Origin of the sequence: Amycolatopsis sp. Poz14, assembly GCF_006704225.1 — a bacterium.
Lineage (GTDB): Bacteria > Actinomycetota > Actinomycetes > Mycobacteriales > Pseudonocardiaceae > Amycolatopsis > Amycolatopsis nivea.
Map to the genome: position 1 here is coordinate 5266072 of NZ_JACLHD010000001.1, position 56900 is coordinate 5322971.

Below are 56900 nucleotides of genomic sequence, written 5' to 3' on the forward strand. Positions count from 1 at the left end.
GTCGGGCATCGGTTCCTCCGGGGTTGCTATCCGGAATGCATTCCGGATAGCGTGAACCGGAACGCATTCCGGTTGACCTTACCCCTGGAGGATCCCGTCATGCCCGCACGGCATTGGTTCGTCACCGGCGCTTCCGGCGGTCTGGGCCGCCACCTGGTCGAGGAGGCGCTCCGGCGCGGGGACCACGTCACCGCGACGGTCCGGCGGCCGGACGTCCTGCCGGAGTCGCCGCGGCTCACCGTGGAAAAGCTCGACCTGACCCGTCCGGCCGACGTCGCCGCCGTGGTCGAGCGGACGTTGCAGCGGCGGCCGGTGGACGTGGTCGTGAACAACGCGGGCTATGCCGTCGTGGGCGCGGCCGAGGAGATGACGCCGGAGCAGATCCGGGACCAGATCGAGGTGCTGCTGCTCGCCCCGATCCTGATCACCCGCGCGTTCCTCGGCCCGATGCGCGAGCGGGGCGGCGGCCGGATCCTCCAGATCTCCAGCATGGGCGGGCAGATCGGCTCGCCGACGCACAGCGCGTACCACGCGGGGAAGTGGGGTCTGGAGGGGTACACCGAGAGCGTCAGCCGGGAGGTCGCCGAGTTCGGCGTCCACCTGACACTGGCACAGCTCGGCGGGACCCGGACCGGCTTCGCGTCCGCGCTGCGCTACACCGCCGAAACGGCTCCCTATCGCGACAGCGCGGTCGGCCGGACCCGCCGATACCTCGAATCCCTCGACGACAGAGACCTCCCCGGCGACCCGGCCAAGATCGCCGCGCTGCTCTACGAGACGACCCTCCGGCCGGACCCGCCGTTGCGGCTCTCTCTTGGTTCGGACACCTACGAAGCCGTCCACAATGCACTGACCGAACGACTGAACGTCCTTGAGTCGCAACGGGAAACGGCCGCGTCGGTCGCCTTCTGACTACATCCCCACCGACTGCGTCTCCGGCTCGATCAGGCCGACGACGCGCACCTGCTCGCGTGTGTACGGCTGTCCGATGTACTTCTTCGCCACCTCGTCGACGATCTCCCACGCGGGGTCGCCCTCGATCCATTCGGCCACCCGGCCGCGGATGATGATCGGCTCGAACGGATTGTCCGGCGGGGTAAGGGAAATCGCCACCCGGGGGTCGCGGCGGAGGTTGCGGGCCTTGCGGCTGTCCGGGCCGGTCAGGAAGACGATCCGGTCGCCGCGCGTGCCGATCCACACCGGGACGACGTGCGGCGACCCGTCCGGGAGCACGGTCGCGAGGTGGGCGATCGGGGTGCCGTCGAGGACACGGCGGACTTCGGGGTTCAGCATGGGGATTCCTTTCAGCGGAGGATTTCGTAGTGAAGGTGGGTGACGCCGGGTGCAGGGACGGCCTCGACCAGCCGCAGCCGCACGTGTTCGGGCAGTTCGCCGAAGAAGCTCCGCCCGCCGCCCAGCAGGATCGGCACCTGGTGGAGCACGACTTCGTCGACCAGCCCGGCCTTGATCGCCTCGGTGACCAGAACGCCGCCCATGAGCGCGACGTCCTTGTCGCCGGCCGCCGCCCGCGCGCCTTTGACGGCCTCTTCGACGCTGGTCGCCTGGGTCTGCGCCTCGCTCAGTTCCGGCACCGGCTGGTGGCTGACCACGAACAGGGGAGCGGTCGGATGCGGACCACTACCGCCGAAGTGGCTTGAGTGGTCGTACGTCGCGTGCCCGACGACGGTCGCCCCGACGCGCGCTGCGAGCGAGTCGAAAACCTGGGCGCTGGGCTCGGAAAGCTTGAACCCGTCGAAGACCTTGCTGGGCGTGTCGCCGGTGAAGTACCAGTCGAACAGCGCCCCGGCGTCGCCGAGCCCGCTCCCGACCTCGTCCGCCCCTTTCTCGCGGCGGCCGCTGATGTACCCGTCCACCGAAACGGACAGGGCACTGAACACTTTGTTCATGACGCTCCTTAGTAGTCGCTCAGAGAGCCTGGGGAAAGTCGAAAAGGCGCTGCGGGTCGACGTTTTTCTTGACCTCGGCGAGCCTGGCGCGGTTGCCCGCGTGATACGCGCGGCTCGGATCCTCGAGCGCGAGATCGGGAAAGTTCGGATAAACCCGGCCGGACGCCTCCGCGTGCGCGACGGTCCACGCCTCGTCCACCCACGGATCGCCCGGGTCGCCGGCCTGCTCCAGCAAGTACCGCTCGCCCCGGTGGGCGAACGCGGTGTCCTCCTCCGCGACCCGGTTGTACGCCCCGCCCATCGCGGTGAACGCCAGCCGCCGGTTCCCGCCGAGACCCCGGAGAAGCTCGCCCGCGGTCCGCTCGGACAGCGTGCGCGCGAAGAACTCCGACCGGAAGCGGCGGGTTTCCGGGGCGGGATCCACCACGCTGAATGTCGGCTTCACCATGCTGTAGGGAACATCCAGTCGGATGTCTATTGCATACAGAACACCGGCCCGCGCGGTGAACTCCCGGAGCAGCCCCTCCGTCTCCGCGGGCGGCAAGGTGGAGATGCCGAAGAGCGTCACGCGTCCCGCTTGGACGGCGAGGTTCACGGTCAGCCCGTCCGGGGCGTCAGGTGCCCAGTCCTGCCAGGCCTGGACGACGTTTCCGTCCGTCCAGTTCCCTTCGATCCGGCAGACCGACGGCTCCGGCACCGTCGCGAACCGCAACTCCGTGACGATCCCGAACTGCCCGCCGCCCGCGCCGCGCAACGCCCAAAACAGGTCGGTTTCCCGGTGCTCGGAGCACTCCACGACGCTCCGGTCGGCGAGCACCACCTGCGCGCCGACGAGCCGGTCGCAGGTCAGCCCGTACTGGCGGCCGAGCAGCCCGATGCCGCCGCCGAGCGTCAGCCCAGCGATGCCGACGGTGTCGCCGCACCCGGCGGGAATCGTCCGGCCGCGCTCATGCAGTGCCGCGTACACCGGGCCGAGCCGAGCGCCCGCCCCGATCGTCGCGATGCCACTCTCGTCGACCATGATCCGGTCCATTCCGGACAGATCCGCCACGATCCCGTCGGCCGGGCACCGGTCAACGAAGCAATGCCCGCCACCGCGCGGCACCACGCGCCGCCCGGTGGCAGCCGCGTAATCCAAGGCTTGGACGACGTCGGCGACCGAATGGCACCGGAGGACGTCTCGCGAGGTCTGGTCGATCACGGAGATGACGCTACGGGCCGGAGGGAGGGCCGTTCTTGAACAAAACGCGCATGCTGCCGGGACGCGGGATCTCACCGCCTGCCGGACTCGCCGGGGACGGTCCACTGCGGACGGCGGAGATTCTCTGCGCGAGCCGGATGAATCCTGCGCGCAGCGGATCGACCGGGCGGCAGTGGCGTACCTAACATTCGCCTGCGGTCGGCGATGCTTCCCGGCAAATCGTTCTCGAGCAGCGCGGGGCGGCGTCGCGGGCAATGTCGCTCGCCGCTGGAGAGGACCAGTGAATGGGTTCGAGTCAGATCAGTCCGACGGTTAAGAAATGGTTCATCTGGTCAGGGCCATTGTCCCTGGCTCCCTTTGTCGCCGCGCTCGTCCTACTGGCGCGGATGGTGCCGCCGCCGAGACCTTCGTGGCCGGCTGAACGGATAGCCGAGGTATACGCCGGAAATCAGACTGGGATCCTCGTCGCGGCCTTTGTCGCCATCGTGTCCATTGCGTTGTGGGCCAACTGGGCGGGAGTGGTCATCGCGGAGTGCCGGTCCGTGGAGACCTCGTCGCCTTTCCTGACGTACACGTTGACGATCTTCGCGTCGGCGATGTTCTTGATCACGTTGTCCTGCCCGGTTCTGCTGGGTTTCGGCGCGTATCGGGCCGGGGAAGTGCCGCCGGAGATCACCCGGCTGATCAACGACGCGTTCTGGTTCGCCGCGGAATACCCGTATTCTCCGTTCGCCGCGTTCATGGTCGTGCTCGCCATCGTCGTTTTCAGCGACAAGCGCGATACGCCGGTGTTCCCGCGCTGGGTGGGGTACTTCTGCCTGTGGTGCGCACTGTTGATGTTCCCCGGTGGCATGCTGGCCTTCTTCAAGACCGGCCCGTTCGCCTATGACGGGCTGCTGGCCTTCTATGTCCTCGCGGGGGCGTACACCACTTTCACGATCGCCTTGTCCGTGGTCATGCACAAGCAGATGAACCGAGACGCGGCGCGAGAGCGCGGATCGCGGCCTGAGGTCGCCGCGGCCGAGGAACCGGTGGTGGCGCGATGACGATCGACGGCCAGACGGCGGTCAGCACTGCGAAAGGCGCCGCAGCACGACGCGAGCATCCAGGAAGACCGGCGAAGCGGGTCCCGGGCGAAATCGGCATCTGGGTATTCATCTATGGCGACCTGGCTGTTTTCGGGCTGCTGTTCTGCATGTACGTCATTTACCGTCGTCGGCAGCCCGACGTGTTCGACAGGTCGCAACAGACGATGTTGCACGATATCGGCTTCGCGAACACGGTCATCCTGTTGGTCAGCTCGGCGTTCGTCGTCATCGGCATGCGCGCGATCAAGGCCGGGGCCAGGCGCGCGGCGTCGAGGGCGCTGATGGCGGCGATGGCGTGCGGGGCGGCTTTCGTGGTGCTCAAGGCAGTGGAATGGCACGCCGAAGCGGCACAGGGGAACACTCCCTACACCAACGACTTCTATCACCTCTATTACGTGCTCACCGGACTGCACCTCGTGCACGTCCTCGTCGGCCTCTGCGTGCTGGTCCACCTGTTCCGGACCGCACAGCTGCCGGTCGCGGGAAACATCAGGCTCGCCGCGGCCGAATCGGGTGCCTGCTTCTGGCACATGGTGGATCTGTTGTGGGTCGTCATTTTCCCGTTGATCTACCTGCTCCGGTGAGACAGCCCGGAGGGAAAACCTGTCTCGAACACTCAAGGAAATCCAGGAGATCCGATGAAATCGCACCAGAATCGCGTTGCGGTCGTGACCGGAGCCGCGCGGGGAATCGGGCAGGCGGTCTGCCGCCAGCTCGCCGACCGGGGCGCGTCAGTGATCGCTGTCGACATCGCCGAACCGGCCGAGACGCTGGACCAGCTGGCCGAATCCGGCCACAAAGCCCTCGGACTGGTCGCCGACGTGTCCGATCCGGACCGGACACGGGAGATCGGCGACGAAGTCCGGGAACGGTACGGACGCTGCGACATCCTCGTCAACAACGTCGGCATCTACCCGTTCGTCGACATCGGTGACCTGACCTACGAGACGTGGCGCAAGGTGCTGACGGTGAACCTGGATTCGCAGTTCCTGATGACCAAGGCCGTGCTGCCGTCGATGAAGGATGCGGGCTGGGGCCGGATCGTGAACCTCACCTCCAACTCGATCGGCCTGGTCGTGCCCGGGCTCTCCGCGTACATGGCCAGCAAAATGGGCGCGATCGGATTCACCCGGGCGCTGGCGAACGACGTCGCGGCCCACGGCATCACCGTTAACGCGGTCGGCCCGACCCTCACCCGGACCCCGGGAGTCGTGTCGGCCGTGTCGCCGGACCTGCAGGAGATCGTCTCGCAGGGGCAAGCCATCAAGAAGATCGGCGAAGCCGACGACGTCGTCGGCACGATCCTGTTCCTCACCAGCGAGGATTCGCACTTCGTCACCGGCCAGACGATCATGGCCGACGGCGGGCTGGTGCGGCTGTGACCGGGCAGGCACGCGCGAGCCGCGTCGCCGTCCTCGCCGAAGGCGGCGGCCCGGTCGACAGCGGGCGGATCGAGGTGCCGCCGCCCGGACCCGGGCAGATCCTGGCGCGCACGCTGCTCGGCGGCGTCTGCGGCACGGACGTCCACCTGCGTCGCGGCGATTTCGGCCTCCCGTTCCCGGTCGTGCTCGGCCACGAAGGAACCGGCGTGGTCGAGGAACTGGGTGCCGGCGTAACTCACGACGCGGCGGGTGTCGAGCTGGTTCCCGGCGACGCGGTTTACTGGTGCCCGATACCGCCCTGTCACCGCTGCTACTACTGCACGGTCGAAAAAGACTTCTCCTCCTGCCCGCACGGTGCCTGGTTCCACCCCGCCGATCAGCCGGGCTGGGGCAGTTACGCGGACCTGGTCACCCTTCCGTCGGGGATGGCGGTGTACCGCATACCCGACGGCGCCTCGCCGGAGGCGGTCATCGCGCTCGGGTGTGCGTTGCCGGCGGTTCTGCAGGGGTTCGACCGGGCCGGGCTCCCCGGCGTCGTCGACAGTGTCGTCATCCAAGGGGCCGGTCCGATCGGCCTGTCCGCCGTGCTGGTAGCGCGGCAGCGCGGCGCGCGCACGATCGTGGTGATCGACCAGCACGAAAACCGCCTCGAGACCGCACGCGAACTCGGTGCCACCGCGACGATTCCGCTGTCGGTCGACGCGGAGCGCCGCCGGGAACGGGTGGCCGAACTGTGCGGTCCGCGCGGCCCGCGGCTGGTTGTCGAAGCCGCGGGGGTGCTGTCCGCGTTCGGCGAGGGCGTCGACCTCGCCGGGCACAACGGGTGCTATCTGCTGATCGGGCTGTGGTCAGGACACGGTGCCGCCTCGATCGACCCCACCGTCGTCGTGCACAAGAACCTTCGGATCGTGGGCTCGTGCTATGCCCAGCCCGAGCATTACTACCGGGCGATGAATCTGGCCGCGCGGCTCGAACGAACAATTCCGCTGGCGAGGATCATCACGCACCGGTTCGATGTCGCGGAAGCCGATGCCGCGCTGGACGCCGTCGAGCGCGGCGACGCGGTGAAGGCCGTGATCAGCCCGGGCGAAGCGAAGGAGCGCGAATCGTGACCCAGGCTGAGATCGGCGAACGAAGTTCGGCCGGCCGCAACAGGGTGTTCCTTGTCTGGCTGGGCCTGATCATCGTCACCTGTCTGTCGTTCTGGCTGGGCAGCGGCCACGGTTTCTCGTCGGCCACGGCGGCGAATATCGCGGTGGTCGCGGTCGCCTTCCTGAAGGTCCGCTGCATCGGGCTCTACTTCATGGAGCTGAAAGACGCGCCGCGGCGGCTGCGCGTCATTTTCGAGAGTTACTGTCTCGGGCTGTGCGCCGTGCTGATCGTCTTGTTGGCCGGCTAGTCCGGAACGCGTGGGCGGGACGCGAGTGTCCCGCCCACGCCCGGATCACGTGCGCAGGGTTTGCGACGGCAGCTGGCCGTAGCGTTCCCGATAGGCCGCGGCGAAGCGGGGCACATGCCCGAATCCCCAGCGGAAGGCGATGTCGGCGACCGAAAGACCGTCGCCGGAAACCGCCTCCCGCAGATCCTGATGCGCCCGGGACAGCCGTACTCGGCGGAGGTATTCCATCGGCGTGAGCCCGAGATGCTCGGCGAAGGCGGCCTGCAAGGACCGGACGCTGGTCCCGGCGACCTTGGCGAGGGCAGAGACGGTGTGCGCGGCGGCGGGGTCGGCGTCGATCACGTCGATGACGCGCGACAGGAGATGGGGCCGGGCCGGGCGGGCGGCGCCGCGGAGGAGGCGGTCGGAGAAGTTGTTGGGCTGGGCGGCGAGGAGCTGGCCGACGACGAGTTCTTCGAGCGGGCGCAGGACCAGGTCGGGGGCGTCGGAGTCGACGGCGTCGCGCAGCAGCATGACGGCGCGGAGCCAGTTGCGGCCGGGTCCGTCGGCGAGGTCGAACCCGATCGAGAAGTGCACGGCCTCGTCGGGCGGGCAGCCGAGCACGCCCTCGACGGTCCGCTCGACCACCTGCCTGCTCACTTTGACCGCGAGCTGGGCGCAGTCGGCGCTCCAGCGCATGCTCGATTCCTCGGTCGGGGTGAGCACGGCCGCCCGCCCCGGGCCGGATTCGATCTCGTCGGGTCCGCACTGCGAGAGGGTGTGGCCGCGGAGCGGGACGTTGATCTCGTAGTAGGAGTGCAGCCGGCCGGGGCGGACCACGACCTCGGTGCCGTGCCGGATGTCGGCGATGGTGAGGTCTTCGGTGCGCCGGGCCCGGAGCGCGACGTCGAGGTCCGCCCCGGGGCCGGCCACCTCGAGGGTGTGCGTGCTGAACACCTCGGAGATCTCCCGCTGGGCCTCGTCCCGGTCGGCGGTGCGCACGACGTCGGTGGCCCACCTCGGCGAAGTCCGGGGGAGCGGCCGGTTCGGTGTCGCGGTCATGGTGATCACCTGGCGCAGTCGTCGTTGTCCACGTGGTGACGGGGCGTGGTTCAGAGTGCCCCGGAGAGGAAGGCGTCCGCAAGCGCGGCGAAGGCGGCGGCGTGTTCGATCTGGACCCAGTGTCCGCAGCGGGCGAACACGTGCAGCTGGCTGTTCGGGATCAGATCGAGCAGCCGATAGCTGGTCGAGGGCGGGATGACCTGGTCGTCGCGGCCGTGCACGAGGAGCGTTTCGTGCGGGAGGACGGCGATGGCGTCTTCGGGGACGGCCATGGCCGCGACCTTGTCTTGGCGCGGGGCCGGGAACATGGCCGCGTACGCCTCGTGCACGCCCGGCCGGGTCGCGGCGCGGTAGCGGAGTTCGGCGAGTTCGTCGGTGGCGTACCGGGGGTCGTGGGCGAACACGTCGAGCAGGCGGCGCATGTTCTCCACGGACGGTTCGAAGCCCCAGACCGCTTCCAGTCCCGGGGTGATCGGGAAGTGCACGCCGACGCTGCCCATCAGCACGAGCCGGTCGACCCGGTCCGGATGCCGGGTGGCCAGCCGCAGCGCCAGCGAGCCGCCGAAGCTGTTGCCGACCACGGACACCCGGTCGAGGCCGAGCGCGTCGAGGAAGCCGACGAGGTGCTCCAGCCAGCTTTCGGCGTCGTAGACGGCGTCCTCGGGCCGTTCGGTGTAGCCGAAGCCGAGGATGTCCGGAGCGACGACCCGGTGCCGCTTCGCGAGTTCGGGCAGGACGAGACGCCAGTTCGCCCACGCGGACACGCCGGGGCCAGAGCCGTGGATCAGCAGCACCGGATCGCCGGAGCCTTGGTCGTGATAGTTCGTGGCGACGCCGTGCACGTCGACCGTCAGTCCGATCTCGGGTGATTCTTCGGTCATCGCGAACTCCTTTTTCCATTACGTCAGTGGCTGGCTGTTGCGAATCTGACACGCGCGAGAACTGCTGGGCAACGGCTTGCGTGCGGTAGTGCACAAATGCTTGCGCGAACTGGATGAGCCTCGCGCGCAACGGATCGAAATGGGCCCGGGAGCCCGCCTACAGTCCGTCGGACAGCGCGAACGAATCGACTCGACGACGAGGCGGGGTGTGCGATGAGCGATCAACCGGAAGTCTCCGGCGCGGTGCGGATCCTTCCCGCCGGCGTGCGGCTGACTGTCCACAGCGGAGAGTCGATCGTGGACGCGGTCCGCAGGCACGGCTACCGGACGCGCTATTGCTGCCGCCGGGGCGGATGCCGCGCCTGCAAGGCCGATCTGGTCGAGGGCCAGGTCCGCTATCCCGTCCCGGTCGCCGAATCCGCGCTCAGCGCGGAGGAGCGCGCCGCGGGCAAATGCCTTCCCTGCCGGGCACGGCCCGAGGGCGAGGTCGTCGTCCGGCTGTCCGAAAAGGACGCTTTGACGCGGGTCTTCGGAGCTTTCCGGCCCGCCAGCTGAAAACCGGGAGCGAACATGGGTGTGATCAGACTCGGGTACGTCCACGTGCGAGTCACCGATTTGCCGGGCTCGGCCGAGCACTACCGCGAGACGCTCGGCATGGACCAGGTCGCCGAGCAGGACGGGCGGCTCTACCTCAAGTCCTGGGACGAGCACGACCACCATTCGGTCGTTCTCGAGGAGGGCGGCGTCGGCCTGGTCAAACTGGGCTACAAGGTCGAGAAGTCCGGCGACCTCGACGAATTCGAGCGCCGCGCGGCGTCCTTCGGCGTGCGGGTCGAGCGGATGAGCAAGGGCGACAACGAAGGCGTCGGCGACGGCCTGCGGCTGACGCTGCCATCGGAACACACCCTCGAGCTGTACAGCGACGTCGAATATCTCGGCAACGCGACCGGGAACTGGAATCCCGATCCCTGGCCGCGTTCGGGACTGCGCGGCATCGGCGTGCCGCGTCTGGACCACACGCTGATCACCACCGAGGACCCGGCGCTGCTGGAACGGTTCTTCTCCGAGGTGCTCGGCTTCCGGGCGGCGGAACGGCTGGTCGGCGGCGCGGACAACGACGAACTGGTCGGCTCGTGGATGTTCTGCGGCGAACAGCCGCACGACATCGCGTTCGTGAAGGGGGAGCAGGGAAAACTGCACCACTTCGCCTACCACGTCGACGACTGGAACACCCTGCTGCGCGCGGGCGACCTGTTCTCGATGCACGACGTGCCCATCGACTTCGGGCCGGCGCGGCACGGCATCACCCGGGGCGAGACGATCTATTTCTTCGACCCGGCGGGCAACCGCAACGAGGTCTTCGCCGGCGGCTACCGCACCGGCCCGGATTTCCGCACCATCACGTGGACGATGGACAAGGCCGCGCAGGGCATCAACTACACCCACCGCGAACTCGACCCCGACTTCCTCAACGTCGTGACCTGACCGGAGAAACGACATGACCACTATGCGCGCACCGGGCAACGCGAAACGGCTCCGCACGGTTCTGGGCGAGTTCTCGACCGGCGTCACCGTCGTCACCTATCGCGACGCCGACGGGCAGCCGCGCGGCGCGACGATGAACTCGTTCACGTCGGTGTCGATGGATCCGCCGCTGGTCCTCGTGTCCGTGGCGCGGCAGGCGCGGGCGTGCGAAGGCTTGACCGGCAACGAGTTCACGGTCAACATCCTCGCCGCCAACCAGCTCGACGTCGCCCTGCACTTCGCGGGAAAACCGCGGAACGGCGCGGTGTCCTGGCACGAACCGGAAACCGGGCCGCCGCGGCTGACCGGTGCGGCGGCGTGGCTGCAATGCCGGCCGTGGCGCACCTACGACGGCGGCGACCACGTGCTGGTGCTCGGCGAGGTCGCCTGCCACGACGCCCGCCGGCTCGAACCGTTGACGTTCCACCGCGGCGAATTCCGCCGCTCCGGCCTGAAACTGCCGCAGCTGCCGCGCACGGCGGCCTTCGCCGGGCGGCCCGCCTGCGCGTGGGTCGGCCGCGTGCACGAACTGCATGCCCTGTCCGACGCGGGGAACTGCGGCGAACCGCTCGACATCTGACCTTCGAACGAACTGGAGAACACCGTGAAAGTCACGTACTTCCAACAGGTTCCGTACCGGCGGCTCGCCGAGGACTTCGAGCAGCGGTTCGAATCCGTCATCACCACCCCGTACCACGAAGTCACCGAACCGCAGCACGTCGCCGCTGCGTTCCGCGAAGCGATGGACGAGCTGATGCACGCCGCCCGCGCGGGATTCGACGGCCTGGCCGTCACCGAGCACGGCCAAAGCTCCTACGACATGGCGCCGAACCCCGACATCATCGAGTCCGCCCTCGCCTACGCCACCGAGGCCGAGAACATCGAGACGGCCATCTACCCGGTCGGCCGGTCGCTCGGAAAGAGCCGGGAACCGCTGCGCGCGGCCGAAGAACTGGCCATGCTCGACTGCATGTCGAACGGCCGCCTGGTCAGCGGTTTCCCCGTCGGCCTCGCCTACGACGCCAACCTCAACAACGGCGTCCCGCCCGCCCAGACCCGGCAGCGGTTCGACGAAAACCTCGAACTGGTGCTGAAGGCGTGGACGCACCAGGGCGGCGCCTTCCCGTGGAACGGCAAGTTCGGGCAGTACCCCGGCGTCAACATCTGGCCGCGCCCGCTGCAGCAGGCCCCGCACCCGCCGGTGTGGATCACCGGCATCGGCAACCCGCGCACCATGCAGATGACGCTCGAACGGGAATTCGGGTTCAACTACTTCGGCTGGTTCGGCCTGAAAGTCACCGGCCGCCGGATCTTCGACCGGTTCTGGGAAATCGCCGACCGGCTCGGCAAGGACGCCAACCCGTACCGCCTCGGCTTCATGCAGACCGTCTGCGTCGCCGACACCGACGCGAAGGCCGAAGCGCTGTATGCCAAGCACGCGGAGTACTTCTTCCGCAAAGGCATCGGCTCCATCCCGATGGAACGGCTCGCGCTGCCCGGCGGCATCGACATCCGCGGCGTCGAAGCGATCATGCGCGACCCCGGCGACTTCGGCATCTACAGCAAGATGCGCACCGCCACCTTCGCCGAACTGGTCGACGCGGGCTCGGTGATCTGCGGTTCGCCGGACACCGTCGCCGAACAGCTGCTCGCCTACGCGCGGGAATACCGCATCGGCAACCTGCACGCGATGCTGCAGTTCGGCTCCATGCCGCACGAACTGGCGAAGGACAACATCGACCTGTTCGCCAGCGCGGTCATGCCGCGGTTGCAGGAACTGTGGACCGAAGAGGGCTACCGGCACCACTGGTGGCCCGAACGACTCGGCGGCACGCCGCTGGCCGATTCCGCCCGCCTGACAGGAGCCCTCGCATGACCAGCACCCTCGACCTCACCGAAAAGACCGTCGACGTCTGGGGCGGCGAGATCCAGCTCCGGGTCAAGGTAACGGGCCAGGGCCCCGGCCTGGTCTACCTGCACCCGGCCGCCGGGCTCGCGTGGGACCCGTTCCTGGAGCGCCTCGCCCAGGACTTCACCGTCTACGCCCCCGAATTCCCCGGCACTTCGCCCGCCGATCCGTACGCCGTCCACAAGATCGACGACCTGTGGCAGCTCGTGCTCATCTACGAGGAGGCGATCCGAAAACTGGAAATCGGCGCCCCGGTCCTCATCGGACAGTCCTTCGGCGGGATGCTCGCGGCGGAACTGGCCGCCGCCTACCCGGACCGGTTCTCCCGGCTGGTCCTGCTCGACCCGATCGGCCTCTGGCGGGACGAGCATCCGGTCGCGAACTGGATCGCCGCGCCGCCCGCCTCGCTGCCGGAGCTGCTGTTCGCCGACCCGGACGGGGAAGCGGCGCGAGCGATGCTGACCCCGCCGGACGATCCCGAGGAGGCCATCGCGGCGGGCGCGGGCCTGGTGTGGGCGCTGGGCTGCACCGGCAAGTTCGTCTGGCCGATCCCGGACAAAGGCCTCGAACGCCGCCTGCACCGGATCAGCGCGCCGACCCAGATCGTCTGGGGCGAGCAGGACAAGCTGATCCCGGCGGTCTACGCCGACGAGTTCGCCGCCCGGATCACCGGCAGCAAGGTCGCGATCGTGCCCGGCGCGGGACACATTCCGCAAGTCGAGGCCACGGACGGGACCTTCGCCTTGGTGGACGGATTCCTGCGCTGATTCGCCACGGGGTGGTGCGGGCCTCCGCGTCAGCACCACCCCGGATCCGTTTATGCCGCAGTGCGCGCTAATTCCGTCTCCTCGCCGTCCTTTCGCTCCGATACGCCCGATTCGCCGGACCGCGGGTCGCTAGCGGAAGCACGACGGAAACATTCCGGTAACACCGCCCGGTTAACTTCCAGCGGCCGGGCGATGAGACGAGGAGTGTCTGAGGCGTGGTCGATACCGGAAGCACGGCGTGGTTGCTGGGCAGTGCGGCACTGGTGATGCTGATGACGCCCGGCCTCGCGTTGTTCTACGGCGGGATGGTGCGCGCCCGGAGCGTGCTGAACGTGATGGCGATGACGTTCGTCTGTCTCGCCACCGTCGGCCTGATCTGGGTGTTCTACGGGTATTCGCTCGCGTTCGGACCCGATTGGTTCGGCGGGCTGCTCGGCACTCTGCGGCTGGCCGGGCTGCACGGGCTCGCCGAGCAGACGGTCGGGCCCGCAGGGAACCAGGTGCCGCTGTACGCGTTCGTGGCGTTCCAGATGATGTTCGCGGTCATCACGGTCGCGCTGCTGGCCGGTGCGATCGCCGAGCGGGCCCGGTTCTGGACGTGGACGGTGTTTTCCGTCGTCTGGACCACCCTCGTGTACATCCCGGTGGCGCACTGGGTTTTCGCTCCCGACGGCTGGATCGCGGCCAAGCTGCACGTGCTGGACTTCGCGGGCGGCACCGTCGTCGAGGTGAACTCCGGGGCGGCCGCGCTGGCGCTGGCGCTCGTGCTCGGCAGGCGGCACGGCTGGCCGAAGCAGGCGGTCCGGCCGCACAACCTGCCGTTCGTGATGTTCGGGGCCGGGTTGCTGTGGTTCGGCTGGTTCGGGTTCAACGCCGGGTCCGCGCTGGTCGCGAAGGGCTCGGCGGCGACGTCGTTCCTGAACACGACCGTCGCGGGGGCGGCCGCGGTGCTGGGCTGGCTGCTGGTCGAGCAGTTCCGCGACGGGAAGCCGACGACCCTCGGCGCCGCGTCCGGCGCGGTGGCCGGGCTGGTCGGGATCACGCCCGGCTGTGCTTACGTCGAACCGCTCGGCGCGGCCGCGATCGGGATCGTGGCCGGGGTCGTGTGCTCGTTCGCGGTGAGCCTCAAGTACAAGTTCGGCTTCGACGACTCCCTGGACGTGGTCGCGGTGCACGGGCTCGGCGGGTTCGCCGGGACATTGCTGATCGGTCTTTTCGCGACCGCAGGCGTGGCTCCCGGCGGCGTGAACGGCCTGTTCTACGGCGGCGGCTTCGACCAGCTGTGGCGCCAAGCGGTCGGAACTCTGGCGGTACTAGGGTATTCGCTGGCAGTGACCCTCCTGCTCGGCTGGGTCATGCACAAGTTCATGGGATTCCGGATCGACCGCGAAGCCGAGATCGACGGCGTCGACGAGGCCGAGCACGCCGAAGGGGCGTACGAGCTGGCAGTCCAGTCCGGACGCCGGGGCAGCGCGCTCGCCGGCGGACCGGGATCGCACCGGCCCGCGCGCGAGGAGACCCGATGAAGCTGCTGACCGCCGTGGTCAAGCCGTTCGTGCTGGACGACGTCCGGATCGCCCTGCAGGAGCTGGGCATCGCCGGGATGACGGTGAGCGAGGTCCGCGGCTACGGCAGGCAGAAGGGCCACACCGAGATCTACCGGGGCGCGGAGTACGAGGTCGACTTCATCACCAAGTACCGGCTGGAGATCCTGCTCGACGACGACCAGGTCGACGCCGCGCTGCGGACCGTGCTGGACACCGCGCACACCGGCAAGATCGGCGACGGCAAGATCTGGGTGACCCCGGTGGAGACGGTCGTGCGCGTCCGCACCGGGGAGCGTGGCCGCGACGCGCTCTAGCCCTCCGTCACCAGGGTTTTCAACGGCCGTGCCGGGTCTGCGGCGTTCTGGCCCGGTAGTACAGGACGGTCAGTCCGCGGCCTCGCACGGCGTACCGGCCGTGTTCGTCGGTGACCCCGGTGGAGACGGTCGTGCGCGTCCGCACCGGGGAGCGTGGCCGCGACGCGCTCTAGGCCTCCGTCACCAGGGTTTTCAGCGGGCGCTCCAGGTCCGCGACGTTCTCCGGCGCGATCGTCTTCCCGGCGGCCAGCGCGCGTTTCACCGCCATGAAGTCGCCCGGCCGGTTGACCGCGTCGGCCGCGATGAGCGACCCGGCGCGGTAGTACAGGACGGTCAGTCCGCCTTCGCCGCCTCGCACCACGTACCGGTCGTGTCCGTCGGAAACCCCGGCGATCTGGATTTTCAGGTCGCCCTGATCGGACCAGAACCACGGGACCGCGCGCGGCGGCGCGGGCCTTCCGGTGAGGGTCGCGGCGGCGGCCCGGGCCTGGTCGCCCGCGTTCTGCACCGATTCCAGCCCGAGCGACGCGCCCGGCCGGTGCGGATGGGGCTGGGCCGCGCAGTCGCCGAGCGCCACCACGGCGGGGTTGCTGGTGCGGCAGAAGGCGTCCACGAGCACCCCGCGGTCGCAGGCGAGACCCAGGCGTTGGGCCAGGCCGATTTCCGGAGCCGCACCGACCCCGGCGATGATCGTGTCGGCGGCGACGAAATCCCCGTCCGCCAATCGCACGCCATCCGGCTCGACTGCGGCCACTCCGGCACCGAGGACGAACTCGGCGCCCCAGCCGCGATGCGCGGACAGCAGAAACTCCGACAGCGGTTCGGCGGCGACCCGGCTCAGCAACCGCGGCTGTTGTTCGAGGACAACGACTTCAATGCCGCGTTTCCGGGCCACGGCGGCGATTTCGAGCCCGATGAAACCCGCGCCGATCAAGACGACCCGCTTGGCATGCTCCAGCGCGAGCCGAAGCCGGACCGCGTCGTCGCGGCTGCGCAGGACATGCACGTCAGAACCGGAAAGCGGCAGCGTGCGCGCCCGCGCCCCGGTCGCCAAAGCGAGCCGGTCGAACGCGACGGTCGTCCCATCGGACAGCGAGGCGGTGCCCCGGCCGTCCGCATCGAGAACCGCGTCCTCGACCCGCACACCGGTCTGGACGGTGATGTCCTGCTCCTGATAGAACTCGGGCGAACGCAGCGCGAGCGCGTCGTCCCCGGCGGTCCCGGACAGGAACGCCTTCGACAGCGGCGGCCGTTGGTACGGCGGATGCGCTTCCTCCCCGACGAGCAGAATCGGCTCGGCGTAGCCGTTTTCCCGCAGCGCGGCGGCGAGCCGGACGCCCGCTTCACCGGCGCCGGCGACCAGCACCCCGGCGCTCATTGGACCGGGGCGACGGTCACGGCGAGCCCGTCGAGCTCGTCGCACATCGCGATCTGGCAGGAAAGCCTGCTGGTGGGCCGTCGTTCGCTCGCGGCGTCGTCGAGCATCTCGTCCTCGAAGCCCACCGCCGCCCCGACGAGCGGCAGGTGCTCCTCGCCGACGTAGACGTGGCAGGTCGCGCAGGACAGCGCGCCGCCGCATTCGGCGACGATTCCCGGCACGCCGTGCTTGATCCCGGTTTCCATCACCGACGCCCCCGGGCGGGCGTCGACGGTCTGGGCGGTGCCGTCCGGGCGGGTGAACACGATCTTGGGCATCGGTGCTCCTGAAAGAAAAGTCAGGGTCGGGGGCGGGGTTCGAGCCGGGTCGACCACGGGTGCCAGTGGTCGACCCGCGCGAGCGCGGCCAGCAGTGTTTCGGCGCCGCCGCGGTCCACGGCAAGCCACGAGGCATCGGGACTGACCCGGTACGGGCTGAAATCCCAGAAAGCCAGGTCCTTGACCTCCCGGACCACCCCGGCCGCGGCCGCCAGTTCGCGTTCCAGCCGGGCGACGCGCAGTCGCAGCAGCTCGTTCTCGTGGCGCAGCGCGGTTTCTCCTCGGGTGTCCATTCAGAACACCAGCGTCAGATTCTCGTGCAGCTGCTCGGAATCGAGCAGGTTGACCTGCTTGAGCCGGATCCGCCAGCCGGACTCGCCGGGCTCAAGGACGTGTCCGTACCAGCCCGCGTGGATTTTCGCGATCCCGGCGCGGAACTCGTGCACGGCGAAGTTCGAACGGATCATCCGGACGCCGGAGCCGGGATCGGTAGTCGTCTCGACGTTCGTGGTCAGCCGGCGGGTGCGAGAGGCGGGGATCTGGCTGAACGCGAGGCCGGTGCGCAGCCAGTAGACGCGGTCGGTCAGCCGCCTGCGGTCGTCGAAGGCGTGCGACACCTCGGCGAGCGGGTCGCCCGCGCCGGGGGTGACCGGGACCCAGTAGAGGCAGTCGTCGGTGAACAGGTCGAGCCATTCGTTGAACCGGCCTTCGTCCAGCAGCCGGGCTTCGGCGGCGAGGAACGACTGCGCTTCGGCCAGTTCCGTCGCGCCGGCGGTCGGCCAGTCCTCGCGCAGTGCCGCCGAATCGCGGGCCAGGTCCGCGTAGAACTGGTCGTCGACGTGGTACGACCAGGCCGAGGTGTCCGCGTACTCGGCGGGGATCGGGCGCATCATCGGGTTTCCTCCTCCATCAGCGCGAGCCACGCCGGGTAGTAGCTGCGCATGTGCAGTTCGTCGGTCGCGGTGCTGGTCACGACGCCGTCCGGGCCGACCTCCTGCCAGCCGTCGACGCCGAACCCGCGGTTCATCAGCACCCACTCCGCCTCCGCGGCGGCGAGGCCGCGCTGGACCTCCTCGAAGTTCGCCTGGTCGTCGGGTTCGCCGAAGGCCGGGAAGTCCTCCTGGGTGCGCATCCGCATCGTGTTGACCACGGGCGGCACGCCGGACACTGCGGTGGCGTGCCAGGTCAGCTGCGTGTGGTCCACGGCGAGCGGTTCGACGACCTGGATCTGATTGCCGATGACGAGCAGGTTCGGGAAGATGCTCAGGTTGATCTGCGAGCCGACGCACAGGTCGAGCAGCCGGTCCGCGTCGGCCCCGTGCTCGGCGCGGATCCGTTCCTCGAACGCCTCGCGGCCGGGCTGGGGCCGCTGGTTGGCCCAGAAGCTGCCCGGGCCGTCGTAGTTGGGCCGCTGGTCGATGACGCTGTGGCCGTTGCCCAGCATGTGCGTGCGCATCGGCCCGTCGTCCGGGGTGCGGCCGAAGTAGGCCATGTCCTTGCTTTCGCCGAGCCGCGACGCCATTTCGAGCAGCGACCGGTGGGAGAACGCGGGATGGTAGCCGTCGCCCGCGTTGTCGTAGGCGAGTTTCCAGTTGCCCCGGTAGCCCATCCGGTGGGCGGCGGCCCGGACGAGCACCTCGCCCGGAGAACGGTCGATCCAGTAGTCGAGCCACGTCGTCGCCGGTCCCAGCCAGTCGGCGACCGGCGGAGCGGCCTCGTTGAGCGTGCCGAAGACGAAGCCGCGGTAGGACTCCACCCGCGGCACGACGTGCAGCCCGAACTCGGTTTTGTCGAACCCCGGGCCGTACCCCTGCGGCCACGGCGTGCCCACGAGCTCGCCGGTGTTGCGGAAAGTCCAGCCGTGGTAAGGACATTGGAAGCTCTTGGCGACGCCCTGTTCCTCGCGGCAGATCGTCGCCGCGCGGTGGCTGCACCGGTTGAAGACCGCGTGCAGTTTCCCGGCGCGGTCGCGGGTGACCAGGACCGGGCGGAGTCCCATCCGGACCGACAGGAACGAATGCGGTTCGGGCAGCTGGGATTCGTGCGCGAGATACACCCACGAGCGGCCGCCGAAGACCTTCGTCATCTCCTCGGCGAAGACGGCAGGATCGGTGTAGAGCGTGCGGTGGACCCGGTCGGGCCGGACGAGGGGGCCGAAGCGCGTCGCCGCCGATTTCGGGGCCAGGGCTGGTTCTTGCTGGAGAGTCATCCGTCGACCTTCTGCGTTCGGGGGTGCGCGGCACCCGGGGACACGGTGGGGCCCGACGCGCGGTGCCGGGCGAGCAGGCGCGCGCCCACCCGGGCGTACGCGGACGGGTTGAGCGGCCGGAGCCATTCGGCGAACCGCTCCCTGCGGCTGACGCCGATGCCGATGTCGCTGAGCAGCTCGTCGATGTTGTGCACGGAGAACGGGACGATGTTGGTCCCGCGCGCGTGCCTGCCTTCGGTCCGCCGCTCCATCCAAGCGAGCCGTTCGGCCACCTGCGCCCGGCGTTCCTCGACCGCGGGCAGGTCGAGGTTCCCGGTGAGGTGCGCGGCGATCCACCAGGCGGCGATCTCCGCGCTGAGCGGGCTGAAGAATGACGAGTTGTAGCCGCAGAACGTCAGCGCGGGCACGTCGTGCGGCAGCACCTGCCGGTACAGCGCGAAGTTGCCCGCCTCGTCGGTGATCCGGCGCTGCACCTCGTCGTCGAGGAACGGGAGCGACTGCCGCCAGCCGGTGCCGCAGACCACGACGTCCGCGGGCAGGATCGTCCCGTCCGACAACTCCGCGACAGTCTGTCCGCTTCGGACCGCCAGGCGCTGGATCGTGCGGTCGCGGTGCACGGCGATCCGGCCGTCGGCCACCGACTCGTAGAACGATTCCGTCGCGAGGCTGACCGTGCTGCGCGCGATCCGTTCGAGCGGCCCCTCGGGGACCAGCCCGGTTTCGCGGAGCCGGAGCTGGCGGGTGATGAGCGCCTGGACGCTCGCCAGCATCGCGTTGCGCAGCGGTCGGCCGGGTCCGTGCAGGAACCGCTCGAATCCGCGCGGCCGCAGGTAGCGGAACAGTCCTTCGCCGAGCCGGGTCAGCAGCAGGTACTTGTAGTTGACGACCCCGCCGAGCTTGCGCGGGATCTTCCACAGCAATTCCCGGGCGACGACCGAGGTGGACGCCGCGACGCCGCTGAACACTGCTGCCGCGTCGCAGGCCGATTTCCCGTACCCGACGACGAGCGCGTGTTTCCCGGCGACCTGGTCGAGGTCGGCGACGTCGGAGACGCTGCAGATCCGGCCGCCCGCCGCGGTGAACTGCTCCGCGCCGGGGTAGTCCGGCACGAACGGGGTGCTGAAGATGCCGTTGGCGACCACCAGGTGGTCGACCGTGCACGGCGGCAGGTCCTTGCCGGAGGCGATGTCCTTCAGCTGGAGCGTCCACTGTGGAACGGATTCGTCGAGTTCGGCGCGCGTGACCCGGGTACTGAGCCGCAGCAGCGGTTTCAGGTTCCGTTCCTCCACATAGGACTCCAGGTACTGCTGCACCTGTTCGCCGGTCGGCCATTCCGGGTAGTCGCGCGGCATCGGGAAGTCCGAGAGCGCGTAGCTGTCCTTGCCGTTCTGGGTGGTGAGACCGGGGTAGCGGCGGGTTCGGCTCCACACGCCGCCGACGTCCGGGCTGCTGTCGAAGACGGTCACGTCGAAGCCGAACTCGCGCAGCACCTTGGCGGAGCTGAGCCCGGCGAAGCCCGCGCCGATGATGCCGATCCGGTACGGCCTGGTCATGGGGTCACCTTTTCTGGTCGGGGGCCGTCGAGGCGGGTCCAGCGGCCCGGCGGCAGCACGGTCAGCCGCAGCGCGGGGTAGAGGACGGCGGTGGTGGCGATGGCGACGAGGAAGCCGAGTCTCGTGACCCCGCTCAGCACGAGCGTTTCCGCCAGCGCGGAGGCGGTCAGAAGACTGAGCACGCCCGCCCAGTTGACCCGCTCGACCGCGCCGGGGCCGGCCGGACGGCGGCGCCGGACGACGAAGTAGTCGACGATCATCAGCGTGCACAGAGAGGTGGTCAGGATGCCGAGGGCGTCCAGCCAGGACGCGAGCACGTTCAGGATCCCGCCCGCGATCATCGCCAGCGCGGCGGCGTTCGCGACCACCAGCATGACCAGCCGTCCGGGGCTGCGCCCGGTCAGCCCGTCGACGAGATTCGTCAGCGACAGGCTCGCCGAATACGCGTTGACGACCTGGGCTTTCGCTTGCGCCGCATACACCAGCGCGAAGCCGACCGCCCCGGCGAGCACGACGAAGAACGCGCCGGGATTCGCCGAGACCATGCCCGCGACCTTCTCCTCGGCCGACGCGCCGGGCTGTGTTGCGGCGAGGGCCGGATCGCTGTTCAGCCGGATCCCGACCACCACGCTGCCCGCCTGCACGATCAGCGTGCCGAGGATCGGCACCAGGAGGTTCACCACGATCGAACCGCCGACGGCCATCACGCCGACGTCCTTGCTGGTGCGGGCGTACCGGGCGAAATCCGCGCCCAGCAGCGCGAGCGCACCCGCGATCCCGGCTAGCAACGCGAGCGCCGCCTGGACGCGGTCGGCCTGCCCGGCGAATCCCGGCACCCCGGGACCGGAGCCGAGGATGGCGCCGACCGAGCGTCCCGACGAGGACACTGCGATGCCGGCAACGACCACGAACAACACGGCCGAAACGGCGGTGAGAAGCCCGGAAGTCCGCTGTACCAGGGAAATCCCAAACGTCGGGAGCACGAGCCACAGCACGGTGAGCACCCCGAGGATCAGCACCGCGTTGCCGAGGCTCGGCGCCCAGCCGAAGAGGAACAGCGTGCCGTTGTACAGCATCGCGTTCTCCAAGGCCAGGAAGCTCACGATCATCACCGCGAAGATCAGCGAGGCAAGCACCGAACCGCGCGAACCGAGCCCGTAATACCGGGCGGTCAGCGTGCTGGAGGTCCCTTGCACGCGGCTGACGTGGCCGACCGCCCAGCCGAGCCCGCCGCCGAACAGGGCGGTGGCGGCTCCGACGGCGAGGCCCCAGCCCACCCCGGCGATGAGGGTCACGGCCGCGCCGACCGACAGCACGACGAGGGTGGACCCGGCCCCGGCGGTGTTCCACAGCAGGCCCCAACCGCCGCGGCGGGCGGATTCGGGCACGCTTTCCAGCGCGTAGTCCTCGATCACGGCGCCGAGGCCGGTCTTCGGCGGTGCGGCGGCGGGGACAGTTCTTGGCGACGAATCGGGTGTGTCGACAGACATTGGCGACGCTCCAAACGATGGCGGGGTCAGAAGAGTTCGAAGTACTCGCGGTGCTCCCATTCGGTGACCTCGGCGGCGTACGCGGCCGGGTCGGGCTGCTCGTTGACGTGCGCCTCGTAGCGCTCGACCTCGCTGCGCTTCATGCGTACGAGGTAGTCGACGAAGCTGTCGCCGAACTCCGCGCGGAAGAACTCGCTGGCGTCCAGCTCGTCCAGCGCTGCCCGCAGGCTCGTCGGCAGCTGCGGCGCGTCCGAGGCGTAGGGGTCGTCGGACAGCGCTCCGGGGCTGCGTTTGCCGAGGATGCCGTCGAGTCCGGAAGCGGTTTGCGCGGCGAGATACAGGTACGGATTCGCCGACGGTTCGCCGACCCGGTTCTCGACGTGGGTCGCCGGGTCTCCGTGCCCGCCGATGACGCGCATCATCGCGGCGCGGTTGTCCAGCCCCCAGGTGCAACGGTCGGGCGCGAGGGAATGCGGGCGACGGCGCCGGTAGCCGTTGATCGACGGGGTGGTGAAGACCGACGCCGCGGCGGCGTGGGCGAGCGTGCCGCCGACGTAGTGCGTCCCGGTCTCGGACAGCGCCTCCGCTTCGGTGCCGGGCACCATCGCGTTGGCTCCGCTCACCGCGTCGACCAGCGAGGTGTGCAGATGCCAGCCGCTGGCGTAGAAGCCGGGGATAGCCGGGGTGCACATGAACGTCGCGTGGTGACCGTGCCGGCGCGCGACCTGCTTGACGACACTGCGGAACAACAGCACCGAATCGGCGACGGCCAGGCCCTGCTGGACGTCGAAGGTCGTCTCGACCTGGCTGGGCGCCCACTCGTCGTCGATCGAGCGCAACGGCAGTCCCAGCGCGGAGACTGCTTTGCGGATCGGCCGGAGCACGTCATCGATCTCGTCGAGGTGTCCGTCGAGCAGGTAGTTGTAGCCGCGGGCGACGGGCGCCACCTTGGGCGGGTCGCCGGGCAGCCCGGGCGCGCCGAGCGAACCGGTTTCGAGCATCGGGTCGAGCACGCGGGTGAGGTACCACTCGAGTTCGATCCCGGCGACGAGCGAGAACCCGGCTTCGGCCAGTTTTTCCAGCTGCCGCCGGAGAATCGCGCGCGGAGCGAAGGGGAACGGCGACCCGTCGCGCAGGTACAGATCGCACACGACCCACGCGGTCTCCGGCACGTGCGGCAGGACGGCGAAGGTCTCCGGGTCCGGCACCATGGTCACGTTCGGGCTGCCGGAGAGTTCCGGGATGCCGAAGCCGCCGCCGGGGCTGAACGGGTTGAACACGATGGCGTTGGCGGTGTCGAAGAAGAACGGCGCCATGGTGATCTCCATGCCGTCGCGCAGCGCCGCCGCGTACGCCTTGACGGTCACGGACTTGCCGCGCGGGAGCCCGTGCTGGTCCGGCCACACGAGGCGGACCATTTCGACCCCGGCGGCCTCGATCTCGGCGAGGTTCTTCTCCGCGGCGGCGCGCTGTTCCGGGGTGTGCAGGCCGTGGCGGTCCACGAAAGTGCTCACTGGGTTTCTCCTTGTCGGCCGGTCACTCGGCCAGCTGGGGGATGAGGATTTCGCCGCGTTCGGGGCCGATCGCCGAATAGCCGCCGTCCACCGCGAGGTCGGCGCCGGTCACGAACGAGGCCGCGGGGGAGCAGAGGAAGAGCACCGCGGCGGCGATCTCGGCGGGGTCGCCGGCGCGCCCGAGCGGATGCAGGGGAGCGGCGACCCGGTCGGTCTTCTCCCGGTCTCCGCCGGACAGCCGGTCCATCACCGCGGACCAGGTCCAGCCCGGGCAGACGGAGTTGACGCGGATGCTGTCGGCGGCCAGGTCGAGCGCCATCGACCGGGTCAGCTGCGCGACCGCGGCCTTGCCCGCCGGGTAGAGCCAGCGCCCGGCCTGGGCGACGCGGCCGGAGATCGAGGTGAAGTTGACGACGGCTGGCCGGTCCGAGGCGGTGAGCAGGGGCAGCAGGGTGGTGGTGACCAGAGCCGTGCCGATGACGTTGACGTCGAGGCTTTGCCGCCAGTCCGCTCGGGTGGACTTGCTGCCGTCGTCCACATAGGAACAGGCGAGGTTGACCAGCGCGTCGACCTTTCCCGGACCGGCCGCGAGCGTGTCGCGAACCCGGGCGAGTGCGGCGTCGTCGGTGATGTCGACGTGGTGGAACGTGACGGCTTCGCCCAGTTCACCGGCCAGCGCGGTTCCGCCAGGTTCGTCGATGTCGAGCACCACGACCTGCGCGCCCGCCTCGGCGAACGCGCGGACGATCGCCGCGCCGATGAGCGTCGCCCCGCCGGTGACGATGGCGGTCGTTCCCTCGAAGCCGGTCATCGCAGCACCAGGTCTTCGGCGAGGGACAGCCGGTCGGCCAGCTCGTGCGCGCGTTCGCGGAGATACAGCACGAACGAACCGCGCGGGTCGACCACGAGGTCGTATTCGTCCAGCACCACCAGGGAAGTGGTGCCGAGTTCGACCACGGCCGGTCCGGACAGCCGCGCACCCGGCGCCATCCGGTGGCCGTCCATGATCCGGGCGGGCACCATCGCGCGCCGTGCCGGCGACCAGATCTCCCGCTCGCCGATCTGCGGGTCCTCGGTCAGATCCGCGTCGAGCGCGCCGAGATCCAGCGGCGGACGGGGCGTCGCGCCGATCGCGGTCAACCGGACGTTGAGCACCTCGACCGGTTCGTCCTCCGCCCGGTAGCCGAACAGAATGTCGTGCTGGGCGTGGAAAAGCTCGGCCAGCTTCGTCCGGTCGGGCGCGTCCATGCCGTCGATGCCGACCGGCACGTTGATCTCGAACCACTGACCCGCGTACCGCATGTCCAGCGACGGCTCGAAGGTGACGGCGCTTTCGGGAATTCCTTCCCCGCGAAGGGTTTCGCGCCCCTCGGCGGCCATCGAAGCCCAGATCTCGCGCAGCCGGTCCAGGCTGAACTCGGCCAGCGAACCGGAAATGCTGCGCACGTAGTCATGCTTGAAATCGCAGGCGAGCATCCCGGCCGCGCAGAAAATGGAGGACTGCCGCGGCGTCACGAGGACCGGGATCTCCAGCTCCGACGCGATCGCCGCCGCGTGGACCGGGCCCGCGCCCCCGGCGACCACGATCGGGAAGTCGCGCGGGTCGAGCCCCCGCCGCACCGTGATCGCCTGGACCCCGGCCGCCATGGTCACGTTCACCAGGTCGTAGACCCCGGCCGCGGCGGAGACCACGTCGAGGCCCAGCGGCTTGGCCACGTCCCGTTCCAGCGCGGCCCGGGACGCCGCCGCGTCGAGCGGGATCCCGCCCGCCATGAACGAACTCGGGTCGATGTAGCCGAGCGCGACGTCGGCGTCGGTGACGGTCGCGCGGGTGCCGCCCCGGCCGTAGCAGGCGGGACCGGGGACGGCTCCGGCGCTTTCCGGCCCGACCCGCAGCATCCCGCCGTCGTCGACCCGCGCGATGCTGCCGCCGCCCGCGCCGATGGTATGGATGTCGACCATCGGCAGCGCGATCCGCCAGCGGTCGATCGTGCCGTCGGTCATCACCAGCGGGCGGCCGTCGTTGACCACGGCGGCGTCGAAACTGGTGCCGCCCATGTCGACGGTCAGGCAGCGGTCCCAGCCGTGCGGGGCGACCTCGAACAGCCCGGCGGTCGGGCCGGAGGCGGGCCCGGACAGCAGGGACAGCGCGGCGCGGCGGGCGAGTTCGGCGGGGGTGGCGACGCCGCCGTTGGACTGCATCAGCAGGAGCAGGCCGCCGAACCCGGCTTCCTCCAGCGTTTCGGTCAGCCCGGCGAGATAGCGGCTGATGATCGGGCCCGCGTAGGAGTTCAGCACCGCCGTCGAGGTCCGGTCGTAGTAGCGGACCTGGGCCAGCAGCGCGCTCGACCGGGTCACGTAGATCCCGGGCAGTTCCTCGGCCAGGATCTCGGCGGCGGCGTCCTCGTGCTCCGGGCTCGCGTGCGAGTGCAGGAAGCTCACCGCGACCGCTTCGACGCCCGCGTCCCGGAACGTCTTCGCCGCGCGCCGCACGGCTTCCGGATCGAGCCCCGTCACCTCGGCGCCCGTGTGGTCGAGCCGCCCGGGCACGGGGAGCCGGAGGTGGCGCGGGACGAGCGGCACCGGAGCTTCGAGCCGGTTGTTGTACGCCTCCTCGCGGGTGCCGTCGCGCATCGGCAGCACGTCGCGGAATCCTTCGGTGGTCAGCAATCCGGTGGCCGCGCCGCGCCGGGTGAGCAGCGCGTTGGTGGTCACGGTCGTGCCGTGGACGATCGTGCCGACGCTGCCGAGCAGTTCCTCGACGGACTGCCCGCGCAGGTCCGCGATCTCCCGCAGGCCCTGCACGACCGCCCGCGAGGGATCGGACGGGACGGAACTCGTCTTGTGGGCGAGATGGCTGCCGTCCGGGTGGACCACGAGGAAGTCGGTGAAGGTGCCGCCGACGTCGATCCCGATCCGCAGCTCGCCGCTTCGTGCCGCGCTCATCAGTGAGTCCTTCCGTTCGAGTTCCGCAGGGCGGCCGTGGCCGCCTCGTCGACGGCCCAGCCGCCGTCCGGTCCGCCGGCCAGGACGACGCCGTAGTCGTCCCGCGCCCGTTCCGCGCTCAGCAAGCCGTCGCGCACCTCGCGGCAGACGGTCTCCGCCGGGCGGCGCCGCGGATCGCCGTATCCCGCCCCGCCGCCGCTCTCCGAGCGCACGACCGATCCGGCGGGCAGCGCGACCATTTCCTTGGAGCCCCACAGATGCGTGGTCCCGTCCGGGAACTCCACGACGATCCGGTTGCGCCCGGCTGGATGCCCGCCGAACAGGCCCGGCGCGGCTTCGGCCCCCTCGCATTCGACGTCGTCGCCGATCGTGACCCCGACCTCGGTCTCGCCGTAGCAGCGCCAAGCCGAGCGGGTGCCGAGCCCGCCGCGCCATTCGCCCGCGCCCGCCGAATCCGGCAGATACTCGTGGTATTCCAGGAAATGCGGCGACGTGAGTTCGAACATCTCCGGGTCGGGCGCGCGCATCTGGCCCGCGGTGCCGGTGAAGCCGAACGCGTCCCAGCCGTCGGCTCCGCGCATCGCGCCCGGACCGCTGCGCTGGAACACCGTCAGCGTCACGAACGGGCCGCCGCTGCGCGGGTCGACGCCGTTGAGCGCGGTGCAGATGAACTGGTTCCAGCCCGCGGTGACCCGGTCCGGCAACGCGTCCGCCAGCGCGGTCATGATCGCTTCGAGGACTTCGTCGCACATCTGGTTGCCGAAGATCGTCGCGGCCGGGAACCGCGGGTTCAGCAGCGAGCCCTCCCGGAAAACGGTGCTGAGCGGGGCGAACAGTCCCTGGTTCGTCGGGATGACGATGCCGCCCGCGGCGATCAGCATCAGGAACACGATCCGCACCGCGCCCTTCGCCGACGCGGGCGGCATGTTCGCGATGCCGGGGGACTGGTCGTCGGTGGCGCTGAAGTCGAAGGTGATCTCGTCGCCCTCGATCCGGATCTCGCACGCGATCCGGTACCGGGCGGAGGCGTCGACGCCGTCGGACACCATCCAGCTCTCGCCGTGGTAAACCCCGTCGGGCCAGCGGGCGATCTCGGCGCGCACCTGGCGTTCGGAGCTTTCCAGGACGTAGTCGAGATGCCGGTCGAAGGTGTCTCGCCCGTAGCGCTCCAGCACGTGCAGCAGCCGGCGGCGGCCGACCTGGCAGGCCCCGATCATGGACTGGATGTCCTGCATGACGAAGTCGATCCGGATGTTCGCGCCGACGAAGTCCCACACGTCCTTGCGGACCTTGCCGCCCGCGTGGATCTTGACCGGGGTGATCCGCAGGGCTTCCTGCCAGATCTCGCGCGCCTGCGGGTTGTAACCGCCCACGGTCATGCCGCCGATGTCGGCCATGTGGCCCTTCGCCGCGGCCCACGCGACGAGTTCGCCCTCGTGGAAGATCGGCAGGTACACGCCGGTGTCGGCGTTCTGGTTGCCGCCGGTGAAGACGTCGTTGTGCAGGATCACGTCGCCCTCGGCGAGGTCGTCGCCGAAGTAGTCGATGATGTACTCCAGCGGCGGCTGCGCGCCGAACGCGATGATCGCGGCGAACTCGGCCTGCGCGAGCGCCCGGCCCTTCGCGTCGAACAGCACGGTCACCAGGTCGCCGATCTCGTTGAAGATCGGCGACCGCGACGAGCGCATCAGCATCGTCGCCATTTCCTTGGCGATCGCGTCGACCCGGCGCTGCAGGACCGAGGCGAGGATGGGGTCTACTTCGGTGGTCGTCATTTCCGGCCTCCCGCGGCCAATCGGTAGAGCTGGACCGGGAACTCGGACAGCGTCCGGCAGCCCTGCTCGGTGACGATGTGCGTGTCGGCCATGTAGCCCATGGCCGAGGTTTCGGCTTCCCAGAGCATCGGGTGCAGCGCGAGCACCATGCCCGCGCCGAGCACCGGCACCGCGCCCGCGGAACTGTCGTTCTGGACGACGTCGAGGCCGACCCACGGCTCTTCGAGGACGTCGAGCCCGAGCCCGTGCCCGGACCAGTACGACGATTCGACGCCCTGTTCCTCGACCGCCCGGATGACGTTCTTCTGAACGTCCGAAGTGGACACGCCCGGTCCGATCGAGGCGGCCGCGGCGGCCATCCCGGCGGTGACTGCGTCCGCAACCCGTTGCACGGCAACGGAAGGGGGTGCAAAAGTGACCATTCTGGACAGTTCGACCCAGTACCCGGCTGGCCCGACGACCTCGTAGGAGAAGGTGAACACGTCGTGCGCGTGCAGGATCCGGTCGCGCGGAGCGCCGAAGGTCGGGCACGGTCCGGACGGTTCGTCGTCGGCGTACATGGTGAGGAACAGCGGATCCTCGCCGCCCAGAAGTGCCGCCGTGGCATACATTTCCGCCGCCACCGCGCGCTCGGTGATGCCCGGGCGGGCGATCTCGAGAAGCCGTTCGAAGCAGCGATCGGTGATATAGGCCGATTCCTCGGCTCCGGCGAGTTCTTCCGCGCTCTTGACCGCGCGCACCCGCTCGAACATCGCGGACGCGTCGACCAGCTTGGCGCGCGGAAGTTCCGCGGCGAGGCGGAGGTACTCGCGCACCTTCATGATCTCGCCGAGCCCGACGATGCCGATCCGCCCGTTGCGCGGCCGGGATTTCAGGACCTCGACCAGTCCGTCGCCCAGCTCGTGCGGATACCGGTAGTCCGACACCCACGCAGACCGCGGCCGCCTGCCGCCGGACAGGTTCTGCGGCAGCACCATGACCGGTTCCTCGCCCGCGAAGACGACGCAGTACCCGTAGCGGTGGGCCAGGTTGTAGTCGGCCACGTACCGGAGAGTTCCTTTGTGGCCGCGGTAATCGCTGCCCGCGACCACCAGGACGTCGAAACCTTCCTCCGCCATCGCGGCGTGCAGCCGCTCCCAGCGCCGGTCGCGTTCCCGCAGTGAAGCACTCATCCGCCGTTTCCCTCCCGGTGTGAACCCGTTCACGCCTGGGGGAAAAGCTACGAGCGCGGCGACGTCAGGCCGATCCCTCGCGGGAGGCCGGGCCGGTTACCCCTCGAAGGAGGGAGGCGCGCTCAGGACGACGCGGGTGAGCGCTTGCCGCGAGCCGATTCCGAGCTTGCGGTAGACGGCTTTCAGGTGCTGTTTCACCGTGTAGGGGCTCAGCAGGACCCGCGCGGCGATCTGGTCGTCGCTGAGGCCTTCCACGGCCAGCACAGCGATTTCGCGTTCCCGCGGCGTCAGCCGTGCCGCGATCGACGACGGAAGCCCGGCCGCGTCCCGTTCGAGCCGCAGCACCGCGACCGCGACCTCGTCGTCCGGAACGGGCCGGGAACGCAGCGAGAGCCGCAGTCCTCGCTCGGCAAGCGGCACCGTCCACGCGAACCCGTCGCGGGGATTCCGGGCGGCCATCGTCTCTTCCAGCCACGATTCGGGGTCCTCATCGGACACTTCGCGCAGCAGCTGCCGGGCCGCTTCGTTGAGCCGCCGCTTCCCGGTGCGCAGATCGGTCGTCACGAGCGCGACGGCGGCGAGGTCCAGCGCGGCCCACGCGTTGTCGCGTTCGCGCCGAAGATCGTCGCGCGCTTCGAGCGAGGCGACCGCCGAGCCGACGACCCGCCCGAGCGCGGAGGCGACCGCGACCTCGGCTTCGCCGGCGAGCAGCCCCGGATCCCGGTCGGCGAAGTTCAGCGTCCCCAGCACCTGGCCGCCCGCGACGATCGGGGCCTCGAGCACCATCCGCATCCCGTGCAGCGCGAGGACGTCCTGGTAGAACGGGAGATCCTGCCAGTCGTCGGGCGGCATCAGGTGCGCGCTGTGCGCCGCGCTGCGGGTGTCCACGGCCCGGCGCAGGACCGGATCCTGCTCGCGTCCGGCGTCCTCGTACCGGGCCAGGAAAAGGTCGCTGACGCCTTCGGTCGCGGAACGGTGCCGCGCCGGGGAGAAAAGATAAATGCCGAACGACCGCGTCGGCAGCGCGGACCGGGCCACGCGGAGATAGACCTCGAGCAGCTCTTCCGTGCTCGTGGCCGCCGACAGCTCGTCGGTGGCGGACACGACCAGCCGGGCTGTTCGTTCGTCGGGACCGCGCTGGGACATGGTTTCGTTCTCTCGGCCGGATTTTCCGGATTCTAACTCGTCCGGCCGGAGATCACGTGCCGTGCAGGACGAGCCGCGCGAGCGCAGTGCGGGAATCCACGCCCAGCTTGCGGTAAATGCTCTTCAAATGCTGCTTCACCGTGTAGCGGCTGAGAAAGATCTTCGCCGCGATCTGATCGTCGTGCAGTCCCGACACCGCGAGCCGGGCCACCTCCCGTTCGCGAGGCGACAGCAATGCCGACAGCGAAGGACTCAGCGCGATCTCGCCGCCCGGGCCGTCCTGGATGTCCAGTGTGGTCACCGACAGTGCGGGCTGGCTGGGCACCCGTACCGTGCGCAGCGTCGCTCGCACCCCACCGGCCTCGGCGACCTGAGTGCTGGCGTCGGGATTCGCCGCCATCACGTTCTCCAGCCATTCCGTCGGCCCGTCCGGCGCCACCCGGCGCAGCGCTGCCCTTGCGGCCGCGTTGAACCGCCGCTGCCCGCCTCGATGGTCGGTCAGGACCAGTGCGTTGTCGCATACGTCGACCGCCGCTTCGAGGTGATCGCGTTCCCGGAGAAGGGTTTCCTGCCGGAGCAGCCCGCTCAGCACCAGCCCCACGACCCGCCCCAGCGCCGTCGCGACGGCCAGGTCCTCGTCGGAGGAGAGCGCCCCGGCGTCGCGATCGGCGAAGTTGAGCGTGCCGACGATCTCGGCCCCCGCGACGATCGGGGTCTCCAGCACCATCCGCCAGCCGTGCAGCGACATGACTTCGCGGTACACCGGATGCTCGGTCCAGCGGTCCTGGCTCATCAGACGCGAACTGTGCGCCGCCTGGTTCGCGGTGAGACAGTGCCGCAGGACCGGGTCGCGCTCGCGGCCGAGCTCCTCGTACCGGGAGAGGAAGACGTCGCTGGCCCCTTCGGTGGCCCGGCTGACTGGCGCGCGGTTCCGCGGGTCGCGCACGTAGATGGCGAACGAACGCGAGGACAGCAGTTGCGGTACTGCGCGCATGTAGCAGTCCTGCAACTCGGCGACGCTGGCCGCGGCGGCCAGCGAGTCGACGACCGCGACGAGCGCCGGGGACGCCACACCGGGGCGAGCTGGTCCGGTCATCCAAAACCCTCCTCCGGATCGTTCTTCCCGCCCGCGCGGCGGGGTTGCGGCCTGCGAACGGGGCCACAGTGAACCATCCCGGGCATCCCTCGTAGGAGGGAATCGCCTGGTCGTGCCGGGTGGAATGGGTGCTTGGCCGGGCCGCCGGTCTCGTGGCACGGCAGGCTGGGGGCGGGTCGGCCCGCCGTCGGGGCGGACGGCTGGGCTTGGCGGCGTCGGATGTGCGGGCGGGGTCGGCCCGGCATCGGGAGCGGGTGGCTGCGCTCGGCGGAGGTCGGATGTGCGGGCGGCGGGTCGCGGGCGAGTCGGCCCGTCGTCGGGAGTGCGTGGCTGGGCTCGGCGGGGTCGGATGTGCGGGCGGGGTCGGCCCGGCATCGGGAGCGGGTGGCTGGGCTCGGCGGGTCGGATGTGCGAGCGGCGGGTCGGCCGATGTCCGGAGCGGGAGGGCCTGGGCGAAGGTGGTCCTTCGAGACCCCGCCCAGCCGCGATTGCCCGCAGCCCATGCTCCGCTCACCCGCGCAACGGCGACCGCCCGCGGCCCTCGAGAAACGGCGTGTAGGAAGCGGAATGATCGTGCCCGCACGCGCACCGGTCGAGATCGCCCCCGAGGAGCTGCCTCGGCGTGACCCCGGTCAGCCGGAGACATTCCCGGCTGAGATGCGCCTGGTCGGCATACCCGGCGTCGACGGCCAGCCCCGCCGTCCCGTCCGCACCCCGCCGTCCGCTCGCGACCGCCCCGGACTGGGCCAGCGCCAGAAACCCTTGGAACCGCAACGTCCGCTGAAGCACCTTCGGACTCGTCCCGACCGTGTGCAGGCACCTCCGCCGCAACTGGCTCGCCGACAACGCCAAGTGCGCGGCAACCGCGTCAACGCCGACCGGCTCCCACGGCATCAGCACCCGCACCGCTTCCCGGATCAGCGGATCCAGGCCGCCGACCCGCCGGTACTCCCGCAGCAAATGCGCTTGCAACGCGGCAAGCCCCGCCTCGGGCGTCGGAGCAACCGCCACGGCCTCCACCAGCCGATCCACGACCCGTCCCCACACGTCAGCCAGCCCGACGCGCTGGTCGGCCAGCTCGTCGAGCCCCGTGGGCAGGGGAGGAGCCGCCCCCGGCCGGAACCGCACCCCGACGACCGTCGTATGCGCCGGAATAACCTCGACCTGCGGCCCGGTCAACGGCCCGAGCAACTGCGGACGACCGCCGACCGGGAAGTGGATCTCGACACCACCGGCAGGCAGATGCCGCTGCACATACGGGACGTCTCCAGTGCGCTGGATCCAGACCGTGCGCACCACGGCGCTCAGGCCCGGCACCGGCGGACGCTCCACATACGCAGTCACCCTCGTACCGAAGCGCCCCACCAGCCGCGCGTCAAGCACGGACACACTGTGCCCCTATGTCTGGCGCAGTTTTTCCGGATAGCCACCTAGCGTGGCAAGCATTCCCCGGCTGGCGGTTCGCTCCTCCTCGGCACGACAACACCGGCTCGGCATCCGCATCGCGGGGAGTCCGCCCACAGCGCATCCCATCATCGCCGACGCGCAGACTGCCGACCGGAAGACCGAAGATCGCCAACTGCCGCCCGGCGGACTGTCGGCCAAAGACCGCCGACCGCCGACTGGCAGACCGCCGACCGACGACAGCCGCCCGGCGGACTGTCGACCGAAGACAGGCGACCGGAGACAGCCGACCGCGGACTGTCGACCGGCAGACCGAAGACCGCAGATCCCAGACCGAAGACCGCCCACCGTCGACCGGCAGACCCCCGACGAAATACTGCATACAAAATCCTGCCGAACGAAGACCGTCCGCAGGATCCGGCTCAGATGTACCCGCACACGTCCATCGCCGCGACCACCTTCCGGAACCCCGCGATATTCGCCCCGCTCACGTAATCCCCGGCCACCCCGTGCTCGTCGGCCGTCTCGAGGCACGTCCGGTGAATGTCGGTCATGATGTCCCGCAACGTCCGGTCGGTGCGCTCGAACGTCCACCGCTCCCGCGCCGCGTTCTGCTGCATCTCCAGTGCGGACACCGCGACCCCGCCGGCATTCGCGGCCTTCCCCGGCCCGACCGCCACCCCGGCCTCGCGGAAGATCTGCAGCGAACCGGGCGTGCACGGCATGTTCGCGCCCTCCGCGACAGCCCGGACGTTGTTCTTCACCAGCCGCAATGCGGACTGCTCGTCCAGCTCGTTCTGCGTCGCGCACGGCAACGCCAGGTCACACGGCACATCCCAGGGCGTGCCGTCGACGACGTACTTCGCCGACGGCACATGGTCGACGTACTCGGAAAGCCGCCCGCGCCGCGCGACCTTCAGCTCGTGCAGCAGCTCCAGGTCGATCCCGCGCGGATCATGGATGTACCCGCCCGAATCCGAGCACACGACCGGCTTCGCGCCGAGCTCCTGAAGCTTCGCGATCGCGTGGTAGGCGACATTGCCCGAACCGGACACCACCGCGGTGCGGCCGGAGAACGAGTCGTCGCGCGCGCCGAGCATCGCCTCGAGGAAGTACACCGTCCCGTATCCGGTGGCCTCCGGCCGCGCCGGAATGCCGCCCAGCAACGGGTTCTTGCCGGTGATCGTGCCCGCGTCGTACCGGTTGGTGAGCCGCTTGTACTGGCCGAACAGGTACCCGATCTCGCGCCCGCCGACGCCGATGTCGCCCGCCGGGACGTCGGTCTCCGGGCCGATGTGCCGGACCAGTTCGGTCATGAACGCCTGGCAGAACCGCATGATCTCGCCGTCGCTGCGGCCGGCCGGGTCGAAGTCGGACCCGCCCTTGCCCGCGCCGATGCCGAGGCCGGTGAGCGCGTTCTTGAAGATCTGCTCGAAGGCGAGGAACTTGACCGTGCCGAGCGTGACGTCGCCGCGGAAGCGCAGCCCGCCCTTGTACGGCCCGAGCGCCGAGCTGAACCCGACCCGGAAGCCGCGGTTGACGTGCACCGCGCCCGCGTCGTCGGTCCAGACCACCCGGAACATCACCTGCCGCTCCGGCTCGCACAGCCGCTCCAGCATCGCCGCGTCGCGCAGGTCCGGATCCCGCTGCAGCGCGGGCCGGATCGCTTCCAGCACTTCGAAGACGGCCTGGTGGAACTCCGGCTCGGCCGGGTTCTTCCGGACGATCTCCTCGTACACTGCGCGCGATGTCTGGTCGAGAGCCATCCGCCGATGATGCCGTCCGAATGCCGGATTTCGCACCCCAGACGGGGTTTGCGAGGTTAGGGGTGACCAGACTCACGCATCGAGCACTACATCCGCAGTGGGTATCGCCTGACAGGAAAGGCACTGGTCAGCTGGCAGATCGTCGGCGATCGCGACCAGGTGCGCGACCGTTCCGCCCAGCACCGTCACGGCGCAGCTCTCGCACTGCCCGAGCCGGCATCCGCTCGGCAGCGCGACCCCGGAAGCCTCGGCGAACCGCAGCAGGTCCCCGTCGCCCGCCCGCCAGGTGGCCTCGCGGCCGGACCGCGCGAACCGCACGGTGGCTGTCGCGTCGTCCGGGATGTGGACTGGCGCGGGCGCGGCGTGGAACTTCTCGGTGAAGATGTCGAAGCGCGGCACGCCCCGCTCCACCAGCCCGGCGGTCAGCTCGTCCAGCATGCTTTCCGGACCGCACAGGTAGAACCGCGCCCGTCGCCGGATCAGCTCGGCGTCGACGCGGGCGGCGGTGATCCGCCCGGTGAAATCGCAGGACTCCTCCGGACCAGGGCGGCTGTAGTGGTCCACGATCTGGACAGAGGGCAGCCGAGCCGCCAACCCGGCGATGCGCTCGCGGAACGCGTGCCGGGAGCGGTCGCGGCTGCCGTGGTGCAGCACGATCTCCGGCGCGGACGCGGGTTCGAGCGACTCCAGGTAGCTGAGGAACGGCGTGATCCCGATCCCGACCGCCAGCAGCACGATCGGCCGCGAATGGACGGTCGGCAACGCGAATCCGCCGGAGGGAGCCGTGACCAGCAACTGGGTCCCGGGCTCAAGCCGGTCGTGCACGGCGGGCGAGAACTGCCCGCCCGGCACCCGCCGCACCGCGATCGCGTACCCGCCGTCGGCGGCTTTCGCCGACCCGGTCAGCGAGTAACTGCGGGTCAGCCCAGGCGCATCCGGCCAGGCGACGGTGATGTGCTGCCCGGCGCGGAACTCCGGCACCGCCCGCCCGTCCACCGGCTTGAGCCGCACCGACCGGATGTCCTCGGTCTCCAGCTCCGCCCGCTCGACCGCGAACTCCCGCTGCCCGGTCCACGGCTCGGGCTCGTCCGGCCGGACGTCGCAGAACGTCGAACGCAACGGCACCGATCCGCTCACCGGATCGTGGGCGTCGTCGCCGACGAGCAGGTTGTAGTTGGTCCCGCCGTCCTCGAGCGGGTCCGAACCGGGCAGCGCGAGGTCAGGAGCCGGCTGCCACCAGCCGTACTCCGCCACGACCACGTCGCGATGCAGCGCGGGATCGATCCGCGCGCGCATCCGGACGTCTGCCGAGGCCGTCGTGATGCGGACCCACTGCCCGTCCTCAATCCCGCGCTCCGCGGCGAGTTCCGCGCTCAGGTCGACGGCCGGTTCGGGAGAACGCTTGCGCAGCGACGAAATCCCGCGATGCTGGCTGTGACAGAAGTATCCGTTCTTCGCGCAGGTCAGCACCAGCGGATGCCGAGCGTCCGGTACCGGCGGCTCGGCAGTCGGAACCGCCGGGTAGCCGTGCTCAGCGAGCCGTTCGGAATACAGTTCGACCCGGCGAGTCGGCGTCGCAAACCCAGTCACCGCGCCATTTTCCGCAAGATCGGCGTATTTGCGGTACTCAGTCCGCAACGGCAGATCGACGCCGCCGGGCTGTTCGCGCAACTGGGCGGCAGTGAGGCCGAGCGGGGCCAGTTGGTGATCCCAGCCGTCCTCGATGCGTCCGTTGAAGAAGTCCGCGCCCATCCCGAGCCGTCCGGCCAGCTCGAACACGACCTCAGTGTCCGAACGCGACTCGCCGATCGGATCGGTCATCCTCGGCCGCAGCTGCACGTGTTCCTGCGCCGCCTGGCTGATCTCGAAACCGGCCTTGACCGCCTCGTGCTCCCACGGCGTCTGAACCGGCAGCAGCAGGTCGGCGAAGCGCGTGGTCGGGTTCTCGAACAAATCAAGATGCACTGCGAATTCCAAGCGCCGCAACGCATCCGCAGTACGGTTCGGATCCGGTTGCGACAGCAGAAGATTCCCGCCGAAGGACACCAGCGCCCTTACCGGATAAGGCTTTTCTTCGAGGACCGCGCGGCAGAAGTTCCGTGCAGTCACCCAGCCCTGGTCCGGCGGACCGAGTGGGAACTCTTGGAGGCCAAGGGCTTTCGCCCGCTGCTCAGGTGCGAGCTGGTCCGCCGACGTGACCGGCGCGACCGCGAGCTTCGGAAGCACGACGTTGCCGCCAGGGGAGTCGTAGCTGCCGGTGAGCGCGTAGAGCGTGGCGATCGCGCGTTCGGTCTGCGTCGCGTTCGCGTGCTGCCCGACGCCCGACCAAGCCGCATACGTCACGGACTTCGCCTCGGCAAGGTCGGCCGCGAAGGCTTCGATCGCCGGGGCTTCGACGGTCGTCACGGCTTCGGTCCGTTCGAGCGGCCATGCGGCGGAGGCCTGCGCGTAATGCTCGAACGCGGGCACGCAGTCGACCGGGCCAGCTAGCGTGCGCACCCGGCGTTTTCCGTGTAGGGCAAACCTTTCCGGCCCTTGTGCTGGATAATTCGTGTCGTACGGCTCAGCTTGCCCGGCGACCTCGTCCCACACCGCGAACCCAGCCGCGCCGGGATCGATTTCCGCCGCCCGGAGAAACCGGCCCGTGTCGGTGCGGACCAGCAACGGAGCGTTGGTCCACGACCGCACGAAAGCCTCGTCGTGCCCGCGACGTTCGAGCAACTCCCGTGCGACGCCGAGCGCGAGCGCGCCGTCCGTGCCCGGCCGAACCCGAAGCCAGTGCTCAGCCCGCACCGCGCTGGCCGTCCGCCGCGGATCGACGACAGCCAGCTTCGGCGTACGAGCCTCAGCCAGCGCGGCTGACTGCGCGAGCCATGCCTTGGCCGGATTGTGCCCCCACAGCACCGCGAATTCCGTACCCGCGTAATCCGGGGCGGGCAACGCCGAGCCGAACGTGAACGCGTGCGCGTAGTCCTTGTGCCAGTTGCAGATTTCGGTTGCGTACAGCGTATTGGGGCTGCCGAAAAGCCGGATGAACCGCTCGACCCAGTCGATCGAGTCGGACATCGGCGTGCCGCTGGGGGAGGTGACCGAGAACGCGACAGCCTCGGCCCCGCTGGTCGCGCGGATGCCACCGAGCCGTTCGGCGACCTCGGTCAGCGCTTCGTCCCAGCTGATCTCGCGCCAGCGCGGATCAGGGTCGGACTTCGGCGTCGTGCGGCGCAACGGCTGGCGCAGCCGCTCGGGGGAGTGCACCAGTTCCGGCGCGGCACGGCCCTTCGGGCACAACGCGGCACCCGTCGGGTGTGCCGGATCCGGCCGGACGCCGCGCAGCGCGCCGTTCTCGACCGTGTAGACCGCGCCGCAACGCGACCGGCACAACGTGCAGTAACCCCGGATCTCAGGCATTCGTTACTCCTTAGTAACCGGCTACCGGTTACTCCTGTACCCTGCTGGACCTAGGCGGGCGAAGTCAAGCCCGGGGAAGCGGAGGTGCGTCCCGTGACGCAGCTGCAGCGCACTAACCTGCGCGAACAAGTGCTCGAAGTGGTACGGCAGGCGATGGTGTCCGGCGAACTGCGTCCCGGCGACATCTATTCGGCCGCCGCGCTCGCGACACGGCTGGGTGTGTCGAGCAGCCCGGTGCGCGAGGCGTTGCTGACGCTGGTCAACCAGGGCCTGCTGGAACCCGTCCGCAACCGGGGCTACCGGGTCGTCGCGATCACCGAACGCGACCTGGACGAGATCTACGAGATGCGGGTGCTGCTGGAGGTCCCGGCGACGCTGTCCGCCGGGGCGGCCGCCGGTCCGGACGACCTCGCCCGGCTGGACGCGCTGGCCGGTGAGATCGAGTCCGCAGCCGACGCAGGTGATGTCGCGCGCTTCCTGGAGGCGGACCGCCGGTTCCACCTCGATTTGCTGGCCCTGGCCGGAAACGGGCGGCTGATTGACTCCATCGCGACGTTGCGCGACCAGACTCGGTTGTACGGCTTGGAAAAGCTCGCCGAACGCGGCCGGCTGGCGGATTCGGCGCGGGAACACCGGGAGATGCTGGCGACGATCGCGGAGCGGGATTGGGCTCGGCTGGAGGACCAGGTCCGGGCGCATCTGAAGCACGTCAGGGCCGAATGGGCGGTTGGCTGAACAGGGGCGCGCCGGATCAGGTCAGGTGCCGCAACACCGCCGCCACCGCCGGCCGCGGATCGCCCGGGTGGGTCGCGGTGATGTTCCACGTCGGGCCGCCGCGCGTGAACCGGCGGCCGGTGAGGTCGGGGAACTGGGCGGCGACGGACACCGGGAGCACGCAGCCGCCGAGGTCATGCCGGACGAGTTCCGCCGCGGCGGGCGCGTCGGTGACCTCGTGCACGACGGTCCGGCGCACCCGAGCCGACTGGAACGTCCGGTCGGTGGCCTCCCGGATCGCCCAGCCCGGCGCGAAATCGACCACCGCGGTACTGGCGGCTTCGGCGGCCGACACGGGCCGGTCCGCTGCTCCGTCGCCGGACGCGGTGACCAGCACCATCTCCTCCCGCCGGACCGGGCGGCTGACCAATCCGTCGCTTGGGGCGCACCCCGCGACGGCGACCATGATGTCCACAGTGGACGTCACGACCGCCTCGCGGAGCTGATGCGGCGGCGCGGTCCGCACCAGCACTCGCACGCCGGGGTGGTCCCGGCGCAACGCGCTGAGCGCCCGGTGCGGTTCCGGCCAGGCCCCGGGCATGACCCCGATCCGGACCTCGCCGGTGATCTCCCAGCGCGCCCGGTCGACGGTGGCCCGAGCGTGGCTGGCCGCCTCCAGCGCCGCTCGCGCCGCCGGGAGAAACGCTTTGCCCGCAGGCGTCAGCGCGACCCGGTGGGTGTTGCGCTCGAACAGTTCGGTGCCCAGATCGCGTTCGAGCGCACGGACGACAGTGGACACTGTCGACTGCACGGTATGCAGCCGACGCGCGGCAGCGGTGAACCCGCCCTCCTCGGCCACCGCCACGACGGTTTCCAGCTGCCGCAGGTCCATCCGTCCTCCTGGGTTCGTCTTTGAACCACTCCGGTCGTAGTACTACGCGTGTTACGCGCTGGTCCCGGCGAGCACCTCGCGCACCAGCCGCGCGGTTTCGCTCGGCGTGCGCCCCACCCGGATCCCGGCCGCCTCGAGTGCTTCCTTCTTGGCCGCCGCCGTCCCGGAAGACCCGGACACGATCGCTCCCGCGTGTCCCATGGTTTTGCCTTCGGGAGCGGTGAATCCCGCGACGTACCCGACGACCGGCTTCCGGACGTTCTCCTGCACGTACGCCGCCGCGCGCTCCTCCGCGTCACCGCCGATTTCGCCGATCAGCACGATCACGTCGGTGTCCGGGTCCTTTTCGAACGCCTCGACCGCGTCGATGTGCGTGGTGCCGATGACCGGGTCGCCGCCGATGCCGATGCAGCTGGAGAAGCCGATGTCGCGGAGTTCGTGCATGAGCTGATAGGTGAGCGTGCCGGACTTCGACACCAGCCCGATCCGCCCCGGGCCGGTGATGTCGGCGGGAATGATCCCGGCGTTCGACAGCCCGGGGGAGATGAGCCCGGGACAGTTGGGCCCGATGATCCGGGTGCGGCTGTCGCGCGCGTGCGCCCAGAACGCGGCGGAGTCGTGCACCGGCACGCCCTCGGTGATCACGACCGCGAGCCCGATGCCCGCGTCGACCGCTTCGAGCACCGCGTCCTTCACGAACGGCGGCGGAACGAACAAGACCACTACATCTGCACCGGTCTCCGCCATCGCCTCAGCGACGCCACCGAAGACCGGGAGTTCGTGCCCGTCAAGGGAAACAGTCTGCCCGGCCTTGCGCGGATTCACCCCGCCCACGACGTTCGTGCCCGCGGCCAGCATCCGGCGGGTGTGCTTGGTCCCTTCCGCGCCGGTGATGCCGGAAACGAGGACCCGGCTGGTGCTGTCGAGGAAAATCGCCATCGTTCAGCCCTCCGTCCCGGCCGCGAGCTTGGCCGCTTCGCGTGCGGCGTCGTCCATCGTCGCGACGACTGTCACCAGCGGATGCGCAGCCTCGTCGAGGATCCGCCTTCCTTCCGCGACGTTGTTCCCGTCGAGCCGGACCACCAGCGGTTTCGTCGCGCGATCGCCCAGCAGCGCCAGCGCTTTCACGATGCCGTCCGCGACCGCGTCGCACGCTGTGATCCCGCCGAAGACGTTCACGAACACACTGCGCACGTCCGGATCCCCGAGGATCACGCCGAGCCCGGCCGACATGATCTCCGCGGACGCCCCGCCGCCGATGTCGAGGAAATTCGCCGGCCCGACCGCACCCGCGTCGTGCGCCGCGGCAGCCACTACATCCAGAGTGGACATCACGAGCCCGGCGCCGTTGCCGATCACGCCGATGTCGCCGTCGAGCGTCACGTAGTTGAGCCCCTGCTCGGCGGCCTGCTGCTCGAGCGGATCCCCGGTTTCTGATTCCGCGAACGCCCGATGCCCGGGATGCCGGAACGCGGCGTTGCCGTCCAGCGTGACCTTCCCGTCGAGCGCGACGATCTCCCCGCCGCGCGTGCGGGCGAGCGGATTGACCTCGACGAGCGTCGCGTCCTCGGCGGTGAACACGTCCCACAACCGGACCAGCACCCCCGCCGCTTCGACCGGAAGCCGTGCCGCCGCCGCGATCCGGCGCGCTTTGACGAGATCGACCCCGACCCGGATGTCGATCGGCACCTTGACCAGCGCCTCCGGCCGGGTCGCGGCGACCTCCTCGATGTCCATCCCGCCGGCCGCCGACGCCATCGCGAGGAAACTCCGGTCGGCGCGGTCGAGGAGATAGGAGACGTAGTACTCCTCGGCGATATCGCTGGCCTCGGTCACGAGGACGCGATGCACGCGGTGCCCTTTGATGTCCATCCCGAGAATCTCGTCGGCAACCGCCGCCGCGTCCTCGGGCCGGGCCGCGAGCTTGACCCCGCCCGCCTTGCCCCGCCCGCCGGTCTTGACTTGCGCCTTGACGACAACCGGCCCGCCGATCTCGACGGCCGCGGCGCGCGCTTCGTCCGGCGTCGCGGCCACGCGGCCACGGGGAACCGGCACGCCGTGCGCGGCGAAGAGGTCGCGCGCTTGGTGTTCCAAGAGGTCCATCGGAATTCCTTCCTTGCGGGCGGGGGAGCGGGTTGTTCGGGGTTGGTGGTTCTGCGGTAGCGGAGCGCTTGCTGGTTCGGCTGCGGTTTCTGGCCGGGCGATGGATGGCTGGTCTGGATAGCTGGGCTGTGGATGGCCGCGCGGCGAACGACTCGGCCGCCCGGTGCCGCGCGAGCGACCGACCGTCGAACCTGCCGCCGTGCCGCAGCCAGTTCGGCCGAGCGGCCCGACGGGCTTGCTGCCGTGACGCAGCCCGCTCGACTGAGCGATCCGACGGGCTAATCGCCGTGCCGCAGCCAGCTCGGCCGAGCGATCCAACGGGCTAACTGCCGTGCCACGGAGCACCTCGGCCGAGCGACCCGACGGGTCTGCCGCCGTGCCACAGCAAGCTCCGCCGAGCGGCCCGACGGCTAGCCGCGGTACCACCGAGCACCTCGGCCGGGCAACGACGCCCGCCTTGTCACCAAACCCCGGCCGATGAGCCGCCCCGCCGCGCGTGTCGCACAGCAGGCCGACCCCGCGAATCAGCCGGGGAGCCGCCCGTCGAAGCCGGTGGCGGATCGTCCGGTCGGTCGGCCGGACAAACCTGCGGATGCCCCTGGACAGCGGGCGGCTCGAAGAGTAAGTCTAATGCCTACCTCATACGGTATGCAATCTACAGTCTTCCGGCGACGAGCCGCTGACCTGCGGCGACAGATCCGGCGGGCCGCGGAGAGGCACGAGCAGACCGGGACGAGCGCGCGGGTCAGAGAGGTCCGGCGCGGGACAGGAGGAGTTGCGCATGTCGCCCACCACGACCGGCCGGCAAGCAGGCCAGCACACCGGCGAGAACGCCAGCGGGCAGACCGGGGACAAGGCCGAAGCGAACCCCGTCGGCGAAGCCAGCGAGAACCCGCAAGCCAGCCAGAGCTCCGGGGACGAGAATCGGCAAACCAGCCCGAGCGCCGGGGACAAGGACCAGCAAACCAGCCCGAGCGCCGGAAGCAAGGCCAGCAAGGAAACCCGCCAAAGCGCGGGACACAAGGCCATCGAGAACGGGCAAACCAGCCGAAGCGACAAACCCGGCGGGACCGCAGGTCAGCACCCAGCCACCACCGGGGCTGCGCCGGACACGATCTCCGGCGGTCACCTGGTCGCGAAAGCCCTGAAGGCCGAAGGCGTGGACACCATCTTCACTCTCTGCGGCGGCCACATCATCGACATCTACGACGGCTGCGTCGACGAGGGCATCAGCGTCATCGACGTCCGCCACGAGCAGGTCGCGGCGCACGCGGCCGACGGGTATGCGCGGATCACCGGCCGCCCGGGGTGTGCGGTGGTCACGGCGGGGCCGGGGACGACGGACGCGGTCACCGGTGTCGCGAACGCGTTGCGCGCGGAGAGTCCGATGCTGCTGATCGGCGGCCAGGGTGCGTTGAGCCAGCACAAAATGGGCTCGTTGCAGGACCTCCCGCACGTGGACATGATGACCCCGATCACCAAATTCGCCGCCACCGTCCCGCACACCGCGCGGGCCGCTGACCTGGTGTCGATGGCGTTCCGGGAAGCTTTCGCGGGCGCACCCGGACCGTCCTTTTTGGAGATTCCCCGCGACGTCCTCGACGCGCGCGTGCCGGCGGAGAACGCGCGCATCCCGCAGTCCGGACGCTATCGCGCCTCCACGCGGAACGCGGGCGATCCGGCGGATGTGGAAAAGCTCGCGGATCTGCTGGTACACGCCAAGAAACCGGCGATTCTGCTCGGTAGCCAAGTCTGGACGACCCGCGCCACCGAGCCCGCGACGGAACTCGTGCGCGCGCTGAACATCCCGGCATACATGAACGGCGCCGGCCGCGGAACTCTGCCTCCGGGCGATCCGCACCATTTCCAGCTTTCCCGCCGCTATGCGTTCGACAACGCGGACGTGATCGTCATCGTCGGCACGCCGTTCGACTTCCGGATGGGTTACGGCAAAAGGCTTTCCCCGGACGCGAAAGTGGTGCAGATCGACCTCGACTACCGGACCGTCGGGAAGAACCGCGACATCGACCTCGGCATTGTCGGCGACGCGGGACAGATCCTCGCCGCGGTCGCGGACGCCGCGTCCGGCCGGGTGGACAACGGGGCGGTGGGCCGCAAGCCGTGGCTGGAGGAATTGCGGGCGGTCGAAGAAAAAGCCAAGCAGAAGCGGTTGCCGCAGCAGCATTCCGACGCGAATCCGATCCATCCGTACCGGCTGGTGCACGAGATCAACGAGTTCCTGACCGAGGATTCGATCTACATCGGCGACGGCGGCGACATCGTCACCTTCTCAGGCCAGGTCGTGCAGCCCAAGGCACCGGGGCACTGGATGGATCCCGGTCCACTGGGGACACTAGGCGTCGGGATTCCGTTTGTGCTGGCCGCGAAACACGCGCGGCCGGACCAAGAGGTCGTCGCGCTCTTCGGTGACGGGGCGTTTTCCCTTACCGGCTGGGATTTCGAGACGCTCGTGCGGTTCGACCTGCCGTTCGTCGGGATCGTCGGCAACAACTCGTCGATGAACCAGATCCGCTACGGCCAGGCGCAGAAATACGGCCTGGCCCGCGAACGCATCGGCAACACCCTCGGCGACGTCCCCTACGACCAGTTCGCCCGGATGCTCGGCGGCTACGGCGAGGAGGTCCGCGACCCGGCGGACATCGCCCCGGCACTGCGTCGCGCCCGGGAATCCGGCAAGCCGTCGCTGATCAACGTCTGGGTCGACCCGGACGCCTACGCCCCCGGAACCATGAACCAGACGATGTACAAGTAGTCGGGAGGAGCCGAAGATGGGAAAGGCACTGGAGGGCGTCCGCGTCCTCGACATGACCCACGTCCAATCCGGACCGTCGTCGACGCAGATCCTCGCCTGGCTCGGCGCGGACGTCGTGAAGCTCGAAACCCCCGGACGCGGCGACATCACGCGCGGCCAGCTGCGCGATCTGCCCGGAGTGGACAGTCTCTACTTCACGATGCTGAACGCCAACAAGCGCAGCATCACGCTCAACATGAAAAGCGAGCAGGGCAAGGAAGTCTTCACCAAGCTGGTGTCCTCAGTGGACGTGCTGGTGGAGAACTTCGGACCCGGCGTCGTGGACCGTTTCGGGTTCTCCTGGGATCGGCTCCGCGAGATCAACGAGCGCCTGATCTACGCGTCCATCAAGGGTTTCGGCCCGGGCCGGTACGCGAATTTCAAGGCCTACGAGGTGATCGCGCAGGCGATGGGCGGCTCGATGAGCACGACCGGCTTCGAACAGGGACCGCCCACCGCAACCGGCGCGCAGATCGGCGATTCGGGCACCGGCATCCACCTCGTCGCGGCGATTCTGGCGGCGTTGTACCAGCGTACGAGCACGGGGCGCGGGCAGCGGGTGCAGGTCGCGATGCAGGACGCCGTGCTCAACCTGTGCCGGGTCAAGCTGCGCGACCAGCAGCGGCTGGCGCACGGGCCGCTGGGCGAGTACCCCAACGAACGGTTCGGCGACGAGGTGCCGCGGTCGGGCAACGCGTCCGGCGGCGGCCAGCCGGGCTGGGCGGTGCGGTGCGCGCCGGGCGGGCCCAACGACTACATCTACGTCATCGTCCAGCCGGTCGGCTGGGCTCCGCTGACCGAGCTGATCGGGCGCCCGGAACTCGCCGAGGACCCGGACTGGGCGACCCCGGAGGCCCGGCTGTCCAAACTGGACAAGGTGTTCGCGATGGTCGAGGAATGGACCGAACAGCGCACCAAATGGGAGGTCATGGAGCTGCTCAACGCCCGAAACATCCCTTGTGGACCGATTCTGTCCACTAAGGAGCTGATCGAGGACGAGACGCTGGCCGAACTGGGGTCGGTGGTCGAGGTGCCGCATCCGGAGCGCGGCGCGTTCAAGACCGTCGGCTGCCCGTTGAAGCTGTCCGATTCGCCGGTGGAGGTCGAGCGTTCTCCCTTGCTGGGCGAGCACAACGACGAGGTGCTCAGCGAACTCGGCTACAGCGCGGCGGATGTCGAGCAGCTGCGCACGGCGGGCGTGATCTGACGATGACGACGGAAACGGGCCGCGCGGCGGTCGAAGAAATTCTCAAGCGAGTAGCCGAGGAAGGCCGCTCCGCGTTGACCGCACCGGAGGGTCGCGCGGTTTGCGAGGCATACGGCATTCCGACACCGCAGGAACGGCTCGCCACTTCCGCGGAGGAAGCGGTGGCACAGGCCGGGGAAATCGGCCTTCCGGTGGTGCTGAAGATCGTGTCGCCGGACATCCTGCACAAGACCGAAGCTGGCGGCGTGCTCGTCGGCCTCGGCAGCGAACAGGAAGTCGCTGACGGCTACGCCAAGATTCTGGCTAACGCCAAGGCTTACGACGCCTCGGCCCGGATCACCGGCGTGCAGGTGCAGCAGATGCTGACCAGCGGGCAGGAGGTGATCATCGGCGCGGTCACCGATCCGAGTTTCGGCAAGATCGTCGCGTTTGGACTCGGCGGAGTCCTGGTCGAGGTGCTGAAGGACGTCACCTTCAGGCTGGCGCCCACCAGCACCGACGAAGCTATGTCCATGGTGGACGGTATCGCGGCCGCGGAGATCCTCAATGGAGTGCGCGGCAGCGAGGCGGTCGACAAGGCGGCGCTGGCCGACGTCGTGCATCGGCTGTCGCAGCTGGTCAGCGAATTTCCGCAGTTGGCCGAGGTCGACCTCAACCCGGTGCTCGCCACCGGCGACGGGGCGACCGCGGTGGACGTGCGGATCCTCGTCGACCCGGCGGCGGCCGCGGAACCGGTGCGGTTCAGCCAGGACGAGATCCTCGCGGCGATGAACCGGATCATGAAACCGGCCGCGGTCGCGGTGATCGGCGCGTCCGCTGAGGACGGGAAGATCGGCAATTCGGTGATGAAGAATCTCGTCAACGGCGGCTATGCGGGCGAGATCTACCCGATCAATCCGAAGGCCGCGGAAATCCTCGATCGCAAGGCGTATCCGAGCATCGCGGACGTCCCCGGCGACGTGGATGTGGCCGTCTTCGCGATCCCGGCCAAGTTCGTGCCGGCGGCGCTGGAAGAGGCCGGCGAGAAGGGCGTCGCCGGGGCGATCCTGATTCCGTCCGGCTTCGGCGAGACGGGGAACATCGAGCTGCAGAACGAGGTTCTGGCCATCGCGCGCAAGCACGGCGTGCGGATTCTCGGCCCGAACATCTACGGCTATTACTACACGCCGGAGAATCTGTCCGCGACGTTTTGCACCCCCTATGACGTCAAAGGCGGCGTCGCGCTGTCCTCGCAGAGCGGCGGGATCGGGATGGCGATCCTCGGCTTCAGCCGGTCGGCCGGGATGGGCGTGTCCGCGATCGTCGGCGTCGGGAACAAGGCCGACATCGACGAAGACGATCTCCTCACCTTCTTCGAGCACGACGACAACACCGAACTCGTCGCCATGCACTTGGAAGACCTCAAGGACGGACGCGCGTTCGCCGAGACCGCGAAACGGGTTTCCGCGAAGAAGCCAGTGGTGGTGCTGAAGGCGGGACGGACATCGGAAGGCGCGAAAGCGGCCGGGTCCCACACCGGCGCACTGGCCGGCAATGACCGCGTTTACGACGACATCCTGCGGCAAAGCGGTGTCATTCGCGCACCCGGGCTCAACGACCTGCTCGAATACGCGCGAGGCGTGCCGAAACTGCCCACGCCGAAGGGCGAAAACGTCGTGATCATCACCGGCGCGGGCGGTTCCGGAGTGCTGCTTTCGGACGCCTGCGTGGACAACGGGCTCACGCTGATGCGGATCCCGGACGACCTGGACGCCGCGTTCCGCGAGTACATCCCGCCGTTCGGCGCGGCCGGAAACCCGGTCGACATCACCGGCGGCGAGCCGCCGTCGACCTATCGGAACACCATCGCGTTAGGACTGTCCGACGATCGTATTCACTCGTTGGTTCTCGGTTACTGGCACACGATCGTCACGCCGCCGATGGTGTTCGCCGAGCTGGTCGTGGACGTCGTGGAGGAGTTCCGGCGGAAGGGCGTCCACAAGCCGGTGGTCGCGTCGCTGTCCGGAGATGTCGAGGTCGAGCAGGCCAGCGATCACCTGTACGCGAACGGCGTCGTGGCCTATCCCTACACGACCGAAAAGCCGGTCGCGGTGCTCGGCGCGAAGTACCGGTGGGCGCGTTCGGCGGGTCTGCTGCCTTGATCAAGTCCGGAGGGAGGCGTACGTTGCCCGACACCTAACCGCTGGTCAGCGGAGTGCGGCGAGGAAGGGACGCCGGGACGCGGGGTCGCGTCCCGGCTCGGGGGAACGGAGACAGCCCGGCACGGGAACCGAAGTCAACGGTGACGAAAGAGAATTCTCATGACCGCAGCCCAACCGACATACCAGGAGATCGTCGACGACAACGGGCGGACGTACCGGATCGGGGAGAGCCCCCGGGACCTGATGGGCCGGTCCCGCAGCTGGATGGTCTGGCTGCCGTGGGTGGCCATGATGGCGGTGAGCGTTTTCGAATACGGCTGGGGAGCCGTCGAGGGGACGCTGGAGGAAAAATACGGCTGGTCGTTGTCGGACGCGTTCTGGCTGGCCAGCATCTGGGCCGTGTTCCAGGCCGGGGTCGCTTTCCCGGCCGGCCGGCTCCGGGAGAAGAACATCGTGTCGGCGAAAACGGCGATGCTGGCCGGGGCGGTGTGTTCCGGGATCGGCTACTTCTCCATCGCGCACAGCGGAAATCTTGTGGTGGCGTTTATCGGGTATTCGGTGCTGGGCGGGATCGGCGCCGGACTCGTGTACGCGACCTGCATCAACATGGTCGGGAAATGGTATCCGGAGAAACGCGGCGCCCGCACCGGATTCGTGAACGGCGGGTTCGCGTACGGTTCGGTGCCGTTCATTTACCTGTTCAGCGCGTTCCTCGGCCATGAAAACGTGACGATCACGCTCGACGCGATCGGCCTGTACATGCTCGTGGTGGTCGGGCTGTGCGGGTTCGTCTTCAAGGACCCGCCGAAGAACTGGTGGCCCGCCGAGGTCGACCCGATCGCCTGGGTTAAAGGCAGCGCGGCGGGGAAGGCCCGGAGCCTGGAAAAGAACCCGCCCGCGGTACGGCAGTTCACGCCGATGGAGGCGATCCGCACCGGAATGCTGCCGCTGATGTGGGTCACCCTCGTGGTGATCGGCGGGGTTTCGCTGTTCGGGATCAATTTCCAGGTCGATTTCGCCAAGGAAAGCCAGTTCGGCGCCTTCGTGGCGGCTTCGTCGGCGGGAATCCTGGCCATCGTGAACGGCGTCGGCCGGGGGATCGTCGGCTGGGCTTCCGACCGGATCGGCCGGAAGGCGACGTTGTTCTGGGTGCTGGTGATCGCGGCATTGGCGCAATTCGGCGTGCTGTGGTCGGGCAAGACGCACAGTTTGTTCTGGTTCATGGTATTCGCGGTGCTGACCGGATTCGGCAGCGGCGCGTTTTACCCGCTGTTCGCCGCGTTGGTGCCGGATTACTTCGGCGAGAACCACAACGCGACGAACTACGGCATCGTCTACAGCGCGAAACTGGTCGGCGGTGTCGGCGGCGGCGGTTTGGCGGCCGGAGTGATCGCCGCGTGGGGCTACACCGGCGCGTATGTGCTGGCCGGGTGCATCGCCCTGCTGTCCGCGGTGATGACGTTGTTCCTGCGGCAGCCGGGACGTTCCGGCCGCGGCTCGCCGGAAAAGGCGGGCGAGCGGATCGCGCGCACCGCTCCGGCGGCAGGCAACTGAATTTCCCTTGCGGGCCCGGGAGCGACGGGACGGCTGGCACCCGCCCCGTCGCTCCCGGGTTGCTTTGTTTCCTCTCGCGGGACCGTTCAGCTGGCTGACCCGGCGCGCGCGGTGATCAGTCCGCCGCGTCGGGCCGTTCGTGGAATGCCTGGCGCGTGCGTTCGGTGTGCTGAGCCATGATTTTCTCGGCTTTTTCGACGTTGTGCGCCGCGATCGCCTCGATCAGCGCGGCGTGTTCCTGCCACGCGTCGCGCCCGCGAGGCCGGGCGATCGGCGTGTAGTACCAGCGCACCCGGCGGTCGACCAGGCCGATGAGCTCGGTCAGGACGGCGTTGCCGGTCAGCTCGGTGATGTACGCGTGCAGGTCGGCGTTCGCCGCGACGAGCCGCTCACTGTCGTCCGCGGCGAGGGCCTTCATGCCGACGTCCTGCAGCTCCCAGAGCCGCTTGATGTCGTCGTCCGTCGCACACGCCGCGGCGAGACGCGCGGAGTGGGTCTCCAGCACCGCCCGGACGCCGAGGAGCTGGTCGGCTTCTTCGTCGGTGGGCAGGTGCACGAACGCGCCCTGCGCGGGACGGAGGTCGACCCAGCCCTCGCTTTGCAGGCGCTGCAACGCCTCGCGCACCGGCTGGCGGCTGACGCCCAGGTACTCGGCGAGGTCGGCCTCGACGAGGTGCTGCCCGGGTTCGAGGGTGCGGTTGATGATCAGCTCGGCGAGCGCGTCGTACACGACCTGCCGCAGCGGCGCGGGCCGCTCCACCCGGTTGGCGCTCTTTCCGGAGAGCGACCCCTTGGCCGTCCGGCGGCCGGTGGGCCCGCGTTCGGGCAGGGGAGAAACGGACTCGGTCACGGTGCACCTCGGGTGGGATCAGCGGCGGGATTCGAGGAACTCAGTTTTCAGGATACAGGTTTTAGTATGCAAAATCCCAGGATTCTGGATCACGTGGGCGATCTTCCCTCTCGCGGGTGGCGAGCCGGGCCGGGCGAGGGAGCCGGACGCTGGTGGGGAGCGGTTGCCGGTCTGTGTCCGACAGGGAAGTGGATCCGCGGCGGTCGGCCGTTCCCGACGGGGAAGTGGATCCGTGGCGGTCGCCGCATCGTGCACGCTGGGCATCGGCGCGGATCCTGGTGCGGGCGAAGCTCGTCCGCGGGGATCTGATGCTTAGGCTAACCTAACTCCATGGGGATCATCCGTGCGGTGCCGGACCTGGAACGCGTCGTGGGCGAGCGGCCGCTGCCGGTCATGATGAAGTCGATCGACCATCTCGACCCGCATTGCCTCGCGCTGCTCGCGCATAGCCCGGCCGCGGTGCTCGGTTACGTCGACGCCGGAGGACGTCAGCGGGCCGAACTGGTCGGCGGGACACCAGGATTCGCCGTAGCGGTGAACAGGTTACGGCTGCGGCTGCCGGTCCCGTCGTCGGCCGCGCCGGGTGCCGGTGCCGCGCTGCTGGTGCTCGTCCCGGGGTGGCGCGAGACCTTGCGGATCAACGGAACCCTCGCCGAAGACGGTCTTCTCGTCGAGGAAGCGTTCCTGCACTGCGGCAAAGCCGTCCTCCGCTCGAACCTGTGGGGACCGGGGTCAGCGCCGGAGGACGCCGTCGAAGAGGGGACTGCGCTCGGTCCCGCAGCGGCTGCTTTCCTTGCTGCCGCACCGTTCGCCGTGGTGACGTCGCGGGACGGATCCGGGCGCGCCGACGCGAGTCCGAAGGGCGATCCACCCGGCGTGGCCCGGATGATCGGACCGACGACGGTCGCGCTCGCTGACCGGCCCGGCAACCGGCGTACCGACACGTTCCACAATGTCGTCGAGCGCCCTGAGGTGGCTGTCTTGGCCGTCGTTCCCGGCGACGTTCGCACGTTGGAGATCACCGGGAAGGCGGTAGTCAGCACGGAGGACGGGCTGCGCGAGTCGATGACCGAGCGCAACCGCACCCCGAAAGCGGTGCTCAAGGTGGAGGTCGAGACCGTCCGGCTCGCGCGGAACGGTGCCCTGCGCGAGTCCGGATTGTGGGACTCCGCCAAGCACGTCGATCTCGCCGACCTGCCGCGGTCGTCGACCATCTGGACGGACCACCTCAAGCTGAACGAGACCGCGGGCGCGGCTGCGGAACTGGTGCGGGCCGGGGTGAACGAACCGCTGCTCCGAGCGGGTCTCGACGAGGATTACCGGCAGAATCTGTGAGCCGCCGGGTGGGCTGAGGGTGATCATCGGCCCGGCGAAGACTACTCAAATGACCGATGTCCGTCCCGGCGATCTCCCGTAGCGTGAGGCGCGCCCAGTCGTCGACGTTGCGAGGTCCGGATGGCTCAAGAACGCATGACAACCGACACCGACACGGCCGCCAGCGGTCTGCTGCTGAGCGTGGAACCGCTGACCGCCGCGGTGGACCGCGGCAAGGCCAACGGCGCCGTGGCCGACAACGACGGCAACGACTAGCCGTTGTCGCGCTCCATGACGGAGATTCCCGGACTGGCCGGCCTCGTGGCACCGCTCGAGGCCGGCCAGTTCTTCGCAGAGGTCTTGGGCAAGGAGCCGCGGCGGTTCCCGGGGGAGAAAGGCCGGTTCGCGTCCCTGCTGCCGTGGCCGGAGCTGGACCGGGTGCTGCGCCAGCACCGCCTGGAGTTCCCCCGGCTGCGGCTCGCGCTCGACGGCGACGTCGTCCCCGCGCACACCTACACCGAAATGGTGTCGACGCGGCGCAACGGCCTGGTCCCGCGCGTGCTGCCGGCCCCGTTCGCCGAACACTTGCGCGCCGGCGCGACGCTCGTGCTCGACTCGGTCAACGAACTGGTCGGCGAAGTCGGCGAATTGGCGGGCAAACTCGAACACGACCTGCGCGAGCGGATCCAGGTCAACCTGTACGCGGGCTGGGGCACCACGCACGGCTTCGACGTCCACTGGGACGACCACGACGCGTTCATCATCCAGCTTTCCGGGCGGAAACGGTGGCGCCTGCACGGGGTCACCCGGCGTTCGCCGCTGCAACGCGACGTCGAACTTCCGGAACGCCCCGACGGCGAACCGCACGACGACTTCCTGCTCGAGGACGGCGACGTCCTCTACCTGCCGCGCGGGCATTGGCACGACGTGTCGGCGGTCGGCGAGGAGTCGCTGCACCTGACGATCGGGTTCAATGCCGCCACCGGCGTGGATCTCGTGGCGTGGCTGGCTGACCAGCTGCGCTCCGACGAACTGTTCCGCGCGGACCTGCCCCGGTTCGCTGGTCCGGACGCGCGGGCCGAACGGGCCGAAGCGCTCCGCCGGCGGCTCGCTGAGGTGACCGCGGGCGATGTCGTCGATCGTTTCCTCGCCGACCGGGACGCCCAGGCTCCGGCTCAGACCCGCATCGGCCTGCCGTGGGCGGCGACGGCGGACCTGCTGCCGCCGGACGACGACTTCGAGGTCCGGCTGCTCGTCCCACGCGCCGCACTGGTGGACGACGACGGGACGGTTGCGCTGGTCGGTGCGGGGAAGCGGCTGGTCTTCGCGGAGGCCGCGCGACCCGTGCTCGCTGCGTTGCTCGGGTGCGGGCCGCAGCCGTTCAAGGTTCTGGTCGATGCCGCGCCCGGGGTGCCTCCGGAGACGGTGCGGGCGCTGTTGAAGGAGCTAGTGGTTCAAGGACTTGTTGCTCGGGCTTGACTGCGGGCTTTGTCGGGGTGCCTTGGTGGCGCGGGCAGCGCGAGTTGGGTGAGGTGAAGCCTCGATGCTCGGCTCTGGTCGCAGGGTTCGTCGGGGTGCGAGGCTGGCTCCCGGTCTGGGGCTGCGGAGTTTCGCCAGGCGCGATCGCGTGAGGCCTCGACGCTCGGCCCTAGTCACCGCCGTCGTCGGGCGTGCGGGTGCTGCCCGGGTGGCTGGTGGTGAGAGGTGCCGCCCGGGCTTGATGGAGGGCGTCACGCGCCCCGGCGATGGCATGTCCGCATAGCCGCCGCGACCTGGCGGTGCGAGCGCTGGTCGCCAGCGGCCTCGGACGCCCGGAGCATTGCCCGATCGAGTGACGTCGCGCGACAGTGACGGTCGCCTCGAAAAGAGCTGGTGCGCCGTCAGCTATACTTAGGCATGCCTAAGCCCGACGTGCCGCACTCGGGCCCGGGGATCTGCTTCCCGGGCCGGAATGCTGCGCCCGGATGCGCCGCGCTCACCCGAGAGCTCGGCGGCGAGCCTGCGGGGACCGCCGCGCGTATGACGTCCTGGCTGCTGGTCGAGCAGCCGGGCTCGTGGGGCCCGGACGCGCTCGAAGACGTGCTGTCCGCCGTGTTCCCCGCCGAACGCCTCGATGCCGCGCGCGCCGCTGGCTTGCGCCCCCTGCTGATCCGGAAGCCGGGACGGCACGCACGGACGCCAGGCGCCCCGCGCGCGGTCTACGTCGCGAGCGGACACCCCGGCGACCGTTGGACGGAACGGCTCGACCTCGCTGACCTGGCTGATCTGGCCCATCTTGATCTCGAAGCAGTCGCGGCCGGGCGTCGCGGGCACGGGGAACCGGTGTCCGGTCCGCTCTTTCTGGTCTGCACGCACGGCAGCAAGGACATGTGCTGCGCCGTTTTCGGCCGTCCGCTGGCGACGAGCCTCGCGCAGAACCATCCCGGGCGGGTGTGGGAGGTCAGCCACGTCGGCGGGGACCGCTGGGCCGGAAACCTCCTGACCGTGCCGGACGGTTTCCTCCACGGCAGCCTCGCGGTGCCCGACGCCGAACTGGCGGCGAAGGAAGCATTAAGCGGCAACGTCCGGCTGGAGAACCTGCGCGGGCGTACGTCGGCGGAGAGCGCGTGGTCGCAGTTCGCCGAGATCGAGGTCCGCGGACGCACCGGCCTGCGTGGTCTCGACGCGGTGCTGGCCGTAACCGAGGAATCCCGGGGCGACGCCCGGAGCGTCCTGGTCGAGGCGGGAGAGCGACGCTACGAGGTCGTGGTCCGTCGGACGGCGCCGACGTCCTCCGTGCACAGCCGATGCACTGCGCGGCTGGTGCTGTCGGGGTTCGTGGCGGAGTCGGTGCGCGAAGTCTGACTTCGGTGGTTGGGCTGCTCGGCGAGGGACTCCGAAGGCTGGCCACGTCACCGACTGGCGGTCCGTGAGCGGCGGCTGGTCTGCCGGACTTCAAGCGGGCGCATCGCAAGACACCACGGCACCCGGCAGTTCGCGCTCGTGAGTGGCGATGCCGGTTCTAACCGGCATCGCCACTCACGAGCCCCAATCGGGCTTCTCCGCAGCGGGGGCGCAAGGTCGCCCCGCCGATGGGCGCGGTCGGCCTCGCGGAGTTCCGCAAGGGGGGCCGGTTAGGTGCTCTGCGAGGGGGCTTGCGTAGTTCCTCGAGGGGAACGTTGTGTTGCTTGGCGGGAGGGATCTTGCGGAGTTCAGCGCGGGGAACGTTGTGGTGCTTGGCAAGGGGAGCGCTCGGCGAGACGAATCAGATTCCCCCGAAGGACCTTTCACCGTCCTCCACGGGAGCGGGAGGACATGCCCGGCGCACCACCCCCGGCACACGGGACCGATCGTTCGTCATCGGCGCTTCCGATCACCAAAACCTGGCCAGTAATCATCAGACGGGATACTGTATGCAATCTATCATCGGCGGGATACCGACCGGGAGGCGACCATGCGGGTGGCGGTTCTGGGGGCAGGAGCGATCGGCGCGTACGTCGGCGCGGCGCTGCATCGCGGTGGCACCGAAGTCCACCTCATCGCGCGCGGCGCGCATCTCGCGGCGATGGCGGCGGACGGGGTGCGCGTCCGGAGTCTGCGCGGGGACTTCACGGCGCATCCGCATGTCACGTCGGATCCGAGCGAGATCGGGCCGGTCGACTATGTTTTCCTTGGCCTCAAAGCACATTCGTATCCGGACTGCGGTGCCCTCCTCGCCCCGTTGCTGCGGGAGAACACTGCGCTCGTCGCCGCGCAGAACGGTATTCCGTGGTGGTATTTCCACGGGCTGGCCGGTCATCCGCTGGCCGGCCGGCGCGTCGAAGCGGTCGATCCGGGCGGGGCTACCAGCCGGGTGCTGGACGTCGAGCGGGCGATCGGGTGTGTCGTCTACAGCTCGACCGTCATTGAGGAACCGGGCGTCATCCGGCATCTCGAGGGGACGCGGTTTTCCCTGGGGGAACCGTCCGGGGAGAGTTCTGTCCGCTGCCGGAAGCTCGCCGACGCGATGGTCGCGGGCGGGCTCAAAGCCCCGGTCGAGCCGAGGCTGCGCGACGACATCTGGGTCAAGCTGATGGGCAACGTCGCGTTCAACCCGCTGTCCGCGCTCACCCGGGCGACCATGGTGCAGATGTGCGAGCACGACGAAACCCGCGCGCTCGTCGCGGCGATGATGACCGAAACCCTGGCGATCGCGCGGGCGGCGGGTGCGGATCCGCAGGTCTCGGTCGAGAAGCGGATCGACGGCGCGTGGCGCGTCGGGCACCACAAGACGTCCATGCTGCAGGACCTGGAAGCGGGCAAACCGCTGGAGATCGACGCGATCATCGGTGCGGTCGTGGAGCTCGCGGATCTCACTGGCGTCGAGGCGCCCGCGTTGCGGCATGTGCACGCCGCGATCGGATTGCTCAATCGGACGGCGATTCCGGTCGGCTGAAAAGGAAACCGCGCGTCCGTCCACTGTGGAATAAAGCGTGACCACTGTGGACGGTCGCGGCTAGAGCCGCTCGCCGAAGAGGTCGGCAAGGGTGCTGCGCCCGGATCGAGCGACGCCGTGGCGCGCCCGGCGTCTCGAGGAAACCTGCCCGCTTCCCGTTGACCGGAGCCTCCGCATCCAGCTATTCTCGAACTACGGAAGAAAACTTCCACGAAGCGAAATTAGCTGATCGAGATGTGAGGAGCCGAGGTACTCATGACCGGTCCCGCCGGGGAGCGGCACTCGCTGCCCTACACCGCCAACCTGTCGATCCTGTTCACCGAACTCCCGCTGCTCGAGCGCGCGCAGGCCGCTCGGGCAGCGGGCTTCACCAAGGTGGAGTACTGGTGGCCGTTCGACAGCGCCGACCCGTCGGGAGCCGACGTCGACCGGTTCGCGCGGTCGATCGAGCAGGCGGGCGTCCAGCTGACCGGGCTGAACTTCTACGCGGGCGACATGGCCGCGGGCGAGCGCGGGCTCGTGTCGTGGGTCGGCCGCGAGGCGGAGTTCGCGACGAGCCTGACGGTCGCGCTCGGGCTCGCCGAACGGCTCGGCTGCCGCAGCTTCAACGCGCTGTACGGCAACCGGATCGACGGGACCGCACCGTCCGAACAGGACGATCTGGCCCGCACGCACCTCGCGACCGCGGCGAAGGCGGCCGAGGGCATCGGCGCACAGCTGGTGCTCGAACCGCTCTCCGGCACCCCGGCGTACCCGCTGAAGACC

Annotated in this window: 51 protein-coding genes (2 of these 51 only partly in view); 23 read left to right on the forward strand and 28 right to left on the reverse strand. The window is 69.5% G+C overall.

Features of this window, described 5'->3' with window-relative positions:
- A protein-coding gene (locus tag FKO37_RS25010; protein WP_238605952.1) for a TetR/AcrR family transcriptional regulator crosses the window boundary here: on the reverse strand, positions 1 to 9 show its beginning. Its footprint begins 552 nt before the window's first position; only the first 9 of its 561 coding nucleotides appear in the window; its start codon is at positions 7 to 9; its stop codon lies off the left edge, out of view.
- Positions 10 to 99: 90 nt separating this feature from the next.
- Here FKO37_RS25010 and FKO37_RS25015 point away from each other — a divergent pair, with 90 nt between their 5' ends.
- Positions 100 to 912: an SDR family NAD(P)-dependent oxidoreductase gene (locus tag FKO37_RS25015; RefSeq protein ID WP_238605953.1), complete on the forward strand. Its 813-nt coding sequence runs from the start codon at positions 100 to 102 to the stop codon at positions 910 to 912.
- Here the strand turns inward: FKO37_RS25015 and FKO37_RS25020 are convergent, their stop codons facing one another.
- From FKO37_RS25020 to FKO37_RS25030, 3 genes are read right to left on the reverse strand one after another with little or no spacing between them, the layout of a single operon-like run.
- Positions 913 to 1293, reverse strand: coding sequence for a PPOX class F420-dependent oxidoreductase (locus tag FKO37_RS25020; RefSeq protein WP_037805805.1), 381 nt, complete (start codon positions 1291 to 1293; stop codon positions 913 to 915).
- Between the two features lie 11 nt (positions 1294 to 1304).
- Positions 1305 to 1907 (reverse strand): dihydrofolate reductase family protein, encoded by a 603-nt coding sequence (locus FKO37_RS25025; protein ID WP_238605954.1) that lies wholly within the window; start codon positions 1905 to 1907, stop codon positions 1305 to 1307.
- Between the two features lie 19 nt (positions 1908 to 1926).
- A complete protein-coding gene (locus FKO37_RS25030) occupies positions 1927 to 3108 on the reverse strand; it encodes an FAD-binding oxidoreductase (protein WP_238605955.1) in 1182 nt (393 codons plus the stop codon).
- A 485-nt stretch (positions 3109 to 3593) separates the two neighbouring features.
- On the opposite strand from FKO37_RS25030, the gene FKO37_RS25035 reads away from it, so the two are divergent.
- The 5 genes from FKO37_RS25035 to FKO37_RS25055 are packed head-to-tail and all read left to right on the forward strand — an operon-like array spanning position 3594 to position 6977.
- Positions 3594 to 4154 (forward strand): hypothetical protein, encoded by a 561-nt coding sequence (locus FKO37_RS25035; protein WP_238605956.1) that lies wholly within the window; start codon positions 3594 to 3596, stop codon positions 4152 to 4154.
- Positions 4151 to 4780 carry a cytochrome c oxidase subunit 3 gene (locus FKO37_RS25040; RefSeq protein ID WP_238605957.1) on the forward strand — a complete coding sequence of 210 codons (630 nt, stop codon included), beginning with the start codon at positions 4151 to 4153 and terminating at the stop codon, positions 4778 to 4780. Before FKO37_RS25035 ends, FKO37_RS25040 begins: the two co-directional genes overlap by 4 nt.
- Before the next feature lie 54 nt (positions 4781 to 4834).
- Positions 4835 to 5578: an SDR family NAD(P)-dependent oxidoreductase gene (locus tag FKO37_RS25045; protein ID WP_238605958.1), complete on the forward strand. Its 744-nt coding sequence runs from the start codon at positions 4835 to 4837 to the stop codon at positions 5576 to 5578.
- Positions 5575 to 6690, forward strand: coding sequence for a zinc-binding dehydrogenase (locus FKO37_RS25050; protein ID WP_238605959.1), 1116 nt, complete (start codon positions 5575 to 5577; stop codon positions 6688 to 6690). The genes FKO37_RS25045 and FKO37_RS25050 overlap by 4 nt, the downstream gene beginning before the upstream one ends.
- Positions 6687 to 6977, forward strand: coding sequence for a cytochrome C oxidase subunit IV family protein (locus FKO37_RS25055; protein WP_199817145.1), 291 nt, complete (start codon positions 6687 to 6689; stop codon positions 6975 to 6977). Before FKO37_RS25050 ends, FKO37_RS25055 begins: the two co-directional genes overlap by 4 nt.
- A 45-nt stretch (positions 6978 to 7022) precedes the next feature.
- Here the strand turns inward: FKO37_RS25055 and FKO37_RS25060 are convergent, their stop codons facing one another.
- Positions 7023 to 8018 (reverse strand): AraC family transcriptional regulator, encoded by a 996-nt coding sequence (locus FKO37_RS25060; protein WP_238605960.1) that lies wholly within the window; start codon positions 8016 to 8018, stop codon positions 7023 to 7025.
- Positions 8019 to 8068: 50 nt separating this feature from the next.
- Positions 8069 to 8899: an alpha/beta fold hydrolase gene (locus FKO37_RS25065; RefSeq protein WP_238605961.1), complete on the reverse strand. Its 831-nt coding sequence runs from the start codon at positions 8897 to 8899 to the stop codon at positions 8069 to 8071.
- 213 nt (positions 8900 to 9112) lie between these two features.
- On the opposite strand from FKO37_RS25065, the gene FKO37_RS25070 reads away from it, so the two are divergent.
- From FKO37_RS25070 to FKO37_RS25100, 7 genes are all read left to right on the forward strand, one after another.
- Complete coding sequence (locus tag FKO37_RS25070) at positions 9113 to 9454, forward strand: 2Fe-2S iron-sulfur cluster-binding protein (protein ID WP_238605962.1); 342 nt, start codon at positions 9113 to 9115, stop codon at positions 9452 to 9454.
- Between the two features lie 15 nt (positions 9455 to 9469).
- Positions 9470 to 10384 carry a catechol 2,3-dioxygenase gene (locus FKO37_RS25075; protein ID WP_238605963.1) on the forward strand — a complete coding sequence of 305 codons (915 nt, stop codon included), beginning with the start codon at positions 9470 to 9472 and terminating at the stop codon, positions 10382 to 10384.
- Between the two features lie 13 nt (positions 10385 to 10397).
- Positions 10398 to 11003, forward strand: a complete 606-nt coding sequence (locus FKO37_RS25080; protein ID WP_238605964.1) for a flavin reductase family protein — start codon at positions 10398 to 10400, stop codon at positions 11001 to 11003.
- A gap of 24 nt (positions 11004 to 11027) precedes the next feature.
- Positions 11028 to 12299 (forward strand): LLM class flavin-dependent oxidoreductase, encoded by a 1272-nt coding sequence (locus tag FKO37_RS25085; RefSeq protein WP_238605965.1) that lies wholly within the window; start codon positions 11028 to 11030, stop codon positions 12297 to 12299.
- On the forward strand, positions 12296 to 13099 hold the full coding sequence (locus FKO37_RS25090; RefSeq protein ID WP_238605966.1) for an alpha/beta fold hydrolase: 804 nt from the start codon (positions 12296 to 12298) through the stop codon (positions 13097 to 13099). The genes FKO37_RS25085 and FKO37_RS25090 overlap by 4 nt, the downstream gene beginning before the upstream one ends.
- Before the next feature lie 215 nt (positions 13100 to 13314).
- The gene (locus tag FKO37_RS25095; RefSeq protein ID WP_037805820.1) at positions 13315 to 14625 is read left to right on the forward strand and encodes an ammonium transporter; all 1311 of its coding nucleotides are present in this window, start codon (positions 13315 to 13317) and stop codon (positions 14623 to 14625) included.
- Positions 14622 to 14960, forward strand: coding sequence for a P-II family nitrogen regulator (locus FKO37_RS25100; RefSeq protein ID WP_037805822.1), 339 nt, complete (start codon positions 14622 to 14624; stop codon positions 14958 to 14960). Before FKO37_RS25095 ends, FKO37_RS25100 begins: the two co-directional genes overlap by 4 nt.
- A gap of 19 nt (positions 14961 to 14979) precedes the next feature.
- Here the strand turns inward: FKO37_RS25100 and FKO37_RS47235 are convergent, their stop codons facing one another.
- From FKO37_RS47235 to FKO37_RS25190, 18 genes are all read right to left on the reverse strand, one after another.
- Positions 14980 to 15105, reverse strand: a complete 126-nt coding sequence (locus tag FKO37_RS47235) for a hypothetical protein (protein WP_255807037.1) — start codon at positions 15103 to 15105, stop codon at positions 14980 to 14982.
- A 24-nt stretch (positions 15106 to 15129) separates the two neighbouring features.
- Positions 15130 to 16326, reverse strand: coding sequence for an FAD-dependent oxidoreductase (locus FKO37_RS25105; RefSeq protein ID WP_238605967.1), 1197 nt, complete (start codon positions 16324 to 16326; stop codon positions 15130 to 15132).
- A gap of 8 nt (positions 16327 to 16334) precedes the next feature.
- On the reverse strand, positions 16335 to 16655 hold the full coding sequence (locus FKO37_RS25110; RefSeq protein WP_238605968.1) for a 2Fe-2S iron-sulfur cluster-binding protein: 321 nt from the start codon (positions 16653 to 16655) through the stop codon (positions 16335 to 16337).
- A 20-nt stretch (positions 16656 to 16675) separates the two neighbouring features.
- Entirely contained in the window at positions 16676 to 16948 is a 273-nt protein-coding gene (locus FKO37_RS25115; protein WP_051728488.1) for a hypothetical protein, read from the reverse strand.
- Positions 16949 to 17548, reverse strand: a complete 600-nt coding sequence (locus FKO37_RS25120) for an aromatic-ring-hydroxylating dioxygenase subunit beta (protein WP_238605969.1) — start codon at positions 17546 to 17548, stop codon at positions 16949 to 16951.
- Positions 17545 to 18864 (reverse strand): Rieske 2Fe-2S domain-containing protein, encoded by a 1320-nt coding sequence (locus FKO37_RS25125; RefSeq protein WP_238605970.1) that lies wholly within the window; start codon positions 18862 to 18864, stop codon positions 17545 to 17547. Before FKO37_RS25125 ends, FKO37_RS25120 begins: the two co-directional genes overlap by 4 nt.
- Positions 18861 to 20417, reverse strand: a complete 1557-nt coding sequence (locus FKO37_RS25130; RefSeq protein ID WP_238605971.1) for an NAD(P)/FAD-dependent oxidoreductase — start codon at positions 20415 to 20417, stop codon at positions 18861 to 18863. The genes FKO37_RS25125 and FKO37_RS25130 overlap by 4 nt, the downstream gene beginning before the upstream one ends.
- Positions 20414 to 21907 carry a hypothetical protein gene (locus FKO37_RS25135; RefSeq protein ID WP_238605972.1) on the reverse strand — a complete coding sequence of 498 codons (1494 nt, stop codon included), beginning with the start codon at positions 21905 to 21907 and terminating at the stop codon, positions 20414 to 20416. Before FKO37_RS25135 ends, FKO37_RS25130 begins: the two co-directional genes overlap by 4 nt.
- A 26-nt stretch (positions 21908 to 21933) precedes the next feature.
- Positions 21934 to 23421 (reverse strand): glutamine synthetase family protein, encoded by a 1488-nt coding sequence (locus tag FKO37_RS25140; protein ID WP_134661562.1) that lies wholly within the window; start codon positions 23419 to 23421, stop codon positions 21934 to 21936.
- 22 nt (positions 23422 to 23443) lie between these two features.
- Complete coding sequence (locus tag FKO37_RS25145; RefSeq protein ID WP_037805835.1) at positions 23444 to 24232, reverse strand: SDR family oxidoreductase; 789 nt, start codon at positions 24230 to 24232, stop codon at positions 23444 to 23446.
- Positions 24229 to 26367, reverse strand: a complete 2139-nt coding sequence (locus FKO37_RS25150; protein ID WP_238605973.1) for a hydantoinase/oxoprolinase family protein — start codon at positions 26365 to 26367, stop codon at positions 24229 to 24231. Before FKO37_RS25150 ends, FKO37_RS25145 begins: the two co-directional genes overlap by 4 nt.
- On the reverse strand, positions 26367 to 28142 hold the full coding sequence (locus FKO37_RS25155) for a hydantoinase B/oxoprolinase family protein (RefSeq protein WP_037805840.1): 1776 nt from the start codon (positions 28140 to 28142) through the stop codon (positions 26367 to 26369). Before FKO37_RS25155 ends, FKO37_RS25150 begins: the two co-directional genes overlap by 1 nt.
- Complete coding sequence (locus FKO37_RS25160) at positions 28139 to 29314, reverse strand: Xaa-Pro peptidase family protein (RefSeq protein ID WP_238605974.1); 1176 nt, start codon at positions 29312 to 29314, stop codon at positions 28139 to 28141. The genes FKO37_RS25155 and FKO37_RS25160 overlap by 4 nt, the downstream gene beginning before the upstream one ends.
- Before the next feature lie 96 nt (positions 29315 to 29410).
- Positions 29411 to 30460 (reverse strand): LuxR C-terminal-related transcriptional regulator, encoded by a 1050-nt coding sequence (locus FKO37_RS25165; protein ID WP_238605975.1) that lies wholly within the window; start codon positions 30458 to 30460, stop codon positions 29411 to 29413.
- 52 nt (positions 30461 to 30512) lie between these two features.
- The gene (locus tag FKO37_RS25170) at positions 30513 to 31556 is read right to left on the reverse strand and encodes a helix-turn-helix transcriptional regulator (RefSeq protein WP_078870138.1); all 1044 of its coding nucleotides are present in this window, start codon (positions 31554 to 31556) and stop codon (positions 30513 to 30515) included.
- 510 nt (positions 31557 to 32066) lie between these two features.
- Entirely contained in the window at positions 32067 to 32900 is an 834-nt protein-coding gene (locus FKO37_RS25180) for an AraC family transcriptional regulator (RefSeq protein WP_238605976.1), read from the reverse strand.
- Between the two features lie 482 nt (positions 32901 to 33382).
- Positions 33383 to 34726, reverse strand: a complete 1344-nt coding sequence (gene gdhA, locus FKO37_RS25185) for an NADP-specific glutamate dehydrogenase (protein ID WP_238605977.1) — start codon at positions 34724 to 34726, stop codon at positions 33383 to 33385.
- Positions 34727 to 34798: 72 nt separating this feature from the next.
- A complete protein-coding gene (locus FKO37_RS25190; protein ID WP_238605978.1) occupies positions 34799 to 38134 on the reverse strand; it encodes a molybdopterin-dependent oxidoreductase in 3336 nt (1111 codons plus the stop codon).
- Between the two features lie 93 nt (positions 38135 to 38227).
- Between FKO37_RS25190 and FKO37_RS25195 the strand changes: the two genes are divergently transcribed.
- Positions 38228 to 38869, forward strand: coding sequence for a GntR family transcriptional regulator (locus FKO37_RS25195; protein WP_238605979.1), 642 nt, complete (start codon positions 38228 to 38230; stop codon positions 38867 to 38869).
- A 16-nt stretch (positions 38870 to 38885) separates the two neighbouring features.
- On the opposite strand, the gene FKO37_RS25200 is transcribed toward FKO37_RS25195, so the two are convergent.
- Genes FKO37_RS25200 through sucC form a run of 3 tightly spaced genes read right to left on the reverse strand, consistent with a single transcriptional unit; the run spans position 38886 to position 41843 of the window.
- The gene (locus FKO37_RS25200; protein WP_238605980.1) at positions 38886 to 39740 is read right to left on the reverse strand and encodes a LysR family transcriptional regulator; all 855 of its coding nucleotides are present in this window, start codon (positions 39738 to 39740) and stop codon (positions 38886 to 38888) included.
- Between the two features lie 51 nt (positions 39741 to 39791).
- Positions 39792 to 40679, reverse strand: coding sequence for a succinate--CoA ligase subunit alpha (gene sucD, locus FKO37_RS25205; protein ID WP_238605981.1), 888 nt, complete (start codon positions 40677 to 40679; stop codon positions 39792 to 39794).
- Between the two features lie 3 nt (positions 40680 to 40682).
- Positions 40683 to 41843 (reverse strand): ADP-forming succinate--CoA ligase subunit beta, encoded by a 1161-nt coding sequence (gene sucC, locus FKO37_RS25210; RefSeq protein WP_238605982.1) that lies wholly within the window; start codon positions 41841 to 41843, stop codon positions 40683 to 40685.
- Between the two features lie 781 nt (positions 41844 to 42624).
- Here sucC and FKO37_RS25215 point away from each other — a divergent pair.
- From FKO37_RS25215 to FKO37_RS25230, 4 genes are all read left to right on the forward strand, one after another.
- Positions 42625 to 44616, forward strand: a complete 1992-nt coding sequence (locus tag FKO37_RS25215; RefSeq protein WP_238605983.1) for a thiamine pyrophosphate-binding protein — start codon at positions 42625 to 42627, stop codon at positions 44614 to 44616.
- 16 nt (positions 44617 to 44632) lie between these two features.
- Positions 44633 to 45862 carry a formyl-CoA transferase gene (frc, locus tag FKO37_RS25220; RefSeq protein WP_037805860.1) on the forward strand — a complete coding sequence of 410 codons (1230 nt, stop codon included), beginning with the start codon at positions 44633 to 44635 and terminating at the stop codon, positions 45860 to 45862.
- 2 nt (positions 45863 to 45864) lie between these two features.
- Positions 45865 to 48003, forward strand: coding sequence for an acetate--CoA ligase family protein (locus FKO37_RS25225; protein ID WP_238605984.1), 2139 nt, complete (start codon positions 45865 to 45867; stop codon positions 48001 to 48003).
- 159 nt (positions 48004 to 48162) lie between these two features.
- Positions 48163 to 49557 carry an OFA family MFS transporter gene (locus FKO37_RS25230; RefSeq protein ID WP_238605985.1) on the forward strand — a complete coding sequence of 465 codons (1395 nt, stop codon included), beginning with the start codon at positions 48163 to 48165 and terminating at the stop codon, positions 49555 to 49557.
- Positions 49558 to 49672: 115 nt separating this feature from the next.
- On the opposite strand, the gene FKO37_RS25235 is transcribed toward FKO37_RS25230, so the two are convergent.
- Positions 49673 to 50407: a GntR family transcriptional regulator gene (locus tag FKO37_RS25235; RefSeq protein ID WP_238605986.1), complete on the reverse strand. Its 735-nt coding sequence runs from the start codon at positions 50405 to 50407 to the stop codon at positions 49673 to 49675.
- A gap of 330 nt (positions 50408 to 50737) precedes the next feature.
- On the opposite strand from FKO37_RS25235, the gene FKO37_RS25240 reads away from it, so the two are divergent.
- The 5 genes from FKO37_RS25240 to FKO37_RS25260 form a co-directional block, all read left to right on the forward strand.
- Positions 50738 to 51742: a pyridoxamine 5'-phosphate oxidase family protein gene (locus FKO37_RS25240; RefSeq protein ID WP_238605987.1), complete on the forward strand. Its 1005-nt coding sequence runs from the start codon at positions 50738 to 50740 to the stop codon at positions 51740 to 51742.
- Between the two features lie 270 nt (positions 51743 to 52012).
- Entirely contained in the window at positions 52013 to 53200 is a 1188-nt protein-coding gene (locus FKO37_RS25245) for a cupin domain-containing protein (RefSeq protein WP_238605988.1), read from the forward strand.
- Between the two features lie 417 nt (positions 53201 to 53617).
- Complete coding sequence (locus tag FKO37_RS25250) at positions 53618 to 54565, forward strand: sucrase ferredoxin (protein WP_238605989.1); 948 nt, start codon at positions 53618 to 53620, stop codon at positions 54563 to 54565.
- A 589-nt stretch (positions 54566 to 55154) separates the two neighbouring features.
- On the forward strand, positions 55155 to 56135 hold the full coding sequence (locus FKO37_RS25255; RefSeq protein ID WP_037805871.1) for a 2-dehydropantoate 2-reductase: 981 nt from the start codon (positions 55155 to 55157) through the stop codon (positions 56133 to 56135).
- Between the two features lie 255 nt (positions 56136 to 56390).
- Positions 56391 to 56900, forward strand: the 5' portion of a protein-coding gene (locus FKO37_RS25260; RefSeq protein ID WP_037805872.1) for a hydroxypyruvate isomerase family protein. The gene runs 315 nt beyond the window's last position; 510 of the gene's 825 nt are visible here — the first part of the coding sequence; the start codon lies at positions 56391 to 56393; the stop codon falls past the right edge of the window.

Coding starts and splice junctions, on each gene's coding strand:
- FKO37_RS25015 (WP_238605953.1), top strand. CDS start 100: ATGCCCGCACGGCATTGGTTCGTCACCGGCGCTTCCGGCGGTCTGGGC.
- FKO37_RS25020 (WP_037805805.1), bottom strand. CDS start 1,293: ATGCTGAACCCCGAAGTCCGCCGTGTCCTCGACGGCACCCCGATCGCC.
- FKO37_RS25025 (WP_238605954.1), bottom strand. CDS start 1,907: ATGAACAAAGTGTTCAGTGCCCTGTCCGTTTCGGTGGACGGGTACATC.
- FKO37_RS25040 (WP_238605957.1), top strand. CDS start 4,151: ATGACGATCGACGGCCAGACGGCGGTCAGCACTGCGAAAGGCGCCGCA.
- FKO37_RS25045 (WP_238605958.1), top strand. CDS start 4,835: ATGAAATCGCACCAGAATCGCGTTGCGGTCGTGACCGGAGCCGCGCGG.
- FKO37_RS25060 (WP_238605960.1), bottom strand. CDS start 8,018: ATGACCGCGACACCGAACCGGCCGCTCCCCCGGACTTCGCCGAGGTGG.
- FKO37_RS25065 (WP_238605961.1), bottom strand. CDS start 8,899: ATGACCGAAGAATCACCCGAGATCGGACTGACGGTCGACGTGCACGGC.
- FKO37_RS25070 (WP_238605962.1), top strand. CDS start 9,113: ATGAGCGATCAACCGGAAGTCTCCGGCGCGGTGCGGATCCTTCCCGCC.
- FKO37_RS25075 (WP_238605963.1), top strand. CDS start 9,470: ATGGGTGTGATCAGACTCGGGTACGTCCACGTGCGAGTCACCGATTTG.
- FKO37_RS25080 (WP_238605964.1), top strand. CDS start 10,398: ATGACCACTATGCGCGCACCGGGCAACGCGAAACGGCTCCGCACGGTT.
- FKO37_RS25090 (WP_238605966.1), top strand. CDS start 12,296: ATGACCAGCACCCTCGACCTCACCGAAAAGACCGTCGACGTCTGGGGC.
- FKO37_RS25100 (WP_037805822.1), top strand. CDS start 14,622: ATGAAGCTGCTGACCGCCGTGGTCAAGCCGTTCGTGCTGGACGACGTC.
- FKO37_RS25110 (WP_238605968.1), bottom strand. CDS start 16,655: ATGCCCAAGATCGTGTTCACCCGCCCGGACGGCACCGCCCAGACCGTC.
- FKO37_RS25115 (WP_051728488.1), bottom strand. CDS start 16,948: ATGGACACCCGAGGAGAAACCGCGCTGCGCCACGAGAACGAGCTGCTG.
- FKO37_RS25120 (WP_238605969.1), bottom strand. CDS start 17,548: ATGATGCGCCCGATCCCCGCCGAGTACGCGGACACCTCGGCCTGGTCG.
- FKO37_RS25125 (WP_238605970.1), bottom strand. CDS start 18,864: ATGACTCTCCAGCAAGAACCAGCCCTGGCCCCGAAATCGGCGGCGACG.
- FKO37_RS25130 (WP_238605971.1), bottom strand. CDS start 20,417: ATGACCAGGCCGTACCGGATCGGCATCATCGGCGCGGGCTTCGCCGGG.
- FKO37_RS25135 (WP_238605972.1), bottom strand. CDS start 21,907: ATGTCTGTCGACACACCCGATTCGTCGCCAAGAACTGTCCCCGCCGCC.
- FKO37_RS25145 (WP_037805835.1), bottom strand. CDS start 24,232: ATGACCGGCTTCGAGGGAACGACCGCCATCGTCACCGGCGGGGCGACG.
- FKO37_RS25150 (WP_238605973.1), bottom strand. CDS start 26,367: ATGAGCGCGGCACGAAGCGGCGAGCTGCGGATCGGGATCGACGTCGGC.
- FKO37_RS25155 (WP_037805840.1), bottom strand. CDS start 28,142: ATGACGACCACCGAAGTAGACCCCATCCTCGCCTCGGTCCTGCAGCGC.
- FKO37_RS25160 (WP_238605974.1), bottom strand. CDS start 29,314: ATGAGTGCTTCACTGCGGGAACGCGACCGGCGCTGGGAGCGGCTGCAC.
- FKO37_RS25165 (WP_238605975.1), bottom strand. CDS start 30,460: ATGTCCCAGCGCGGTCCCGACGAACGAACAGCCCGGCTGGTCGTGTCC.
- FKO37_RS25170 (WP_078870138.1), bottom strand. CDS start 31,556: ATGACCGGACCAGCTCGCCCCGGTGTGGCGTCCCCGGCGCTCGTCGCG.
- gdhA (WP_238605977.1), bottom strand. CDS start 34,726: ATGGCTCTCGACCAGACATCGCGCGCAGTGTACGAGGAGATCGTCCGG.
- FKO37_RS25190 (WP_238605978.1), bottom strand. CDS start 38,134: ATGCCTGAGATCCGGGGTTACTGCACGTTGTGCCGGTCGCGTTGCGGC.
- FKO37_RS25200 (WP_238605980.1), bottom strand. CDS start 39,740: ATGGACCTGCGGCAGCTGGAAACCGTCGTGGCGGTGGCCGAGGAGGGC.
- sucD (WP_238605981.1), bottom strand. CDS start 40,679: ATGGCGATTTTCCTCGACAGCACCAGCCGGGTCCTCGTTTCCGGCATC.
- sucC (WP_238605982.1), bottom strand. CDS start 41,843: ATGGACCTCTTGGAACACCAAGCGCGCGACCTCTTCGCCGCGCACGGC.
- FKO37_RS25215 (WP_238605983.1), top strand. CDS start 42,625: ATGTCGCCCACCACGACCGGCCGGCAAGCAGGCCAGCACACCGGCGAG.
- frc (WP_037805860.1), top strand. CDS start 44,633: ATGGGAAAGGCACTGGAGGGCGTCCGCGTCCTCGACATGACCCACGTC.
- FKO37_RS25225 (WP_238605984.1), top strand. CDS start 45,865: ATGACGACGGAAACGGGCCGCGCGGCGGTCGAAGAAATTCTCAAGCGA.
- FKO37_RS25230 (WP_238605985.1), top strand. CDS start 48,163: ATGACCGCAGCCCAACCGACATACCAGGAGATCGTCGACGACAACGGG.
- FKO37_RS25240 (WP_238605987.1), top strand. CDS start 50,738: ATGGGGATCATCCGTGCGGTGCCGGACCTGGAACGCGTCGTGGGCGAG.
- FKO37_RS25245 (WP_238605988.1), top strand. CDS start 52,013: ATGACGGAGATTCCCGGACTGGCCGGCCTCGTGGCACCGCTCGAGGCC.
- FKO37_RS25250 (WP_238605989.1), top strand. CDS start 53,618: ATGCCTAAGCCCGACGTGCCGCACTCGGGCCCGGGGATCTGCTTCCCG.
- FKO37_RS25255 (WP_037805871.1), top strand. CDS start 55,155: ATGCGGGTGGCGGTTCTGGGGGCAGGAGCGATCGGCGCGTACGTCGGC.